Genomic DNA, 57,671 nt, shown 5'->3' on the forward strand with positions numbered 1-57,671 from the left:
AGTTTAAAATTGGTTGCGGGGGCCGGATTTGAACCGACGACCTTCGGGTTATGAGCCCGACGAGCTACCAAGCTGCTCCACCCCGCGTCCGTAGTGTGTCATCGCTATTTGTGCGATGACAGCTTCTCTTTATACTTGAGAAAAGTTTGGAGCGACACACGAGGTTCGAACTCGTGACCTCAACCTTGGCAAGGTTGCGCTCTACCAACTGAGCTAGTGTCGCTTCGTAAACGTCTTTGTGCCGTTTAGGGATGCGAATTATAAGAGGTTATTTTTGTGATGCAAGCCTTAATTCTGATTTTTTTTATCTCAGCGCTTCAACTGAATAAAAAATCATCAAATCTTCATGATTGTATCTCTGTAATAACGAAGTTCAGCAATTGACTCGCGAATATCATCTAGCGCTAAGTGAACACCTTTCTTGGTAAATCCATCCAATACTTCTGGCTTCCAACGACGAGTGAGTTCTTTGAGTGTACTTACGTCAACATAACGATAATGGAAGTACTGTTCTAGTTCAGGCATGTGCTTGTACAAGAAACGTCTGTCTTGGCCGATACTATTACCACAAATCGGTGAAGCCCCCTTCGGTACCCACTTTTCAAGGAACTCTATCGTTAGAGCGACGGCTTTATCTTCATCGATACCACTGTTTTTAACCCTCTCCACCAAGCCACTATTGGTATGGGTATTGGTGCACCAATCGTCCATCTTGGCCAACTCGGCTTCTGGCTGATGAATTGCAATAACAGGCCCTTCAGCAAGAATGTTCAATTCGCTATCTGTAACGATAGATGCGATTTCGATGACTTTATGTGTTTCTGGATCCAATCCTGTCATTTCAAGATCGACCCAAATTAAATTTTTATCGTTCAACGCCATGAATGAAATTGCCTATTATTGTTGTTAAAGAATGAAACCTCAGTGGAGTGACTAATATGGACTGCATAAAAGTAAGCAGTGACCGCTTAGTCTCGCATCTTGAGGTCAATTGGGTATATCATACTCCTCAATTATAGAAAGCCAACTGGACACTAAATAATACATGGCTAAAAAGAAGAAGCTAACCAAAGGGCAAGTGCGTCGAGTGCGTGGCAATCAAAAGAAGCGACTGCAACAAGACAACACTGTTCAATGGGATGAGCAAATGCTTGGTGAAGCCAAGAAGGGCTTAGTCATCACTCGATTTGGGCAACATGCCGATATTGAGGATAGTGAGACTGGAGAGATTCACCGCTGCAACTTACGCCGTGGTATTGAAAGCTTGGTCTCCGGTGACCGCGTATTATGGCGAATTGGTCTTGAGTCTATGGCTGGAATCTCTGGTGTTGTAGAAGCGGTTGAGCCAAGAACCTCAATGCTCACTAGACCCGACTATTATGATGGCCTTAAGCCCGTTGCTGCCAACGTTGAGCAGATGGTCATTGTATCTTCAGTGCTGCCTGAGCTTTCTCTGTCTATTATTGACCGCTACCTGATCGCGTCAGAAACCCTAAACATCGCGCCACTACTGGTGCTCAATAAGATTGATTTAACCACACCAGAGCAACTTTCCCAGCTTAAAGAACAGCTAACGATCTACAGTAACATCGGCTACAAGGTCTTGCTGGTAAGTAAAGAATCTGGCGAAGGCATTCCTGAATTAGAAGCCGAGCTTGCAGGTAAGATCAACATTTTTGTAGGTCAATCGGGTGTAGGAAAGTCAAGCTTAGTTAATGCGTTGATGCCAGAACTTGAAGTAGAAGAAGGCGTTATCTCCGAGAACTCAGGGTTAGGTCAGCACACCACAACAGCAGCGCGCCTATATCACTTCCCTGCGGGTGGCGATCTTATCGATTCACCGGGAGTGCGTGAATTTGGCTTATGGCACTTAGAAGCCGATGAGGTCACCACTGCCTTCGTTGAATTCAGAGAGTTCCTTGGCTTTTGTAAGTTTAGAGATTGTAAGCATGCTGATGATCCAGGCTGCGCCATTCAACAAGCGATTAGCGACGGTAAGATTCATCCTAACCGATTTGAAAATTACCAGAAAATCATTGAAAGCATGGTAGAAATGAAAGCCAATCGTCAGTACTCAAAAAACAAGAAGCTGGATCAGTAGTATATTTAGACAAACGATGCCAGTTTGAGTAACATTCTGGCCCAATTTAGGAATAATGGACCTTATTGTGATTGATAAAATCAAAGTCGGTGCCCAATACTGGATGCCACAACACGGCCTAACGCGCTTAGTTGGAAAGCTTGCATCTGCGAAACTTGGCGGGGTTACCACGTCGATCATTCGTGGCTTCATCAAGCAATACAAAATTAACATGGACGAAGCTCTGCACTCAGATCCTGCTCACTTCGAAACCTTTAACGAGTTTTTCGTACGTGAGCTAAAGCCTGGAATTCGCCCTGTCGTTGAAGACGACTCGGTTATCACACACCCAGCGGACGCTTGTGTGAGTCAATTTGGTCCAATCGAAGACGGTAAGCTCATTCAAGCTAAGAAACACAGCTATTCAGCTCGTGAGCTGCTTGGCGGTGACCTAAACCTTGCTGAAAGCTTTGCTGACGGTAGCTTTGCTACGCTTTACCTATCGCCTAGTGACTATCACCGTGTGCACATGCCTTGCGACGGCACATTAAGACAAATGATTTACGTTCCAGGCGATCTATTCTCGGTAAACCCGTTAACCGCAGAGAATGTAGAGAATCTATTTGCCCGCAATGAGCGTGTGGTGTGTATCTTTGATACTGAATTTGGCCCAATGGCACAGGTTCTTGTCGGCGCGACCATAGTCGGTAGTATCGAGCTGACTTGGGCAGGCACCGTTACACCACCTCGTGGAAACACTGTCTATCGTTGGGATTACCCTGCTGATGGAGAGAAAGCTATCCACATCAAGAAGGGTGAAGAAATGGGCCGCTTTAAGCTAGGTTCAACAGTGATCAACCTGTTCCCTAAAGGTGCCATTGAGTTTGATGAAAGCATGCAACTTGAAGCTATTACTCGACTCGGTACTGCTTACGCTCACAAGCGCTAATGACGAGCATTTGCAAAATGTCATAAAAAAGGAGCCTTAGGCTCCTTTTTTGTTATTCCTCAGCTACACAACTCATTTGCAGACCTTCTTCAAGTAAGAGCAATTGCTCCTTACCCAGTTGAGTGGCCATTGGTTTTACCATGGCGAGTATCTGCAACATACCCTGCATAATCATTGCCTCAGTCACTTTTTGGTTGGCATTCATTGCCGATTGATAACCCAGCCACCCTGTAGCAATAAAATGCAAATTAGTGACTAATCTAGGCATGTCTTTGGGATCGACTTCGATCAACTCAAGGGTAAGAAACGACTGTACGATGGCAACTAGGTTAACCCTTAGTTTTTCTTGGACTTCCAAATAGGCGTGATGCAGTTGAGTGTCGCGACTCACAATATCGGCTAAGTTGGCATAGAAGAACCGGTACTTCCACATTAGAGAAAAGGTCGAATTGACATAGTGTTTTAACAACACCAAGCTCTCACCCTGGCTTTCATAAGGGCGAAACCTATCCAATAACTCAGAGGTATAGTCCTCAAAAATAGCTCGGATTATCTCTTGCTTGTTGGAGTAATGGTAATAGAGGTTTCCTGGACTGATACCAAGATGTGCAGCAATGTGGTTGGTCGTGACGTTGCGCTCACCTTGTTGATTGAATAACTCTAGCGCGCCTTGCACAATTCTCTGCTTTGTTTTCATTAAGCGACTCAATACCCTAGGTCATTGTTAATTAGATCGAAATAGAAAAGAGTTTTGCTATACTCAAGCACTATTACTGTAACGTAAAAAGCTATTATTACTTTGTCTGTATCTCATTGGCTATCTGCCGCTAGACCCAAAACATTGCCCTTGGCTTTAACTTCTATTGTGACAGGAAGTTGCCTGGCCTATACCCACCAGCAGTTTTCGTGGAATGTGAGCATTCTGGCTCTAATCACTGCAACGCTTCTACAAATATTATCAAACCTTGCCAATGATTATGGTGACGCTCAACAAGGAACCGACAATCAAGATCGACTTGGTCCTGCGAGAGCGATTCAATCAGGAGAAATAACGGCGAAACAGATGAAAAGTGCAATGGTGCTGTGCTCACTGCTGAGTCTCGCAGCCGGTCTGACGCTGATTCTAACATCTTTAACCACTATGGTGGATATTGGTATTTTCCTCGGCTTAGGTGTCCTTGCAATATTTTGTGCTATCGCATATACAGTAGGTAAAAAACCCTATGGTTACATCGGCTTAGGCGACCTGTCTGTCTATGTATTCTTTGGCTTGCTTGGTGTAGGTGGGACTTTTTACCTGCACACCAACGCTATCTCTGCCGATCTTTTTTTGCCCGCCACGGCCACCGGATTACTCGCGGTCGCGGTACTCAATGTCAATAACATGCGAGATATTGATAACGACCGTGCGTTTGGTAAAACGACAATGGCGGTGCGCATGGGGCTGACAAAAGCCAAGCACTATCACGCACTGCTGGTCTTAAGCGCATGGCTGGCTTATTTCATCTTCGTGCTCAATAATCATTTTAGCCCTATCAGCTTGCTTTTGACCTCATTGATCTTAGTTCCAAGCCTATTGCATTTGCGTTCACTTAGCCGCGCAACTGATAGTTTAGCCATTGCTCCATTGATGGCAGAAGTGGTAAAACTTGCACTAATTGCTAACTTATTATTTTCTTTAGCTATTATTGTTTAATCAAAAAGTTAACTTGCATCAATTTTCAACGAGCGTTGCAGGATATACTCGAGCGTAAGAATACTAACTTAAAAGGTGACTCTGATTATGGAATACAACACTTCAGCCCTGTGTGACGTTTACTTAGATCAGGTTGATGTCGTAGAGCCAATGTTTAGCAATTTTGGTGGTAGTGCGTCATTCGCAGGTCAGGTAACCACCATCAAATGCTTTGAAGACAATGGACTTATTCGCTCTGTTCTCGAGCAAGATGGGCAAGGTCGAGTATTGCTTATTGATGGCGGTGGTTCACTACGACGAGCCTTGATTGATGCTGAGATAGCGTCTCTCGCTGAAGAAAATGAGTGGGAAGGCATTGTCGTTTATGGCTCGGTACGTGAAGTGGATGAGCTTGAGGACATGAGCATTGGTATTCAGGCTCTCGCCTCCATTCCTGTTGGCGCAAGCCAAACTGATGTCGGTGAGCTGGATGTTCCAGTTAATTTCGGCGGTGTGAGCTTCTTACCTGAGGACTACCTCTATGCCGACAATACTGGCATTATTTTGTCCCAAGAGCCTCTAGACACCAATTTTGAGATTGATGTCGAAGACGAAGCCTAGCCTTTTCACTGTCAGATTAAGTTACATATAGACGCAGAACGAGAAATTCGTTCTGCTTTTTTTTGATTAAAAGCAAAATAATCTCGAATAAATTTTATCATTTCAAAAAAAACTGCATGACATCCAAACACTTGCAATAACTTTTCGATAGTCTGCATATTCCATGTAAAGAGGAAATGATGGAATGGACAAAGAAAATTCGAGCCAGGTTATTAAGTTAGCGTTCTGCATTCTTATACCTATTTTAATATTGATGATGCCAAGCAGTTGGATCCCAATTAATGATCTCACCGTGGTTCAACATCGATTATTGGCTATCTTCGTCATGTCCGCCCTACTGTGGGTTTTAGAGCCTGTTCCGGTTTTTGCCACCTCGATACTGATCATTACCCTAGAGCTGATTTTCTTATCCGATAAGGGATTGAACGTTCTAATCGTCGATCACGCCAATGAGGCCTTTGGCACCCTTATTCCTTATACGGACATACTCGGGTCCTTCTCTTCACCCATCATCATCTTGTTTATGGGCGGGTTTGCTTTAGCTATTGCCGCCTCTAAGTACCAACTGGACAACAACCTAGCTCGAGTTCTATTGAAGCCATTTGGCACCCAGCCTCGATACATCATGCTTGGCTTAATGCTGATTACCGCCGTGTTTTCCATGTTTATGTCGAACACCGCAACCACAGTCATGATGCTGGCACTCCTTGGTCCTATCGTAGCCTCTGCTAAGCCTGGTGACTTAGGTATCAAGGCCTTGGTCTTGTGTATACCTATCGCTGCTAATACCGGGGGTATCGCGACCCCAATCGGTACTCCGCCTAACGCCATTGCCTTGCAGTATCTTACCGGTGAAAACAGTATCGACTTTCTAAGCTGGATGATGTTTGGTTTGCCTTTTGTGATCGTGCAGCTCGCTATTGCTTGGCTGTTACTACAAAAGCTATTCCCATCATCAGAAGACAAAATGGTATTGTCTTTAGAGGGTGAGTTCTTAAAGTCTTGGAAAGCGATCGTTGTTTACATCACCTTTGCACTGACCATAGTGCTGTGGATGACCACCAAGCTCCACGGTATGAACACCTACGTCGTCTCAGTGATCCCTCTGGCGATATTTACGCTGACTGGCATCATGGGTAAAGCGGAGATCAAACAAATTAACTGGGACGTGCTGTGGTTGGTTGCCGGTGGTATCGCCATTGGACTTGCTCTAGATAAGACAGGTTTAGCTAAGGGCTTAGCCCACTCTATTGATTATCAGAGCCTATCCCCTGTTGCTGTCGTACTCACACTGTCCATCATTTGCTGGCTAATGGCCAACTTCATGTCCAATACCGCAACCGCTAACTTATTAATGCCTATTGCTGCGGCAATTGGTGCATCCATGCCTAGCCTAGCCGCGACCGGAGGACTGCAAGGTCTTCTGATTGTCGTCGCATTCTCTGCATCGCTAGGCATGATTTTACCTGTCTCAACGCCACCCAATTCATTGGCTTACTCCACTGGACTTATTGAGAGTAAAGACATGGCGAAAACAGGCATTATTCTTGGCATCGTCGGCCTAGCACTCGTCTACGTTGCTATGTTTATCCTAACCTAAAAGGAGTGCAAAACTTTAACTTAACTAGGGAGAAGTTATGTTTGTTGTTGCCCATAGAGGAACAAGAGAAACCCACCCAGAAAATACGTTACTTGCCTTTGAGAACGCATTAGAGGGAGGCACAAAAGCTATCGAATTAGATATCCATCAACATCAAGGAGAGTTCTGGGTAATTCACGATAGCTGGGTCAATCGCACTACTGATGGCGCTGGCCCGCTCAATTGGTTTTCGGCTAAGGGCTTAAAAGAACTTGATGCTGGTGAGGGTGAGCAGATCCCGACTCTGAGAGAGACCCTACACCACCTATCGGGTCGCTGTGCTTTAAACATTGAGTTAAAGGGGCTGGATGACATAACAACCTTGCTCACTCACCTCGACTATGCCGTTAACGAGTGTGGCTTTAATCAAGACCAACTATTGGTGTCATCGTTCAATCACCACTGGCTAGCAGAGCTAAATCGTCAGCGCCCTGAGCTAAAGCTTGCGGCACTAACTGCCAGCAAACCCATCGGCTTGTGCCAATTTGCACAAGAGCTCAATGCGTACAGCGTTAATATCGACTTGCACGTTATCGATGGCGAAATGGTTGATGATGCAAAGAAACGCGGCCTGAAAGTTTACGTGTATACGGTGAACCGCCAAGAAGATTGGCAACGCCTAAAAACGATGGGAGTGGATGGTATTTTCTGTGATGTTCCCAACGAGGCAGTAAAGTACTTCGCCTCAATCACGACTCAAAGCCGAATCTGGCCTGAGTAACACCGTTCAATCGAGGGTTTCTAATCCTCACGATATGGTGCATATTGAGGGTATCTATCAAAAACCTCAATGTGCACCATGGGATACGAATGGTTGGCCCTTGCCGCGGCCTTCTTATGGGCGATATCTAGCCTAATTTCAGTCAAACCTGCTCGCCACCTTGGCCCTTTTGCCTACAGCCGTTGGCGAATGGGCTGTACCGCAATCATGCTCAGTAGCATGGCCGCTTTCACTGGGGGCTGGGCAACCGTAGCTGCAGAGCATATGACGCTAATGATGCTTTCGGGCCTAATTGGTATCTTCATTGGCGATACCGCCCTATTTGCCTGTATGAATAGAATGGGACCGCGACAAGCAGGCCTGCTTTTTTCATGTCATGCCGTTTTTTCAGCGGTATTAGGGTATTGGCTTTTCAGTGAAACCTGGAGTGGTATTGAACTTCTGGGTGCGCTACTGGTATTTGCCGGTGTTGTGATCGCAATCTTCTTTGGCAGAAAACAATCTGGAAAGCATGACTGGGAATCACTACAGGGGAAAATGGCGGTCGGTATCAGTATTGGCCTACTCTCTGGGCTTTGCCAAGCACTGGGTGGCATCATTGCTAAGCCAGTAATGCAAACCAGTATTGACCCAGTAGCGGCTTCTGCCATTCGCATGATTACGGCGTTTTCGGCTCACTCATTGTTTTTGTTTAGTGGTGCAAAACTTGCGAAAGCTAAGCAGGCTATCAATCTAAAGATACTTGCGATCACCGCACTAAATGGCTTCTTGGCTATGGCTGTAGGTATGACACTGATACTTTACGCATTACAAGAAGGCAACGTAGGTATGGTAGCCCTGCTCTCTTCCACAACCCCAATTATGGTGCTTCCTCTGCTTTGGTTTATCACCAAACAGAGACCAAGTCGCTACGCGTGGTATGGCGCGATTTTGGCTGTTATTGGCACTGCGTTGATCGTTACCTGACACTGATAGCTTAAAAAAGCGGCATCCCCGAGAGTGCTCCTATCGGGGATCTAAACAAGAGAATTCTAACCTTTAAAGATTGCCGATAAGAGCACTCGGCAATGACGTTCTTCACTAGGCTAGTAACCTGCACAGAAGGCAACCCCAGTCATCCTCGAGCGCTCCTATCGAGGATCTATGGACGCACAAGCCTAAGATTGCCGATAACAGACCTCGGCAATGACAAATCCATTTTGAAAAATAGCCTAATAGCTACCAATTTACCGCTTTAGGGCTGTCAATTTTAAGCCCTTGGGAAAGGGAATGCGGTAATTTCATCAATGTGGGTTTGCTTGCAAGCCAACATGATTAGTCTGTCTATGCCTAAAGCAACCCCTGAGCATTGTGGCAGCCCGTGGCGCAATGCCTCAATTAAATGATAGTCAATGGGCTGAGGGGATAACCCCATTTTGTCGCGCTTTTCGTTGTCTTGTTCAAAGCGGCGCAACTGCTCATCGGCATCATCGAGCTCATGAAAGCCGTTGGCGAGTTCGATGCCCTTAAAGTAGACCTCAAAGCGATCGGCAACCCTATGATCATTGGAATTTATCTTCGCCAATGCCGCTTGAGAGGCAGGAAAGTCATAAACAAAGGCCGGTACCTGCTGCCCTATTTTAGGTTCAACGCCAATGCTAAATAACAGCTGCAGTAGCGTGTCTCTGTCTGTCTCTGGTTCGGCTATATCTGACAGCCCTAGGGTTCCCGCTACGGCTTTCAATTCATCCATGCTGCCTTGTAAAGGGCATACGTTCAATACATCAACAAAAGCCTGCTGATAGGTCATTCGTTCCGCTTGGTTACAGGACAGAACAAGCTGCAAAAGCTGATCCATTTCATTCATCAAGTCATGATGATCAAATCCGACTCGATACCACTCCAACAGCGTAAATTCGGGATTATGGTAACGACCCGCTTCTTCGTTCCTAAAGGCTTTCGCTATCTGGTAGATACAGCCACTGCCAGAAGCCAATAAGCGTTTCATGTGAAACTCAGGGCTGGTCATAAAAAACAGCTTTCTCCCATCCGCATACCCCGGGCCAATAAATTCCGTTTGAAAGGTATGTAAATGAATATCGGTCACAGTGGCATGACTCATAGCCGGAGTGTCCACTTCCAATACATTGCGCTCAACAAAAAACTGCCTGATGTGGCCGATGAGCTCTGCTCTTCTTTTCAAAGAAGAGAGGTCTGCAGAAGGCTGCCAGTTGAGAGTATTCATAGAATTTCCTGTGAAATGAATTGAATAAGTTTTTTAGATTCAGATGCTTATTTTGACATGATAATGATCACAGTCCCCGTTCTTTTTAGCTTTTTTCACCTGGATCAGCATCAAAAAACTAGGTAAATCAATTTTTTCGCAACACGCATCCCATACAATGGAGCGTAGCATTTCTTAAGAAACTTAAAATCACGAGCAGGACAACCTGCCTAACACTCTGGAGGATAACTGTGAAAATACTACACACAGATATCGCGGTCATCGGCGCAGGGGGTGCCGGTCTTCGAACTGCTATCGCAGCAGCTGAAGCGAACCCTGATTTGGAAGTTGCTTTAATTTCCAAGGTTTATCCAATGCGCTCGCACACTGTAGCGGCTGAAGGTGGCTCTGCTGCCGTCGTTAAAGAAGAAGATAGCTTAGACAATCACTTCAACGATACCGTTGGTGGTGGTGACTGGCTTTGCGAACAAGATGTTGTTGAGTTCTTTGTCGAGAACTCGACGCGCGAAATGATCCAGATGGAACAATGGGGCTGCCCGTGGAGCCGTAAAGAAAACGGCGAAGTAAACGTGCGTCGCTTTGGTGGTATGAAGGTTGAGCGAACTTGGTTTGCTGCAGATAAAACCGGATTCCACATGCTACATACTCTATTCCAAACCTCAATAAAATATCCGCAAATTAAGCGCTTCGATGAGTACTTCGTGGTTGACCTACTTGTCGTTCAAGGTGAGGTTCAAGGCCTAGTTGCTATTCATATGGCTGAAGGTGAACTGGTAACGATTAAGGCTAAATCTGTTGTACTCGCAACGGGTGGCGCAGGTCGTGTTTATCATACCAACACTAATGGCGGCATAGTAACAGGTGATGGCATGGCCATGGCATACCGCCACGGCGTACCACTACGTGATATGGAATTCGTTCAATATCACCCAACAGGTCTTCCTGGTACGGGCATCCTGATGACCGAAGGTTGTCGTGGTGAAGGTGGCATCATAGTGAACAAAGATGGCTACCGTTACCTACAAGATTATGGCATGGGCCCGGAGACTCCAGTAGGCCAGCCTAAGAATAAATATATGGAGCTTGGCCCTCGCGATAAGGTATCGCAAGCATTTTGGCATGAGCAGCAAAAAGGCAACACCATCAAGCACCCATTAGGGGATGTTGTGCATCTTGACCTTCGCCACTTGGGTGAGGAGTATCTGCAAGAGCGCTTACCGTTTATTTGTGAGCTTTCTAAAGCCTACGTCAACGTAGACCCAGCGAAAGAGCCAATTCCTATCCGTCCTACTGTTCACTACACCATGGGGGGTATTGAAACGAACCCTAAATGCGAAACTCGTATCAAGGGTCTATTTGCCGTTGGTGAATGTGCTTCCGTTGGCTTGCACGGTGCAAACCGTCTTGGTTCAAACTCACTGGCTGAGTTCGTCGTATTTGGTCGTGTTGCGGGTGAAGAAGCCGTAAAACGTGCGAGCGAATTCCAAGGGTGGGATGATGATGCTATTGAAGCTCAAGTCGAACTCGTTGAAGCTCGCATCCAAGCGCTAATGACACAAGACGGTGACGAAAACTGGTCAACTATCCGTACTGAAATGGGGCATGCAATGGAATCTGGCTGTGGTATTTACCGCAGTGAAGACCTAATGCAAGAAACCATCGACAAGCTTTCTGAGCTAAAAGAACGCTATAAAAAAATTAGCATTAAAGATAAAGGCAAGGTATTCAATACTGACCTTCTTTACGCCATTGAAGTAGGCTACGGCCTAGAAGTGGCAGAAGCTATGGCTCACTCTGCCTTGCTACGTACAGAGTCTCGTGGTGCCCACCAGCGCCTTGATGAAGGTTGTACTGAGCGAGATGATGAGAACTTCTTAAAGCACTCACTGGCGTACTACACACCACAGAGTGCACCTAGCATTGACTACAGCTCAGTGACCATTACCAAATCGCAACCAAAAGCTCGCCTGTACGGCGCGGCGGCTGAAGAAGCTGCTGCGGCTGAGAAAGCAGCGAACAACGCGGAGGAGCAACAGTAATGCCAGCTCGTATTCAGAAAGTAGATGTTCTCCGTTACGACCCTGAGAAAGACTCAGAACCGTATTTTCAAACCTTCGAGGTGCCATTTGATGAAACCATGTCAGTGCTTGATGCTCTGGGTTACATCAAAGATCACCTAGATAAAGACCTTGCTTACCGCTGGTCTTGTCGTATGGCAATCTGCGGCTCATGTGGAATTATGGTTAATCAGGTACCAAAGCTTGCCTGTAAGACCTTTCTGCGTGATTACCCAGATGGCCTGAAGATTGAGGCACTGGCTAACTTCCCAATCGAAAAAGACTTAATTGTCGATATGACGCCATTCATTGAGCGCCTTGAAGCCATCAAGCCTTACATCATTGGTAATGACCGTACACCAGAAGACGGCACAAACATTCAAACCCCAGAGCAAATGGCTCGCTACAAGCAATTTGCAGCCTGCATCAACTGCGGCCTTTGTTACGCAGCGTGTCCTCAGTTTGGTTTGAACCCTGACTTCTTAGGTCCTGCTGCTCTTACCCTCGCTCACCGCTACAACTTAGATAGCCGTGACAATGGCAAACAAGAGCGTATGGAATTAATCAATGGTGACAACGGCGCTTGGGGTTGTACTTTCGTAGGTTACTGCTCGGAAGTTTGTCCGAAGAGCGTTGATCCTGCGGGTGCAGTAAACCAAGGCAAGATTGAATCTTCAAAAGACTTTGTCATCGCCATGTTGAAGCCGGAGGATGTGTAATGAGTAATCGTAAACCTTATGTTCGCGAGATGAAGCGCACATGGTGGAAGGATCACTCTTTCTACCGTTTTTACATGCTGCGAGAGGCAACGGTACTGCCTTTGATTCTGTTTACCCTGTTCATTACCTTTGGATTGGGTGCCTTGGTTAAAGGTCCAGACGCTTGGGCAACGTGGTTAGAGTTCATGAGCCACCCTATCGTTATTTTAATCAATATCTTAGCGTTAGCCGGCAGTCTATTTCATGCTCATACCTTCTTTAATATGATGCCGCAGGTTATGCCAATGCGCTTCAAGGGTAAGGCGATAGACAAGAAAACTATCGTACTTGCTCAGTGGGCTGCTGTAGCGTTTATCTCTCTCGTTGTTCTCATCATTGTATAAGGAGTCGAATGTGATTAATCGAAACCCTAAACGTTCAGACGAACCCGTATGGTGGGGACTGTTTGGTGCCGGTGGCTCATGGTTTGCCATGATCACTCCAGTAACCGTATTTGTTCTGGGCATCTTAGTGCCACTAGGCATTATTGATGCTGAAGCAATGAGTTATGAGCGAGTCTCTAGCTTTGTAACTACGATTATTGGCGGCCTATTCGTGATTGGTACTATTGCGTTCCCTATGTGGCATGCAATGCACCGTCTACACCATGGAATGCACGACCTTAAGCTACACACTGGCGTTGCTGGGAAGGTTGCTGTTTACTTCACTGCAGCCTTCCTAACTGGACTGGCTATCGTGTTTGTGTTCATGATTTAAGAAGACTTAGATAAACAAAAGGCCACTGTTCTATGAACTAGCGGCCTTTTTTATGCTTTGTAATCAGTGATTACTTTACACGTCCAACGTATTCGCCAGAGCGTGTATCACATTTAACTACTTCACCAATTTGAATGAATAGAGGTACACGAACCACAGCACCTGTAGTCAATGTTGCTGGTTTACCACCAGTACCTTGAGTATCACCTTTTAGGCCAGGATCAGTTTCAACAACTTCTAGCTCTACAAAGTTTGGCGGAGTAACAACGATCGGGTTGCCGTTCCACAAAGTGATCATACAAGTGTTGTTCTCAACCAACCACTTCGCATTCTCGCCAACTGCTTTCACGTCAGCAGCGATTTGCTCGAATGTCTCATTGTTCATAAAGTGGTAGAATTCACCGTCCGAATATAGATAATCTAGGTCGATATCCAGAACGTCAGCCAGTTCTACGTTTTCACCAGACTTAAATGTCTTTTCTAGAACTTTGCCAGACAGTAGTTTACGAACTTTAACACGGTTGAAGGCTTGGCCTTTACCAGGCTTAACGTATTCGTTTTCTAGGATAGTGCATGGCTCGTTATCGAGCATGAACTTTAAACCGCCCTTGAATTCATTGGTACTTACAGTAGCCATTTTTTCCTCTTTAGATTCTTAGAGTAAGTTTTAATGCCGCATATAATAACCCAAAAAGCCGTATCTGTTGAACAAAACTGGTTACAACAACTGGCGAATGGGATCTCAGATCCAGCTGAACTGCTCTCAATGCTAGCACTCGACCCTCAACATTATGCTGATGGTTTCGCAGCGCGTAAACTTTTTGCCCAGCGAGTGCCTCTAAGCTTTGTCGAGAGAATGGAAAAAGGCAATCCCAATGACCCTCTTTTACAGCAAGTATTACCTGTTGTTGAAGAGTTTGCACAGGTGGATGGGTTTTCCACAGATCCGCTTGAAGAACAAGATAATCAACAGCCAAGCTTATTGCACAAATACAAAAACCGAGTGTTACTTATTCTAAAGGGAAGTTGCGCTATTAACTGTCGCTACTGCTTTCGCCGACACTTTCCCTACTCGAACAACAAAGGTTCTAAGTCCGTCTGGCAACAGAACCTCGACTATATAGCGCAACACCCAGAGATCAATGAAGTGATCTTATCGGGTGGCGATCCATTAATGGCTAAAGACCACGAGCTAGAGTGGCTTATGCAAGAGATAGAGAAAATAGAACATATTCGCACTCTGCGTATTCACTCTCGCTTGCCTGTTGTGATTCCCAGCAGAATCACGGACGCATTGTGCACAATGCTCAAAGAAACTCGACTCAACACGGTATTGGTGACTCATATCAATCACCCCAATGAGATCAACTCTGAGTTCGCTATTGCTATGGCCAAGTTGAAGCGGAGCAATGTCACCCTACTCAATCAAGGAGTAATGCTGAAAGGGGTCAATGATGATGTGTCGATACTGAAGAGCCTGAGCGAACGACTCTTTGGGGTCGGTATTCTGCCCTACTATATGCATGTACTGGACAAGGTGCAGGGCGCGGCACACTTTTACATTAGTGATGAGAAAGCAAAAGCATTGGTGGCGAGTTTAATGAAAGAGGTCTCTGGCTATCTAGTGCCGTCACTGACCCGAGAGATTGGCGGTAGAGACAGCAAGACCCCTCTTGATCTGCACCTTGAATGATCAAAAAAGCCCTGATGAAACTCATCCATCAGGGCCTTTAGTGTAATTGTTATTACTTCGCGAAGTTAACGATTGGGAAACACTTCAAGAAGCCATTGCTCGCACAATTAATAATACCAATCTGCACACCATCAATCTTCTCAGTCATATTGAAGAAGCCTAGCTGGAAGTTTGAGCTTTCAGAGATACTAGCGAATGCCACATCAGCAACCGTATGTCCGGTTGCATAGTTCACTGCCGCAAGGTTCAAACCTTTGACGTCGTTGGTGATATTCACTGTACCCGCATTAACGCCGCTTGTATTACCTGTGTTCCAGTTGAAAATACCTAATGATACGCCACTCATTTGCTGATTGACTTTTGAGGCCCCCAAAAACAAACCAAAGTTAACACCTGTGGTTGTGTCTGTTTCTGATAAACCTAGTAACGGGAAGTCCACGCCTTTAAGCTGTGATACTTTACCGTGTAATACCGCTAAACGAACACCACCCACCGCATTCGAGTCTGGGGCATTGAAGCCATTTAGTGAAGAAAACATCACCGGAGAACTTTCAGCAAGTGCCACCGGAGATGCCACTGCTGCTGCCACTGCTAATACTGATAATAGTTTTTTCATTATAAAATCCATCTCTTATTTTTTCCGACATACACCATGGCGTCAATCCGCCGAAAGGTGCCACTTCGATAAGCATAAGCCATAAGGGGTAAACAGCAAGAGAACCATAGATATTTTGTATACTTATCATTGTGTTAAAAAAAAGCCCCTGCATTTCTGCAGAGGCTCATTAAATATGGACCATCAGTTGGCTTTATTTGTCACGAGCTTTTAAGAGCTCAGCATAAGTACCACGGAAGTCATTAATCTTGCCGTCTTTTATCTCAAGGATACGCGTTGCCAAAGAATCAACAAATACACGGTCATGAGAAACGAAGAACAAGGTGCCTTTGTAGTTCTCAAGAGCCAAGTTCAATGACTCGATTGACTCCATATCCATGTGGTTGGTTGGTTCATCCATAAGTAGAATATTTGGCTTATGCATCATGATCTTGCCCAGAAGCATGCGACCTTGTTCACCACCAGAAAGTACCTTAACTGACTTCTTAATGTCGTCTTGGCCAAACAGCATGCGACCAAGGAAGCTACGTACTACCTGCTCATCGTCGCCTTCTTGACGCCACTGTGCCATCCAATCAAATACTTTAAGGTCTTCCTCAAAGTCATGGGCATGGTCTTGCGCGTAATAGCCAATGTTCGAGTTCTCAGACCATTTGTACTCGCCAGAGCGTGGAGCGATTGCACCCGCTAGAGTATTCAATAGTGTGGTTTTACCCACGCCGTTCTCACCGATGATTGCAACGCGCTCACCGACTTCAAAGATAGCGTCAAAGTTGCTATACAGGTCTTCTTCAAAGCCTTGAGTCAGGTTTTCTAGAACCAAAGCATTGCGGAATAGCTCTTTAGATTGCTCAAAACGAATGAATGGGCTCTGACGGCTAGAAGCTTTCACTTCATCCAACTCAATCTTATCGATTTGTTTAGCACGAGAGGTCGCCTGCTTTGCTTTAGATGCGTTAGCAGAGAAGCGAGATACGAAGGTTTGAAGCTCAGCAATTTGTGCTTTCTTCTTCGCATTGTCAGATAACAGACGTTCACGTGCTTGTGTTGCCGCCGTCATATACTCATCATAGTTACCTGGGTAAAGGCGCATTTCGCCGTAATCCAGGTCAGCCATATGGGTACATACAGAGTTTAAGAAGTGACGGTCGTGCGAGATAATGATCATAGTGCAGTTGCGCTGATTAAGCGTCTCTTCCAACCAACGGATAGTATCCATGTCCAAGTTGTTGGTAGGCTCATCAAGAAGCATGATATGCGGGTCAGCGAAAAGTACTTGAGCAAGAAGCACACGCAATTTCCAGCCTGGAGCGACTTCGCTCATCAGGCCGAAGTGTTGCTCTTCAGGGATGCCAACCGCAAGCAATAATTCGCCCGCTTTGGCTTCTGCCATGTAACCGTCCATTTCCGCGAACTCGACCTCTAGGTCGGCCACTTTCATGCCATCTTCTTCGCTCATTTCAGCCAATGAGTAGATGCGGTCACGCTCTTGTTTTACTGCCCAAAGCTCTTTGTAGCCCATGATCACTGTATCGATTACAGTAAATTCTTCATAAGCAAACTGGTCCTGATTTAGCTTAGCTACACGCTCGTTCGGATCGTAACTAACGTTACCACCAGAAGGCTCAAGCTCACCGCTTAAGATCTTCATGAACGTGGACTTACCACAACCATTTGCTCCGATCAGACCATAGCGATTACCTTCGCCAAATTTAACCGAGATGTTTTCAAATAGTGGCTTAGCACCAAATTGTTGAGTGATATTAGCTGTGGAAATCAAAGCAGGCCCTTATGCATTAAATATTTAACCGCGCAAAGGTACTCGTTTGCGGGAAAAATAGCCAGTAAAGTTTGACCTAGAGCACACATTTATCAACTGTAGATCCTAACTAATGACCAATCGATGCCCTTCTGCCTGAGGTTCAAAATCAATGAAGTGTTCAATGGCCTCTAATGCATCTTCAGCATAATGAGTCACGTACAATAACTGGCTCAGATTCGTGTTCGCAATTCTGTTCAACACAAACAAAACCAACTTTCGGTTAATGTAGTCAAGACCTTGATAAGGCTCATCGAGCACTAATAATGCCGGTTGCTTTATCAAAGCTCGACCGATCAGTAGCAAACGCTGCTGCCCATAATCTAGGCTCTTAAAGCCGATTTTCTCAAACTCACTCATCTCAAGTACTTTGAGCCATTGCTGGGCGACTTGTCTCTGCTTTTTACTCGGCTGCTCATATAGGCCAATGCTGTCAAAGAATCCAGAAAGCAGAACATCGAGAGCGCTGCAATTGACTCGATACTGCAAGTGCAGTGCCGACGAGACAATACCGATTTGTTTCTTTATATCCCAAATACTCTCACCTGAGCCTCGCTTCATCCCTAACACAGTGATGTCGTTGCTGTAGCACTGAGGGTGGTCTCCCATGATCAACCCCAGTAAGGTACTCTTTCCACATCCATTAGGGCCCCGTATTTGCCAGTGCTGACCTATCTTAGCCTGCCAAGTGAAGCCTTTAAAAATAAGGCCATCAAGGTACTCTACCTTAACGTTTTTCATGTCCACTAATGGATCTGGCAATGACTGCTGCTGGTGATATGACTCCATCAACTCATATACCCCGCCACTCTTCTGCAGTGAAAGCTTCTTTATGTGTTGTTTTATCGGATGATTATACCACTCGTATAGGGTCATCGTTTGAGTTAGGGATTGGTGATCGAATAGAGCAACGTGGGTAGTACATGTAGGTAGTTCATCTTCGCGAGAGGTGATAACAATTAATTGCATCTGCTTCGCACACTCATTGAGTAATTGACTCAACGCGAGTCGGTGCTCAACATCCAAACCTGAATAGGGTTCATCCAATATCAGAAGTTGCGGCTTGGTCACTAGCGCTCTTGCGAGCATCACACGTCTGGTTTCACCGGTAGACAATTGACGGAACTGACGTTGCCGCAGTGAGCCTAAATCGGTCTTCTGTATAACCTCTTCCAACTCAGTTTGAGAGCAGCCCATTTCAAGAATAAGCTGTTCTACCGCTGTTCCATAATCGATGCTGTCTTGAAAGTCGGTTTCGTCTTTGGCTATCTCTTCTTCAAGCAGGCGTTGTTGTTGTAACAAAGAGACGCAGGCAATGCGCTGTGGGACATTGGAAATACTGCTAGAAGTGGGCTGTAGTTCGCCGCTGAGCAGCTGAACAATCAGGGCCGAACACTGACTTTGTGAAGAAAATATCCCCCAGTGTTGCCCGTGCTCTATGTGCCAGTCGGCTACAAATAGCTCAGCTATGCCTTGTTTGTATTTCAGTTTATCTATGCGCATCATTCGTCCCTAACTGCCTGAATAAAAACAGTGTGCAAGAAAAAGCAGTAGATGACTAGCCTGCGCTTAGATATAAAAAAAGCGCCACTCAAAAGAGTGACGCTCTACAAGAAAAACCGTTACTTTGCGTTATAGCTGGCTAATCATTACCTTCTTCTGCAAAAAGTCGAACGAGACTTGATAAGAGCCTGTTGCCTCTGGAGTAAACGCAACATTGCCTCCCATCTCAAAGATTGGCAGAGAATCCGCATCGGCAGAAACATCGGCAAATCCATGCTCGCACTGCCCCCAGTCACCGCAAGTCAATTTGAACTGATAGGCCTCACCTGCAGTAAGCTCTCCGGTAGTGAACAGCACTAGGCCATCTTGCTCACCAAAGGTCATTTTACGTTCTTCCGAATGATCCCAGTCACCAGAGATTGAACCAGGGATATACCACTCTTTATTCGCATAAGACTCAACAAGTCTGGCATCAAGAACAATAGGATTAGAGGTATCATTCGCGTCTAGCGCAAATTCATACATGCCGATCTCAGTAAAGTTAGATGGGCAGTCTTGACCGTCACAGCCCATTGCACTGCTCCAATCTCCAAGAGTGAACTTGTAGCCAGTATCAGCACTCAACCCTAGTTTTACACTGTACACACCAGCTGTCGCATAAGGCGTTTCGATACCAGCAGGATCCCATACCGCCTCGCCAAAGGCACCCGCGATGTAAACGGTTGATGCGCCAAAGGGTGGTAGGTCTTGATCTTTCTCTGCGATTGGTAAGCCCGCACCTTGCGCGCCATACTGAGGCTGAACAAACACAGCGGTTGTTAGTGCAGGTACAGAGAAAGTCCCTTCAGAGAAGGAAGTATCACGTACTATGTAGTCCGCAGAGTTAGCTTGAACCTCATGCAGTTGGAAGCCCATTGCATTATCAATCTCGAAGCTTTGTTCTTCCGCTGTCGCATTGATCATCACAACGACCGCATCAAGATTAGGGTCAAGGTCTTTACCCGCATAGAAACCATCATCAATAGACATTACGATAAGGCCTTGCGTTTGTTCCTCGCCCACATTGCGGAAATCAACGCGCTTCATGACTTCTTGTTTCGAGTTAAGACGGAACAAGTTGCTTGAACTACGAATCTTCAGCAACTCAATAAATTGCTGCTTGGCCAATTCAATGTCTTGAGTATCCGGTTCGTTAGTTGTGTCTGCAATGATCTCAGAAATTAATGCCCAGTTAGCACCATCTTTGTCTTCACGAGGCAGACCTACATTCCAGTTATTGTCAGAGCCATCAAACTTCACTCGGTTAAACCAATCACCAGAGTCATAAGAATCTCGCTGCATTGATTTAGAACGCAGTAGCTCAGAGCCCATATGGATGAATGGAATACCTTGTCCCATCATCACAGTAGAAATACCCACAGTTTGCATACGAGCACGTTCGTCAGAGTTGATTCCCGTCGCAGTTTTATAAGCATTGTTGTCCCAGAAGGTTTGGTTATCATGCTTAGAAACATACGAGATATTCTCTGAAGGGTACTCTGTGTAGCCTGCTGGTGCGCCGTTGTAATCAATACCTTTGCCGTTCTTGGTGGCGCCAGTGTAATCAACCATAACGTAGTCTGCTAAGTTACCCGCCATCCCCAAGCGCACAAGGTCTTGATTGTGCAATAGGTTGTTGGTTTCTTCTTCGCTCATGTCGCGACGCTCATTTGGATAAGCCGCATTAGCAAAGCCTTGGTTCTTACGTAAACCTGTACCATCGCCATCAAATGGGCTGCCACCACGTACCGCATCACGCAGGCGGTCAGAGAAGGTACCGATTTGTGTTCCCGCCATGTTCAATTGCGTTGCCTGAGTAAAGCGGGCGTTATTGGATACTTCACCAAAGTCCCAGCCTTCGCCGTAGAACAAGATATCAGGGCGAACCTTACGTACTTCTTCTAGCGCCTCAACCATAAGCTCTTTTGGCTGATGTCCCATCAAATCGAAACGGAAGCCATCAACGTTATAATCTTCCGCCCATGTCACTAATGAGTCGATCATTAGCTTGCCCATCATGCGGTTTTCAGTGGCCGTATTGTCACAACATGTAGAGGTTTCTACGCCACCGGTGTTTACATTTAGACGGTGGTAATACCCAGGGACAATCTTGTCCAGTACTGATTTTTCATTCGTTCCAGAGGCATTGGTGTGGTTGTAGACCACATCCATAATCAGCTTGAGATCCATCTCATGAGTCGCTTTCACCATCTCACGGAACTCAACGATTCGCGCTGTGCCTTCAGCACTGGTTGCGTAACTACCTTCTGGTACTGTGTAGTGGAATGGGTCATAGCCCCAGTTAAAACTGTCTAGATCACGCAAATCATTCATTAATAACTGCGCTTGGCCCGTTGTAGGATCATAGCCTTGCAACACGCTTTCAAGGGTTTGAGATGAGTCTTCTGTACCACACACTACTGCGCTTGGTCTTACCGTACAAAGCTCTCCTACCGTATCGTTGATATCTATAGTTTCAGCTTCATTGACCGTTGCAATATCAAAGGCTGGTAAGATATGCAGCGTGGTTAAGCCAGCACCTTGCAGTTCTTTTAGGTGGCTGACTGACTCGCGCTCTGCTTCTGTAAGCGCTAGGTATTTGCCGTCCAGCTGCTGACTGCCTTGTGTATCACTAAAGCTAAAGTCTCTTAGGTGTGATTCATACAAGACATGATATTCATCCAAGTACTGACCATCCTCTCCAACGGGAGTTTCGGGTCTTTCGTAGTTGTCCCAACCTTTAGGTTTCAGTTTCTTATCTTTCTTAAGGTCAACGACTTGAGAATAAGTAGAATTAGTAGAAACACTCAACGAGTATGGGTCGGTCACCATCACAGTTTCAATCTGCTTGGTGGTTGGATGGTAAACGGTAACCTCATAGCGGTAGTACTTACCGACAACGCCATTCACTCGCTCAGATTCCCAAACACCTGTTTCTGGGTTCTCAACCAACTGAACACGCTTAGTCTGCTTTTTGACCTTATTATAGATATGCAAGGTCACGTTTTGCGCCGTAGGAGCCCAAAGCTTGAATTCCGTTCTTGAGCCATTGACGATGGCACCCAGCTCTTCAGAAATGGCATTACCTGCATCTTCGTTTACGAATACGTCATCTAACACACCCGCTTTTTGCACTTCAGTCGCAGCCATGACTTTATCTTGACTATCGTAAGCGACTAATACGATTTGGCTTTTAAGGATACGAGCCAACTCTTTATCATCAACATCAATGTCTGTTGCTATCATGCCACTCAGGTGAGGAAAGCGTTGCTGTAGTTCAGAGCTAAGGTCACCGGTAATTGTCAGATCATGAGGTTGCCCACCAGTGATCTCATTACTTTCTTCATCTAATTTAATGTCATTGGCAGGAGAAAACCTAAGCTCGACGCGAGAAGCACTTGCGGCATCCTCCCAAGCAATAGTCTCTTTATCTAACCAGTGGGCTTTTTGGCCATCAATGGCAATTGGGCGTTCAGCTATAGGCTCATAGTAAAGCTGGCTAGAACCATGGAAACCAAAAATACTGCGGCTATCATCAAGCTGAGTTAACTGTGCTTTGTGGTTTGCGCTGCCAAAGCCTTTCTCATCGCCCTTATGCAAAATGAAGTTCATACACTCATGAGGATCGCTAGCATTCATGTCGACTTTAAAAATGTAGTACGCGCCATAAGTTTGGTTAAAGCCGTCTGCTAGATAGGGTTCATCCCAACTGGTTCCCGTTGAGTTAATGCCCATTGCTTCTAAATCAGTGCTGGTGCAACCTTCGCCATTCCAAAGGTGCATACCCCAATCTTGGTACTCTCCCTCATCAGTAGTTCCTCGATTGTAATAGACAACAACCTCATCTTCAGATGGTACGTACAAATCTGAAGCAAAAGCCGCGTTAGTTTGCGCATGCCCCATCAAAAGAATTGACGTCACTAACATCGGCATCGTTGCCTTCGCCAGTGTATTTATTTTGAACTCCATAATCCCTTCCACTAGTTAATAAAAACATTAGACCGAAGACGACTCCTTACTACTCTTCGTCATTTGGTCGAACAACATAGTAGAAACAATCGATAACTACAGAGTGTGATCGATACTTTAAAAGTTCTTTATAAACAAGTAGATAAGAATAACTGCAGTAAGTATCACGGATTGCATATCTACAAAACCGCGTCAGGATCATGATTTGTACGCTGAGCTTCTACTCCTAAAATTAAACCGTACTACGCCACTAAACTACGCCTCTTGATAGATATTCTGTATAGATCAGGCAAAAACCATAACTGACGGAAATCAAAGCAAAAAAAAACGAGAGCCGAAGCTCTCGTTTTCTAATTATCGGTATTTGATGTAATTACATCATGCCAGGCATTCCGCCCATGCCACCCATACCGCCCATATCAGGCATTGCAGGAGCGTCACCTTGTGGCTTATCAGTTACCATAGCTTCTGTTGTGATCATCAGACCGGCTACAGAGGCAGCAAATTGAAGCGCACTACGAGTCACCTTAGTTGGGTCAAGAATACCCATCTCTAGCATATCGCCGTATTCGCCAGTAGCTGCGTTGTAGCCGTAGCTACCTTCGCCCGCTTTAACGTTGTTAGCTACTACAGACTCTTCATCGCCTGCATTGGTTGTGATTTGACGGATAGGAGCTTCCATCGCACGCAGAGCTACGCGGATACCTACGTTCTGCTCTTCGTTATCACCCGTAAGCTCTGTTAGCTTAGAGGCTGCGCGGATAAGTGCTACACCACCACCAGCAACAACACCTTCTTCAACCGCTGCGCGTGTTGCTTGAAGTGCGTCTTCTACGCGGTCCTTCTTCTCTTTCATTTCAATTTCAGTTGCAGCGCCAACCTTGATAACCGCAACACCACCAGCAAGTTTTGCTACGCGCTCTTGAAGTTTTTCTTTATCGTAGTCAGATGTTGCATCTTCTACTTGTTGACGAATTTGACCAACGCGAGCGTTGATAGCTACTTCATCACCAGCACCGTCGATGATGGTTGAGTTTTCTTTAGTGATAGTAACGCGCTTAGCTTGACCAAGGTCTTCGAGCGTTACTTTCTCTAGGTCTAGGCCGATTTCTTCAGAAATCACAGTACCGCCAGTTAGGATAGCGATGTCTTGAAGCATAGCTTTACGACGATCACCAAAACCAGGCGCCTTAACTGCGGCTACTTTAACGATGCCACGCATGTTGTTTACAACAAGTGTTGCAAGCGCTTCACCTTCAACATCTTCAGCAATGATAAGTAGAGGACGAGATGCCTTAGCCACTGCTTCTAGCGTTGGAAGTAGCTCACGAATGTTTGATACTTTCTTATCGATAAGAAGAATGAATGGGCTTTCTAGATCTACACTACCCGCTTCTTGGTTGTTGATGAAGTAAGGAGATAGGTAACCGCGATCGAACTGCATACCTTCAACTACATCTAACTCATCTTGTAGAGCCTGACCTTCTTCAACAGTGATAACACCGTCACGACCTACTTTTTCCATCGCTTCAGCAATGATGTTACCTACAGTCGCATCAGAGTTTGCAGAGATAGTACCTACCTGAGCGATAGCTTTAGTATCCGCACAAGGTTGAGATAGGTTCTTAAGTTCTTCAACTGCAGCAATCACTGCTTTGTCGATACCACGCTTAAGATCCATTGGGTTCATACCAGCAGCGACAGCCTTAAGGCCTTCAGTGATGATAGATTGAGCCAGTACTGTTGCAGTAGTTGTGCCGTCACCCGCAGCGTCGTTTGCTTGAGATGCGACTTCTTTAACCATTTGCGCGCCCATGTTTTGGAACTTGTCTTCAAGTTCAATTTCACGAGCAACAGATACACCATCTTTAGTGATAGTTGGTGCACCAAAAGATTTGTCTAGAACTACGTTACGGCCTTTAGGACCTAGCGTTACTTTTACTGCGTCAGCTAGAACGTTGACACCTTCTAGCATTTTGATTCGTGCGTCGTTACCAAATTTAACGTCTTTAGCAGCCATTTTTATATTCCTTTCTAAATTCTATTTTTTAGTTGTTGATTCAGATAATGGTTACTTATTCAACAATCGCCATAATGTCGTTTTCAGACATGATAAGCACTTCTTTGCCATCAATCTTTTCAGTCTTAGTGCCGTAACCTTCAGCGAAGATCACAGTGTCACCAACTTGAACGTCTAGAGGTTGAACGCTGCCATTCTCTAGGATGCGACCCTTACCGACAGCTAGGATTTTACCGCGAGTAGATTTCTCAGCAGCAGAACCAGTTAGTACGATGCCGCCAGCAGATTTTGATTCAACTTCTTGACGCTCAACGATAACTCGATCATGTAATGGACGAATATTCATCGATTGATTCTCCTAATGTGTTTTTCCAACGAATGATAAAATGCCGTTTCTTGGCTAGTGAAGAATATGTTGGGGGCAATCCCTATGATCCCAAGGGTGAGAGGCGAGTTTTTTACAAAAACTTCATATAAGTGTGCACTTAGTTTGCTTAGGCAGAATCTTGCTTCTCTGGTTGAATGTCTTGTAACAATGTATTCTTAACGCCCAACCAGAACGCTAGAGTTTCCATGCAAGATAAACACGGCCTTTTAACTGCTCCTATCAACAAGGTTTTGCGTGAAATGACGCTACCTATGGTGCTGGGTATTGTTGCCATCTTGATGTTTAACCTCGTTGATACCTTCTTTATCTCCCTACTGGGCACCGAGGCGCTCGCAGCCATCAGTTTCACCTTTCCGGTTACCTTTGCCATGAACTGCATCACCATGGGGATTGGCATGGGATTGTCGACTCACGTAGGTCGCTTTTTGGGTCAAAACCAACCTGAGCAAGCCGCTCGCTTTTCCAGTCATGGCATATTGCTCGCTATCGTTCTTGTCAGTATTGCTTCATTCATCGGACTGCAGACTATAGACCCATTATTTACTCTGCTAGGCGCTGAACCCCAACTGCTGCCACTGATCGACCAATACATGTTCGTCTGGTACCTAACAGTGCCACTTCTGGTGATTCCAATGAGTGGTAATGCCGCCATACGAGCATGTGGTGATACCAAGACTCCCGCCAAGATTATGATTGGCGCTGGGTTGGTCAACGGCATATTAGACCCCTTGCTGATATTTGGTATTGGCCCTTTCCCTGAGTTGGGTATCCAAGGTGCCGCCATTGCCAGTGGCATTAGCTGGCTCGCAGCATTGATAGGGGCTTTCTATTTTCTAGTTGTTCAAGTGAAGTTGCTTGCTAAGCCTAAGCCGACACAACTACTAGGTGATTGGAAAAGCATTCTTCAAATCGGCACTCCTGCCGCTTTGTCTAACGCATTGAATCCATTGAGTGCCGCCATTTTGATGATGATACTTGCAAGCCATGGCACCGCTGCGGTGGCGGCGTATGGCGCGGCACAACGCATTGAATCATTACTGTTGATTGTACTAATGGCTCTTACCTCTGTGCTCACTCCGTTTATGGCTCAAAACCTAGGGGCGAATAATCATGAGCGCAGCTTCAAAGCGCTGTTCATGTGCATGCGCTTTTCAATCCTATTTCAATTACTCATCTTCATTATGATGGTGCCACTTAGCGTCCCTTTCGCCAGCCTATTTAGTCAAGAAGAGAGCGTGCGTCATTTGCTATGGCTGTACTTAGTCTGCGTGCCAATTAGTTACGGATTTCAAGGGATCATCATGTTGCTGGTGAGCAGCTTAAATGCGATGCACAAGCCTATGCTAGCGTTTGTTTGGAGTTGCTTGCGTTTGTTCGTCTTTACCCTGCCATGTGCTTGGTTAGGCAGCCAATGGTTTGGTATTACAGGGTTATTTGTAGGAGTAGCACTGGGCAATGTATTAGGGGGGATTTTCGGGTATTTGTATGCACTGATGCTTCGTCGTGACACCCTAAACGAAATAAGCCCAACCGTAGGCTGAGCTTATTGTTAACGTATTGCTGTTATGCTGAAAGCTAAATACCGTCACCACCAATAAAGCTCTGAGAGCGACCATTAAAATTTTGGTCCATATCTTCTGAAGGCTTATCGGATTTAGGCTTACCGGTCACTTTTGCTGGCACGCCCGCCACAGTAGTATGTGGGGCTACAGGTTGCAGTACCACCGAGCATGAGCCAATCTTAGCGCCCTCGCCTACTTCAATATTACCCAGTACCTTAGCACCCGCGCCAATCATTACACCTTCACGAATTTTCGGGTGACGATCACCGCTTTCTTTACCCGTACCGCCTAAGGTAACATCCTGCAAAATTGAGACATCATCATCGACAACCGCCGTCTCACCTATGACGATGCCCGTTGCGTGATCGAGCATTATTGCTTTACCGATTTTAGCCGCTGGGTGAATATCCACTTGGCAAGCAACCGAGATCTGATTCTGTAAATAAGTGGCTAGGGCCTTTCTGCCTTGCTTCCACAACCAGTTTGCTATGCGATAGCCTTGCAGTGCATGATAGCCCTTCAAGTACAGCAAAGGCGCTGAATACATGGCAACAGCAGGGTCACGATTTACCGTTGCGCAGATATCGCAGGCCGCTGAATCGGTAATGCTTGGGTCGGCGGCAAGCGCCTCTTCAATCACATCACGAACACCCATGGCCGGCATGGATGCTGTCTTTAGTTTATTGGCGAGAATATAGCTGAGCGCTGCCGCAAAGCTATCGTGATTTATGATGGTAGCGTGATAAAAACTGGCCAGCATCGGCTCTTGATCAGCTTGCTCTCTAGCCTCTTTAACGATGCATTCCCACACCGAATTAGATTCACACTTGTCCATCAAAAAATCCTTTGTAATTAATGTTATCGTTCTGCTTTCTTGTCGCGAGCCAGTAGGTCTTGAGCGGCTTCTCTTGCATCTTTATCTTGATAAAGCACCTGATAGATTTGGTCAACAATTGGCATTTCAACCCCTTCGCGACCGGCTAGCATCCACACTTCTTTAGTGTTTCGATAACCCTCAACAACCTGGCCAATCTCTTGTTGAGCGGTATCTACGTCTTGGCCTTTACCTAACGCTAGTCCAAAACGACGATTTCGCGACTGGTTATCGGTACACGTCAGAACCAAATCACCCAGTCCCGCCATCCCCATAAAGGTCTCAGGCTTAGCACCAAGAGCGGCACCTAGGCGTGTCATCTCAGCAAGACCACGAGTGATCAATGCAGTACGAGCATTGGCACCAAAACCTATACCGTCAGACATACCAGCACCGATAGCGATAACGTTTTTCACCGCTCCGCCTAGTTGCATACCAATGAAGTCATCATTGGCGTATACACGGAATGATTTGCTGCAGTGGATCTTCTCTTGAAGTTCAGTGGCAAAGCTTGGGTCAGATGAGGCTACCGCAATAGCGGTTGGCATCCCCATAGCCAGTTCTTTAGCAAACGTAGGGCCAGACAACACAGCTAATGGGTAATCACTGCCTAGCTTATCTTGAGCGACATCTTTTAATAGGCGACCCGTTTCTGGCTCTAAGCCTTTGGTTGCCCAGCAAATGCGGCTATCGACTTTTAGATAAGGTTTTAGGCTATCAAGCACAATGCCAAACACATGGCTTGGCACGACCACCAACATGTCGCGGCTCGCTGCGACGGCTTTATCAAGGTCACACTCAACAATCAACGAATCAGGAAAAGGAATGTCTGGCAGGAACTCTTTGTTCATTCTGTCTGCTTGAAGCTGCTGCATGTGCTCTTTTTCATGACCCCAGATGACAACCTTAGCGCCATTACGGGCTAGAGAGATCGCAAGTGAGGTGCCGTAAGAACCTGCACCAATTACCGTCATTGATACATCTTTTAGGTCACAATTTGATGCTGCCATATTTCAATCCATTCATGCGTTATAGAAGGTCTAGTAGCTTTACCTTGGAAAGGCTACTGATCTTGAAAGATAGTATAAATAAAAAATGCACAGCGCATCAGATAATTAGATGCAGTGTGCACTTTTATTTGCCGAAAAATTCAATCAATGAAGATTGAGTTTGTCGCTTAATTAAGCGTCAGCTTGTGGCTGTTGCTCTTGCTGCTGTTGGCTCTGTAGGTAGTTCATGAACAATGCGTCAAAGTTAACTGGCGCAAGGTTCAGTTGAGGGAACGTACCCTTAACCACTAGGCTTGAGATAGTTTCACGAGCGTATGGGAATAGGATGTTAGGGCAGAATGCACCTAGGCAATGCGCTAGTTGGCCTTGCTCCATTTTCTCTGCAGAGAAGATACCCGCTTGTTGAATTTCACATAGGAAAGCTGTTTCGTCAGCATTCTTAACTGTCACAGTAAGACGAAGAACTACTTCGTATACGCCTTCACCTAGTTGAGCACTTTTAGTGTCTAGGTCAAGGTTAACATCTGGTTGCCATTCTTTCTGGAACATAGAAGGAGAGCTTGGCGCTTCGAAAGAAAGGTCTTTCAAGAAGATGCGTTGGATAGTGAAGTTCTGTTGTGGCGCCTGAGTTGCTGCTGCATCAGTCATTATTTTTATTCCTTAAAATTTGTCTATTTCTGTGATGGACACGAATTATCGCATCCAATCATTACATTATTCAGTCAACGCTTTCTGCTTTTTCTTGCGTGGCTCTTTTTTAGCGCGCACTAGAGGCAGATTTGCATCGCTCCAAGAAGTCAAACCGTGTTTCAGCACGAAAACTTTTTCAAAGCCAGCTTTCGCTAGCAGGTTTGCATTGTCGACAGCAGTTTGACCTGTCTTACATACAACAATGATTGGGTCACTTTTCTTGTTTTCAAGCGATCCAAAAGAACCGTCTTTGATCTCTGAAGGCAAAATGTGAACTGAGTCAGTAATATGCCCTTTTTTGAACTCATCCTTGGTACGAACATCCACAACCACGCCGTTTTCACGGTTGATTAGTAGCGTCATAGCCTGAGTATCAACTTCTTTATACCCTGCAGTAGAAGACTTGATGATATTCATCACTAAGGCCACGATAAGACCAGCCCAAACTACAGACAGAATCATGTTCTGCTGAACGAAATCGAAAATTTCTTGCATCGTCGGATACTCTTTTTTAATTCATAAAGCCAAAATTTTAACGCGCAGTATACCATCACAGGCGCAGGATGCGAGAAAGAGCCTAAGGTGATCCCTTTTTAAAAAGGAAACCTAGATCACGAATACGGCACTATTCACTCAAAGGTTCTAATATTGAAACCTGAATGCAACCTAAATGATCGTAAATCCAAACCTTTTTTGAAATTTAGTTACTCATATTGTATAAATTTCAATCTTACTGCCCAATTCAAAGCCGAGATCGATAAATTAATTTGATCTTAAACGCCTTCAATTAGGGTATTCTGTAGTAAAATTACGCTAATTAAAGCTACTGAAAATTAAAACGAGGCCAAACTATGTCAGCTAAGAAGCCTATGGCTCTAGTGATCCTTGACGGTTACGGATACCGCGAAGATAAACAAGACAACGCAATCGCAAACGCAAAGACTCCAATCCTTGACGGTCTAATTGCAAACCAACCAAACACACTAATCTCTGCTTCAGGCATGGATGTTGGTCTACCAGACGGCCAAATGGGCAACTCTGAAGTAGGTCACACCAACATCGGTGCTGGTCGCGTTGTATACCAAGACCTGACTCGTATCACTAAGTCTATTGCAGACAAAGAGTTCCAACAAAACGAAACTCTTGCGAACGCAATGGATAAGGCTATCAAGTCTGGTAACGCTGTTCACATCATGGGCCTTATGTCTCCAGGTGGCGTACACAGCCACGAAGACCATATCTACGCAGCAGTAGAAATGGCAGCTGAGCGCGGCGCAGAAAAAATCTACCTGCACTGCTTCCTAGACGGACGCGATACTCCACCTCGCTCTGCTGAGGGTTCTCTACAACGCTTCCAAGACCTATTCGCTAAACTTGGCAAAGGCCGCGTAGCTTCTCTAGTAGGTCGCTACTACGCTATGGACCGTGATAACAACTGGGATCGCGTAGCACAAGCTTACGAGCTTCTTACGGAAGCAAAATCAGACTTCACTTTCGACAGCGCTGTTGCTGGTCTTGAAGCGGCTTACGCTCGTGATGAAAACGACGAGTTTGTTGCTCCTACGCAAATTAAAGCTGATGCACAAGAATCAGCCGCTATCGTTGATGGCGATGCGGTTATCTTCATGAACTATCGTGCTGACCGTGCTCGCGAGATCACTCGTAGCTTCGTTCCTGCATTTGAAGGCTTCGAGCGTAACGTATTCCCAGCGGTAGATTTTGTTATGCTGACTCAATACGCAGCAGACATCCCTTTACTTTGTGCTTTCCCACCGGCATCTCTTGAGAACACTTACGGTGAGTGGCTATCTAAAGAAGGTAAAACTCAGCTTCGTATCTCTGAAACTGAGAAATACGCACACGTTACTTTCTTCTTCAATGGCGGTATCGAGAGTGAGTTTGACGGTGAAGAGCGTCAACTAGTGGCTTCTCCTAAAGTAGCAACTTACGACCTACAGCCTGAAATGAGTGCACCAGAACTGACTGACAAGCTAGTTGCTGCTATCAAGTCAGGTAAGTACGACGCTATCGTTTGTAACTACCCTAACTGTGACATGGTTGGCCACACTGGCGTTTACGATGCTGCAGTTAAAGCAAGTGAAGCACTAGACGAGTGTCTAGGTCGCGTTGTTAATGCAATCAATGAAGTTGACGGTCAAATGCTAATCACAGCAGACCACGGTAACGCAGAAATGATGGTTAACCCTGAAACCGGCGGCATTCATACTGCACACACCAACTTACCTGTTCCTCTTATCTACGTTGGCGGTAAAGACCTAGCGTTCAAAGAAAACGGTAAGCTATCTGACTTAGCTCCAACTATGCTTAAGCTATCAGATATGGAAATCCCAGCCGAGATGTCTGGTCAGGTTATCGTAAATCTGAAATAATCTTTGCTATCAAATCTTTGCCACGGTGTATGCTGTGGCAAAGAAAGCCAAGATTAAAGATTTAGGATGAATCTAATTCCTCAAAAGCCAAAGCTATTGAATAGAAAAAACGTCAGTGCCGTGTGCGCTGGCGTTTTGTTATGTCTATCATCTTCGATATTTGTCTCAACTCCTGCCTCAGCTAGCACTGAAGAACTAAAGGGAGTAAAGGGAGAAATCACTCGCCAGCAGAAAAGCCTTTCTCAGCAACAGAAAGAACTCGATAAGCTACAAAAGCAGCTGAAAAGCGACGAGCTTTCCATTGCCAACGCGAGTAAAAACCTAGCGCAAACGCGCACTTCATTAAAACGCTCCGAAGCCAATCTCAAGGCTTATGATCAGCAGCATCAACAACTGTTAGAAAAGACTCAAGCTCAAGCTGCTGCCTTGCAGAAACTGGTTAAGTCGTACTATATGATGCACACCAATGCCAAAATCGAGAGTTTCTTGAGCCATGAAAGCACTCAAGATAAAGATCGTATTAGTCAGTATTATCAGCACTTAGCAAAGCAACGTGCTGAAGTCATCACTGAGCTGCAACAAACGAATGCCAAGCTAGAGCAAAAGAATCTTCAACTGATTGCCGAACAGCAACAAATAGAGACGCTGCTTGCTCAGCAGTCAGATCAGTTAAATAAACAACGTTCTTCACAAACTAGCCGAAAATCAACGGTCGCTAAAATCAAGCGTGGCATTGCTGGGGATAGCGCTTACCTTAATGAGCTAAAACGCAATGAAGCTAGGCTGAAGGCTGAAATAGCAAAAGCCGCTAAGCGTAACTCAGTCCCAATGGATGGTTTAGCCAAGCAGAAAGGTCGTCTTCCTTGGCCAGTTAAGGGCTCGGTATTGCACAGCTATGGCAGCAAACAAAGTGGCCAAGTCAATTGGAAGGGCATGGTGATCAATGCTCAGTATGAGCAGCCAGTTAAAGCCGTTTATCCGGGCACCGTCGTATTTGCCGACTACTTACGTGGTTATGGCTTAGTGCTGTTACTGGATCATGGTAAGGGCGATATGACCCTATACGGATACAATCAAGTACTGACTAAAAAAGAAGGCGACAAAGTCACCTCCGGTGAAACCATCGCGCTTGCCGGTGATACCGGTGGGCAATCTCGCTCTTCTGTCTACTTCGAATTGAGGCGTAACAGCCAAACCCAGAACCCTCGTTCTTGGTTGACTCGCTAGAAACAAAAACGCCAGCTAGTTAGCTGGCGTTTTTGTTAGCAATGGCTTGGTAGGGTTTATTCTACTTCTTCCATTTTGCCTAGCATGCTGCGAATGCGCTCTTGCCACGCATCATGCTCAGCTTGAACTTGATGAGCGCGTTGTTCAGTTTCAACTTTTTCGTTGCGTAACTGCTCGGCTTCATTGGCAAGCTGTTGCTTTTGTTCTTTAAGTTCTTCAACTTCCATTTGTAGCAGAGTGATTGTGTCTACTGCTGTTTGCACTTTGGCTTCTAGTTTTTCTAATACTTCTAAAGACATCTTGGCCTACCTAATTCGTTATCCATATGTAAAGACTGGCTTCTCAACCATTCTACCCACACACATGTATATAAACACACCTAATAATTTAATTCTGGTTCAAGTGAGCAAAAAAAGAGCGATCCTAATCAAATTTTGACACTCTCAAAGCAATCTTTGGTTTTTGCTGCGAGTAAATGCGGGACGAAATCAATAAACCTCTGGGTTCCGGCTTAAAGTTGAGCAAATTAAGCAAACGTTACCGTTAAGGTATGATAGAATCTCGGCGATTTTTTGAACCCTCTTGATTGGAGTCGATATGAAGCGCGATTTGGCGATGGCATTTTCTCGTGTAACAGAAGGCGCAGCCCTAGCTGGTTACAAATGGCTTGGACGCGGAGACAAAAACGCAGCAGATAATGCAGCTGTTGAAGTTATGCGTAGCCTACTGAACAAAACAGAAATTAGCGGTGAGATCGTTATTGGTGAAGGTGAGATCGATGACGCACCTATGCTATACATCGGTGAAAACGTTGGTGTTGGTGGTGACGCAGTAGATATCGCTGTTGACCCTATCGAGGGAACGCGCATGACAGCAATGGGCCAATCAAATGCATTGGCTGTATTAGCGGCAGGCGAAAAAGGTAGCTTCCTAAAAGCACCTGATATGTACATGGAAAAACTTGTTGTTGGTCCTGGCGCCAAAGGACAAATCGACCTAGCGGTATCGCTAGAGGAGAACCTAAACAACGTAGCAAAAGCCCTGGGTAAGTCACTACAGGAATTGACTGTTATTACTCTAGCTAAGCCTCGTCACGACCAAGTTATTGCTGATATGCAAGCTATGGGTGTACGTGTATTCGCTGTGCCAGATGGTGATGTTGCGGCATCTATCCTGACCTGTATGCCTGATAGCGAAGTAGACATGATGTACTGTATTGGTGGCGCTCCAGAAGGTGTTGTTTCTGCTGCGGTAATTCGTGCTCTAGATGGTGACATGCATGGTCGTCTACTTCCACGTCATGAAGTTAAAGGCGATAACGAAGAGAACCGTATTCACGGTGAAGAAGAGCTTAAGCGCTGTGCTGAAATGGGCGTTGAAGCGAACGTTATCCTTAAGATGTCTGATATGGCGCGTAGCGACAACGTTGTGTTCTCGGCAACAGGCATCACTAAAGGCGACCTTCTAGAAGGTATTACTCGCCAGGGTGATATTGCGACAACTGAAACTCTACTGATCAGAGGCCGTTGCCGTACTATCCGTCGCATCAAGTCGATTCATTACCTTGAGCGCAAAGATGAAGAGATTAAAGGGCATATCCTTTAAGTCTTCCTTTGATAAAAAACGCAGCTTAACGCTGCGTTTTTTTATGCCTTACCGTTTTCAAATGGCGCGCCATAATCGTTATCTTTGTCACTGCCTTTCAGCAAGCCACATTCTACAAATATCCAAAGCCCACATACCAAAGCAATCAGCGATAAAACTCGTGAGAGACCTTCCCCTGTTTCCATTTGCGCCGACATAGGGATCAATGAACGACCAATAATCAGCGGCACATTCAGCAGCAGAAACCGGTTAGACTTATTACGATCATGCCAACGCTTAGCCGTTACTGCTAAATCAGGATACAGCAAGATAATCGCCATTACAGGAACGGCATATAAAGCGGTGCCAGGAGAAACTTGAGCTATTGCTGTGGCTACCATAGAAAGGAACACGTAATAGCAGATGTTCCAAATCCAAAACTGCTTTCGACCTATACGACCATCAAATGAGAGTAGTAAAAACCTAAAATCCATTCATTATTCCTACATATTGGTATGCTTGAAGAAGCAGTCTCTATCCATATCTCTAACGTTTACCGTAACACTTCCAACCCAACTGGCTTGCTCTGTAAGCAGTACAAAAACACTTTGAGATAAGGCTTGTTTTTGCTGTGTGGTTCTTCCAGAAAGTAGCTCGATTGTCACGTGGATAAAATCGTGCTGATCTTCGCTATCGCCAATTAACCATGAATGACAACGCAGGGCTCTGGATTTAATAGAGTTTAGCTCAAATAGTTCACTTTCAATTAATGCTTGATGCATATCCTGCAATAACCCCTGAGTGTTCAGTCTATCCTCTAGTGAATCCGTATATTCCATTACTAAATTGGGCATGACACATCCTCCTGAACACTAAACCATACACTAGGCACAAGCTTTTTAAGCAGTTAGCCTACGTTTTTGCCCGTGAGATCACTAGTCCCCCAATTATAAAGCTAAGCTTGTACAAGAAATGATTGGTATCATGATATTACGGATTTAATCTGTTATATTCTTTCACTTACAGCGTATATTTTTTACTAATTTAGAAGGGAGTATTTTTATGCGTCATCCTGTAGTTATGGGTAACTGGAAACTAAACGGCACTAAAGAAATGGTTGTCGACTTGCTAACTGGTCTGAATGCAGAGCTAGAAGGCGTAACAGGTGTTGATGTGGCAGTTGCTCCACCAGCACTATTCATCGACCTAGCTGAGCGCACGCTTACTGATGCTGGCAGTGCTATCATCCTAGGCGCGCAAAACACTGACGTGAACAACCAAGGTGCTTTCACTGGCGACATGTCTCCAGCGATGCTTAAAGAGTTCGGTGCAACTCACATCATCATTGGTCACTCAGAGCGTCGTGAATACCACGAAGAATCAGACGAGTTTGTTGCTAAGAAATTTGCATTCCTAAAAGAAAACGGCCTTACTCCTGTTCTTTGTATTGGTGAGTCAGAAGCTCAAAACGAAGCTGGCGAAACTGAAGCAGTTTGTGCTCGTCAAATTGACGCAGTAATCAATCTACTAGGTGCGGAAGCTCTAAACGGCGCTATCATCGCTTACGAACCAATCTGGGCTATCGGTACTGGTAAAGCAGCTACTGCTGACGATGCACAGCGCATTCACGCTTCTATCCGTGCTCACATTGCACAGAAGAACGAAGAAGTAGCTAAAAACGTTGTTATTCAATACGGCGGTTCTGTTAAGCCAGAAAACGCAGCAGCATACTTCGCACAACCAGACATCGATGGTGCTCTAGTTGGCGGCGCAGCTCTTGACGCGAAAAGCTTTGCAGCTATCGCAAAAGCAGCAGCTGAAGCGAAAGCTTAATCTGTCTTAATCGACAAAGATTACAAAAAAGGTCAGCCTCTGTGCTGACCTTTTTATTACCCGCATTAAAAAACCGCTACCAAGGCAGCGGTTTCAACTATTCAGTGATACTGAGTCTTAGAACAACTCGTCAGCCACTTGGTAAAGATCAGTGCGTACTGGGCGACGCATGTTCTCGATAGCATCGATGATGTCATGGTGTACCAATTCTTCTTTTTGGATACCCACACAACGACCACCATGGCCTTCCATCAAAAGATGTACCGCATAGTTACCCATACGAGATGCCAATACGCGGTCAAATGCCGTTGGGCGACCACCACGTTGAATATGACCTAAAACAGTTGCACGAGTCTCACGACCGGTTGCTTCTTCGATGTCTTTTGCCAAATCATTTGCATCAAACATTAGCTCTGTCAGGGCAATAATTGCGTGTTTTTTACCCTTCTTGATGCCTTCTTCGATATTGGCAATAAGTTCTTCTTTGCTCCACTGACGCTCTGGAGTGATGATGTATTCACAACCACCAGCAATCGCAGACATAAGCGCAAGGTCACCACAGTGACGGCCCATGATCTCAACGATAGAGATACGTTGGTGTGAAGACGATGTATCACGTAGTCGGTCAATCGCATCAATAACGGTATTCAATGCTGTTAGGTAGCCAATCGTGTAGTCAGTACCTGCGATATCGTTATCGATAGTGCCTGGTAGGCCTATACATGGGTAGCCCATTTCTGTCAGCTTTTTCGCACCCATGTAAGAACCATCACCACCTACAACAACAAGTGCTTCAATGCCGTGCTTCTTCAGGTTTTCAATCCCTTTCTGACGAACAGATTCTTCTTTGAATTCTGGGAAACGCGCAGAACCCAAGAAGGTACCGCCTTTATTGATAACATCAGATACACTAGAACGATCTAGCTTTTGGATACGATCATCAACGAGTCCTTGGTAACCATCGTAGATACCGTATACTTCGACACCCTTTGATAGAGCGGTACGCACAACCCCACGTACAGCAGCATTCATACCAGGTGCGTCACCACCACTTGTTAGTACACCAATTTTTTTAATCATGTTGCCCCTCAATTTTTGGGATAGATCTTATTTTTAATTTAAATTGCCTTGTCATCGGCAAGAATTCTTATCACCCCGCTCGAATCACCCTTCTTGATTCTGGTGAGCGAAGCTAACAAAATTTCAACTTGGTAAGAGTATTACAGTTTCCTGTAGAGTTAAGATTGATTCAAATCAGAATCATAAAGTTTAACCACTCACCTAACCAAGATAGCTAATTCTACCTAAATTTCCTAAAAAATTCAGTGTTTACACCTTACCACCCTTGTTGCTTCTGGTGTTGCTCTACATTGTTAACAACTGAAACAGGATCTTGATGGATTAAAACATCACACCCTTCAAAATGCTTCATTAACCGTTCTTCTACCTCATCAGCAATCCGATGGGCTTCAATTAAAGGTAATTGATCATCCAACTCTAAGTGAAGTTGAATGAACCGAGTCGGACCCGACAAGCGTGTTCTCAATTGATGAATGCCGTGCACTCTATCTACCGATATTGCTATTGCCTTAATTTCTACAAGCTCAGATTCTGGAAGCTGTCTATCTAACAGAGATTGCACCGCCTCTGCGATCATTTTAAACGCGCTATACAAAATGAAGATACCGATACCAATTGCAAATACCGCATCCGCTTGTCCTAAGCCGTACATACTCAACACCAATGCCAACAAAATGGCGGCATTCATATACAAGTCAGACTGATAGTGAAGTGAGTCCGCGGCAATAGCTTGACTGCCAGTTTGTCTTACTACGTACTTTTGGAAGGTCACTAAGCCAAAGGTCACTACCATAGCGAACAAGCTGACATAGATGCCAAGTTCAGGTTGGTTAATCTCATGAGGACGGAAGAAGCGGTCGATACCATTAAGGACTAAGAAAAGAGCCGAACCGGAGATAAACATAGATTGAGCCAGTGCCGCGAGGGACTCAGCCTTACCATGACCGAAGGTGTGTTCTTTATCTGCAGGTTGCAGAGCATACCTAAGCACCACAAGGTTTATGGAGGAGGCAGCAATATCCAGCAACGAGTCCACTACTGACGCCAACAAGCTAACGGAGCCTGTTACCCACCACACCGCTATTTTCACGATAAGTAAAACTGTTGCCACTATTGTGGCTGACCACGCAGCGATGGTGACTAATTTCTTATACTCTTGCTTCATAATCTTTAATGAAAAAGGTTTGCGCGAATTATACACTGAAATAGCAGTGATGGGTGCATTCACAACAAAAGAGGAATCTAGACTAGTAAATGATGAAATGGTTACGAAAAATGCTAAAACGCTACGATGATTGGTGTTTAAATCTAGGTCTCACGCCTGAAAATAAGCGCAGTTGCGTGCCGTATCGCACTGATCCTTCCCTAAGTAAGGCTTCTGATAAAAACAAAAAGCGCGACCAATAGCGGCCACGCTTTCTATGCTTAGTTGTTTTGCTGCTGTCAGCCTTGCTTACAGATTATTCGCTGTCTTTTTTAGACATTCTCTTCTGCATTTTTTGCTCGCATTTTTCTGCTCGCTCGGCTCTTTTTTCTACCAGTTGTTGCTTCTGATCGTCAGTCAATACGCTCATCATGCGATGCATAGTGCGCATTTTTTCAACTTGCATAGCCGTGCGCTCCGCGACCATAGATGATGCAAGTTTTTGAGCTTCTGCTTCATCAAAGTCTGCTGCTAGAACCAATTCTTGCTCCTGAGCTTTCATCTCTTTCATCATCTGACGCTTAGAGTCGCCTTTGGCTTTCATTGAAGTGCGAACATCTTCACGAATGGTTTTCAGCTCAGCTTTCTGCTCATCAGTTAGGTCTAAACCGCGGAATGCACTTTTACCGTCCATAGGCATCATACAAGAGTGACCACCTTTCTGGCCTTTCTCACCGCCTTTATGACCATTTGCTAATACTGATGCACTGCCTAGTGTCAGTGGAACCATCATTGCTACTGCTAACCATTTTTTATTCATTGCCATGAGATATACCTCGATAATTTAGACATAGGCTGCTGTTTTCAGCAGATGCATTTAGAATAATAGTAGGCATGTAAAGTGCGGTATGCGAAACGTAAAGATAGGTAAATCAAATCCAAGCCCTTTACAATCCGCCTTACAATCTAAGTATTAAACACAGCCGTAGAGTGAGAACCCGATGCCACATATTTTATTAGTAGATGACGATACTGAGCTAACGGCTCTGCTAGAAGACATTCTCACCTACGAAGGCTTTACTGTTTCACAAGCTCATAATGGTATTGAGGGACTCGAAGCCGTCAATGAAGATATTGACCTGATTCTTCTTGATATCATGATGCCCAAAATGAGTGGTATGGAAATGCTAAAACAGCTTAGGGAGAGTTGGCAGACGCCGGTTTTATTCCTTACCGCGAAAGGGGAAGAAGTAGATAGGGTTATAGGGCTTGAGCTTGGTGCCGATGATTTCCTGCCAAAGCCATTTAGCGATAGAGAGTTGTTGGCGCGAATCCGTGCTATTTTGCGCCGAACACAAAACACACCTGCGACCCCTGCATCAAACAATACCTTTGATGACATTGCTTTAAACCCTGGCGCTCAAGAAGCCTATTGTGAAGACGTACTTCTCGACCTAACGAGCACAGAGTACGCCCTACTGGAGTACTTTCTGCGCAACCCAGGACAGGTACTCACTAAAGAAAATATCAGCCTTGAAGTTCTAGGTAAGCGCTTAGCAGCCTTCGATAGGGCTGTAGATATGCATGTATCAAATTTGCGAAAAAAACTTCCTGAACGTAAAGATGGCAAACCTCGCATTAAAACTCTGCGAGGCAAAGGCTACCTCTTTGTCGAGTCAGCACAATGAAACTGCCTAAATTTAATAGCCTCTACGGGCGCATCTTTGCCATATTTTGGCTCACCATTTTGTTGGTGCTACTTGCTGTTATCGGCTTGCAGATGCTCGATCCGAGGAAGTCGCACTCCATCAATAAAGACTCTCTAGATAAGATAACTCACCTAGTCAGCGCAGTAGAGAATGATCTGAGTAAAAGCACTAATCCGGTACGGACCTTAAGAAAGCTTGAAGAGCGCCGATTTGGTAGTAAAGATTTTCGTCTTTACTTAGTGGATAACGAAGGCACCCTAGTCAGTAGAGAGCATGGCCCAAGACGCCACGCACTTCAGAGCATGGCAGCCCAATACATCAACGCAGCAGAACCGAGCCAACAGCTGTTCGGGCGCTTTATGGTAGCGGGTCCCTTCCCCATTCAAATCAGCGGCAGTGATTTCGTTATCTATGCGGGCTTTAGCACCAATACGCCACCACCGCTCCTTTATCAGTTCTTGGATGCTCCCTTCAAGTTGTTGCTGTTTATCATGGTCGTGAGCACCCCATTACTCTTGTTGTGCGCTTGGAACTTGAGCCTCCCTGCTCGAAGGCTCGAGCTCGCAGCCAAGCGAGTCACTCATGGGCAATTTGAGGTAGACCCTAGCCTTGAGCAAGGCACCAGCGAGTTCAAACAGACCGGGGCCAGCTTTAACCAGATGGTGCTATCCATTAATCAAATGGTCTCGGGTCAGCAGAAGCTCTTATCTGATATTTCGCACGAGCTTCGCTCACCACTGACTCGCTTGAGAATGGCCAATGCTCTTGCAACGCGAAAGCAAGGCTCGTCCAAGGAACTTGAGCGTATAGAAACGGAAGCAGAGAGGCTGGAGCAGATGATAAAAGACCTGCTCGGACTGTCACGCATGCAAATAGACAGCCACCACAATCGAACGCAATTGCAGGCTCAGTCGTTATGGGAAGAGATGCTATTAGATGCTCAATTTGAAGCTGAGCAAAGCCAGATAAGCTTAAATTTTCAATCTATTCCCGAAGTGACTTTGGTGGGTAACGAAAAACTGCTTTCCAGCGCATTTGAAAACATAGTGCGTAATGCCATTCGCTATGGTCAATCTAAGATAGAGGTACAGTTTTCACTATCTGACCATCAATTAACGTTTACCGTTGAAGACGATGGTCCGGGCGTACCAGAAGATGAGCTTGAAAGCATATTCCGTCCCTTCTATCGCGTATCAACCGCTCGAGATAGAGAGAGCGGTGGCACAGGGCTAGGCCTTGCCATTACTGAAAGCGCCATCTTACAACACAACGGGACAATCAAAGCTGAGCGTGGCACCTCATTAGGTGGACTAAAGATGACAGTAAGTTTGCCTATTCATGCCTAGGTGAATGGCAGGCAGTGCACCTAAAACACGTTTAGGTATATACTGCCTGCATTATTTATCAATACATGACAGCTTATGTTTGACATCGCTTTATACGAACCAGAAATCGCGCCGAACACCGGCAACATCATCCGACTTTGCGCAAACTGCGGTGCCAACTTGCACCTTATTGAACCACTAGGTTTTGACTTAGAAGAAAAGAAAGTAAGACGTGCCGGCCTTGATTACCACGACCTTGCGCGCGTTAAGCGTCATAAGAACTATCAAGCGTTTATTGATTTCTTAAATGAGCGAGATGGCGATTATCGAATCTTTGCCTGCACCACAAAAACCACAGGTCATCATGTCGATGCGAGCTATCAACAAGGGGATGTATTGTTGTTTGGCCCTGAAACTCGTGGCCTACCCGCAGAACTCATCGAATCAATGCCTATGGAGCAAAGGATTCGCATTCCAATGGTGGCAGACAGTCGTTCTTTGAATTTGTCGAATGCAGTGGCCATTATTGCGTTTGAAGCATGGCGCCAGATGCGATTTGATGGCGCTGTATAATACAGCGCCTGATTAGCAACCTTAATTAAGACGGTCTTTATCTTGATCGTCTTTTTTCTCAAACTCTCCCTCGAACACATTACCATCATCCTTTTGATGACTATCAAACGGTCCGCGTTGCTCAAAATGCGTATGGCCTTGGAAACCAGAATGCATGCTATTTACCTGCACTCTTTTCATTAATTGCTGAGCGATAATAGCCCTTGGTTTAGGTAATAATACCAACATACCCAAAGCATCAGTCATAAAACCTGGAGTCAACAGAAGCACACCAGCGACTGCCAGCATGACGCCTTCAACAATTTGTTGAGCAGGCATTTCGCCTTGTTGCAGACGAGACTGTACAGAAAGTAGTGTCGCAATACCTTGACTGCGTACCAGTGATGCACCAATCAGCGCCGTCAAGATGACAAGGAATATCGTAGTCCAAACACCGAGAAAACCGCCTACTTGAATAAATAGGCCAATCTCAACTATTGGCACCAAGATGAATAACAACAATAAAATAGGAAACACGTATCCTCCTCGAATTTAGATGTTCAGTTTACGCGCAAAAAGGGGGTAAGCTCAATTGATATATAATTTTAGGTGCATAAGCCCGCACAGAGTTTCATTGGTGAAAGAAATTAATTAAACAGATGATAAAAAACTTCTCTATTTTTCCGCTACAAAAGTGATCAAATTATGATTTTTTTTTGTGGATTGCAGTATCATTGGACAACATAAAATCTAGTCTGATTTTAGAACCATAAATATCTGCTGAATGGACTCATTAAACAGAATTGGTCATTGAACTAATAGGCTCTCACATTCGCCTTTTAGATAAAAACCAAGATGAATAAAGGTCCATGCTATGACAACAACTACGACACTGTCAGCAACTCGTATAGAAGAAGATCTCCTTGGCCAACGCCATGTTCCTGCCGACGCTTACTACGGCATTCATACCCTACGCGCAATCGAAAACTTTAATATCTCAAATGCGACCATCTCTGATGTACCCGAATTCGTTCGCGGTATGGTCATGACCAAAAAAGCAGCTGCGATTGCCAACAAAGAACTCAGTGTTATTCAACCCGATGTTGCCCAACACATTATCGATGCCTGTGATGTCATTCTAGAAACAGGCCGCTGTATGGACCAATTCCCTTCTGATGTTTTCCAAGGCGGGGCTGGTACTTCAGTCAACATGAACGCCAATGAAGTAATTGCCAACCTCGCCCTCGAACTAATGGGCAAGGAAAAAGGCCAATACGACATCATCAACCCAAATGATGATGTGAATAAGAGCCAATCAACCAACTGTGCCTACCCAACCGGTTTCCGTATCGCGGTATACAACAGCGTAAGTAAACTAATTGACTCTATTGAGTACCTTAAAGGCGCCTTCGATCTTAAGAGCGAAGAGTTCAACACCATCCTGAAAATGGGCCGTACACAGCTACAAGATGCAGTGCCTATGACGGTTGGCCAAGAATTTCGTGCATGGTCAGTGACCCTTGCCGAAGAAATCCGCAACCTGCAATACACTGCCAAGCTACTACTAGAAGTAAACCTAGGTGCTACTGCTATCGGTACTGGCCTCAATGCGGCAGAAGGCTATCAAGAACTTGCGGTTAAAGCACTGGCTGACGTAACGGGATTAGAGTGCGTTCCTGCAGAAGACCTTATCGAAGCCACCTCAGACTGTGGTGCTTACGTAATGATGCACGGCGCATTAAAGCGTCTTGCGGTTAAGCTTTCTAAGATCTGTAACGATTTGCGCTTATTGTCTTCTGGCCCTCGCGCAGGCCTCAATGAAATCAACTTGCCAGAGCTTCAAGCAGGCTCTTCAATCATGCCAGCTAAGGTTAACCCTGTAGTACCTGAGGTGGTTAACCAAGTGTGCTTTAAGGTGCTAGGCAACGACAACACTATCTCGTTTGCTGCAGAAGGCGGTCAATTACAGCTCAACGTAATGGAGCCGGTTATTGCCCAAAGCATGTTTGAGTCCCTAGACATCTTGAGCAACGCTTGTGTAAATCTACGTGACAAATGCATCGATGGCATCACGGTGAATAAAGAGGTGTGTGAAAGCCACGTATTTAACTCTATCGGTATTGTGACTTACCTAAACCCTTATATTGGCCACCATGAAGGTGACATCGTCGGTAAGATCTGTGCAGAAACAGGCAAGAATGTTCGTGAGGTAGTACTTGAAAGAGGACTGCTCACCGAGGCGGAATTAGAAGATATATTCTCTGTTGAGAATCTAATGAAACCACAATATAGAGCAAAGCGCTTCAGCTAGGTCTGGCTCTATTAGGAAGGGAAACTTAGTTAGGTCTAGTCTACCCTTCCTAAACACTCAATCTCAAAGCCCCCACTTTGAGATTGTTTACAATTACCCCCAAATAAAATCCAATTAAAGGAAAACAACAAATGATAATGGTAGAACTGTTAGTTGTTCTAGTGTTCATATATTTAGGCGCCAGAATTGGCGGCATTGGCATAGGTTTAGCGGGTGGCTTAGGTGTCATCGCGCTCTCCCTTGGCCTTGGTATTCCAACTAGCCAAGACTTCATCCCAATCGATGTGATTTTGATTATTATGTCGGTTATTACCGCTATCGCAGCCATGCAGGTCGCCGGTGGTATGGATTGGTTGGTACAAATAGCCGAAGACTTCTTGCGTAAGCACCCAGAGCGAATCACCTTTTACGCACCAATCGTTACCTTTGTCATGACGCTGATGGCAGGTACTGGACACACTGCATTCTCTACACTTCCGGTTATTGCCGAAGTAGCAAAAGGCCAAGGCATTCGACCTTCTCGACCACTTTCTATTGCCGTAGTTGCCTCTCAGATTGCTATCACAGCGTCTCCTATTTCTGCTGCTGTTGTTGCCTTTGCTGCTATGTTGGAGCCTCAAGGTGTGGGTTACTTAACACTACTGGCTATCTGCATTCCGACTACGTTCATTGCCTGCATGGTTGGTGCCTTCGTTGCTAACTTTATTGGTTGCCCACTAAAAGATGACCCTGTTTATCAGGAGCGTCTAGAGCAAGGTCTGATCAAACTTAGCACAGGTGAAAGACGCGAGATTTTACCTACCGCAAAACGTGCAACCTACATCTTCCTAGGTGCCATCGTATTTGTGGTCTTGTATGCCGCAGCTATTTCAGGCTCTGTGGGTCTGATTGAAAACCCAACCCTGGGTCGCAACGAAGCCATCATGACCGTTATGCTGGGCGCTGCAGCAGTGATTGTACTAACCACTAAGATTGATGCGGCAATGATCCCGGCAGCTGCAACCTTCCGCTCAGGTATGACTGCGTGTGTATGTGTACTTGGTGTTGCTTGGTTAGGTTCTACCTTTGTTAACGCGCACGTGAATGACATTAAAGAGTTTGCGGGGTCACTTCTTGCTGATTACCCGTGGATGCTAGCACTAGTACTATTCTTTGCCTCTATGCTTCTATACTCGCAAGGTGCAACCACAGTTGCACTTATGCCTGCAGCTTTGGCTATTGGTGTTGCGCCGCTAACGGCAGTGGCATCTTTTGCCGCGGTTAGTGCTCTGTTTGTACTGCCAACCTATCCAACACTATTGGCGGCGGTTGAGATGGATGACACTGGTTCAACTCGAATCGGTAAATATGTATTTAACCACCCATTCTTCTTGCCCGGTGTTGCCACCATTTCAACAGCCGTAACCTTAGGCTTTGTATTTGGTAGCTTCTTTATCTAAATATCACTACTAACTCTCTTGGGGCGCTATTTGTGCCCCTTTTTTATTGCCAATTACAATCACTCAGATCCACCAACACTGTGTAGGCGAACGAAACTTAATCCGCTACTATCAGGTCTACTAGTTATCTGAATCATAAATTGCCGGACACTATGCGCACCGTTTTACTCTCATTTTTATTGCTTTGCTTTTCTCAGGCCGCCGTTGCCTCGTTCAACAGTGAATCGAGCTCACCGATTCAGAGCGGATTTGAACAACCAAGTTTTGGTCAGCCTAGCTTTTTGCGAGTTGAGCAAGCCTTCCCGTTTGATTTCGTTCAGCAAGGAAAACAGGTACGACTCACATGGCAAGTCACCGATGGCTACTACCTCTATCAATCTCGATTTGATGTCAGCGCAGAAAATGCCACTTTAGGTGAGATCTCTTTAAAAGAAGGGACACCTTATGAAGATGAGTTTTTTGGCCTAGTCAATATCTATACCGAACCTGTCACTATTACCGTGCCAATCATAGAGCAAAGCAAAAATGCCCAGCTCATTGTTCAGTATCAAGGATGCGCCAAGGCTGGATTCTGTTATCCGCCTGAAACAAAGGTGATTGATCTTGAACCCATTGCTGGTTCTGAAAATACACAATTAGACAATACCACCAGTACTGCTGATTCACCGTCAGGATCATCGCTACCCAAAAGCGAGAGCGATATGGCAGCGATGCTCGGTGATTCGATGTGGACCCCTTTGATCTTTTTGCTGCTAGGCATAGGGCTGGCTTTCACTCCCTGCGTGTTACCCATGTACCCTATTTTGACCAGCATCGTTTTGGGTAATGGCAAGCAGTCCACTGCCCGCGCACTGGCACTTTCTTTTGTTTACGTTCAGGGAATGGCCCTCACCTACACCTTACTTGGATTGATCGTTGCCTCTGCCGGCTTGCAATTTCAAGCAGCCCTGCAACATCCAGCCGTGCTGATCACCATTAGTGTGCTATTCGTGTTGTTGTCTCTCTCTATGTTCGGTTTATACAACCTGCAATTGCCAAGCAGTGTTCAAACCAAGCTCAATGAAATAAGCAACCAGCAAAAAGGTGGTCGTTGGTTCGGTGCTTTTGCGATGGGAGCGATATCTGGGTTGGTATGCTCACCTTGTACCACCGCCCCGCTATCAGGTGCACTGTTGTATGTAGCACAAACAGGAGACCTTTTCACCGGAGCGATCACCTTATATGCGTTGGCTCTAGGAATGGGGATCCCCCTAATCCTGCTTGCTGTATTTGGCAATCGTTTCTTACCAAAAGCAGGATTGTGGATGGACAAGGTAAAGACCCTATTTGGCTTTGTCTTACTGGCCGCACCGCTGTTCTTCCTTGAACGAATCCTAAGTGCTGAATGGATTTCTGCACTGTGGTCGATTCTTGGTGTTTCTTTCTTTGCTTGGCTCTATCACGCAAAGAATCAAGTGCCGTTTGGCACTTGGAAGCAAAGTCTCATAGGTATCATCGCGATACTAGGCTTAATAGGCTCGGCACAACCGGTATGGAACAAGCTACTTGGTTTAGAGAGCACCATTGAGGCGCCACAATCTGAGATAGAGTTTATCCGTGTGACGACCGTCCAAGACCTGCAGCAAGAGCTAGAAAAAGCCAAGCAAGCTGGTAAGCCGGTGATGTTAGATTTCTATGCGGACTGGTGTGTGGCATGTAAAGAGTTTGAGAAGTACACCTTCCATGAAGCTAGCGTGGAGCAAACGCTCAAAGGCTTTGTGCTACTGCAAGCAGACGTCACTAAAAATCAGCCTAGAGATATTCAGATGCTGGAGCACATGCGAGTACTTGGATTACCCACCATTGAGTTTTGGAACAGCGAGGGTGAACACCTCCCATCCGCAAGGCTCACCGGTTTTGTGAAGGCTGAGCCATTCTTAAACCACCTACAACGCTTCAACCTATAAACAAAAGTAGACGCCCATCAAATCAATTGATGGGCGTTTTATCCACCTAAGCGCATAAATATCGATACAACTCAGAGTTTTAGTGGCCAAATCTTGTTCATTAAAATAAAACCATCAATAATCACTTAAACCACTAATGAATACTTGGGTAAAAGTGATATGGACGCCACTTACACTATTGTTATCGCGGATGACCATCCTCTATTTAGAAACGCTCTGTTTCAGTCCGTACACATGGCGATCAGTGGGGCCAATCTTTTAGAAGCCGAATCACTAGATACCTTACTGGAATTGCTTCGCAAACAGGAAGACGTAGACCTCGTTCTGTTAGATTTAAAGATGCCTGGCGCTAATGGCATGTCTGGACTGATGCAGCTGCGCAGTGAATTTCCCGACATTGCTGTAGTGGTCATATCCGCAAGCGAAGAACCCTCCGTTGTCAGCCAAGTAAAAAGTCACGGCGCATTTGGGTTTATTCCTAAATCCACTGATATGCGAAGCCTTATCAATGCGCTCAATCAGGTACTCAGTGGCGATCAATTCTTCCCCGCAGACCTAGCTAAGCAAGCAGAACAATACAGTGACATATCAGACAAACTTGCTTCCCTTACCCCACAGCAATATAAGGTGTTGGCAATGCTAGCAGATGGCCTCCTGAACAAGCAGATTGCCTATGAGCTTGATGTCTCTGTGGCTACCATCAAGGCACACATGACGGCTATCTTCCGTAAGCTTGGTGTCACCAACCGCACTCAAGCGGTTATCTTACTGCAGCAATCAGAGGTTGAGTCTTGATGCCAAGACAACCTCTTGATTGATAAATAAAAGCAATATTTCCTACTTCCGCATTAGACCTTTGGCTAATACTGCGCAAAATCAACTTCACACTTTTCCCTGCAATATCATTAACACCCTGATTTTAAAGACCTTAATTAAAAATATCGTCAAGACCAAAGTTCAAATGAGTTATTACAACCCCACTGCTATCGTATGCTTGAAACATTTTATTAACAAACAAGTGTAAGGAGACGGCAATGGCGTTTGAAAATGAAGAACGAGCCAAAGCCTACTGGAGCAAGAATGTTCGACTCATGATTAGCCTTTTGGTTATCTGGTTTGTTGTGTCATTCGGCTGCGGTATTTTATTTGTGGATCAACTCAACCAAATTCAAATCGGCGGCTATAAGTTAGGCTTCTGGTTTGCACAGCAGGGTGCCATCTACTGTTTCTTGGGCATTATTTTCTACTATGCGTGGAAGATGCGTCAGATTGACCGCGAATTTAACGTAGAAGAATAGGGAGCTACAAAGATGGATCTTAAGACAATTACATACCTTGTTGTAGGTGCGACCTTCGCACTCTATATCGGTATCGCGATATGGGCTCGAGCTGGCACGACCAAAGAGTTCTACGTTGCCGGTGGTGGGGTGAACCCAATCGCGAACGGTATGGCAACAGCAGCTGACTGGATGTCTGCAGCATCATTTATCTCTATGGCGGGTCTTATCGCCTTTATGGGGTACGGTGGTTCAGTATTCCTAATGGGTTGGACGGGAGGTTATGTACTTCTCGCATTACTACTTGCGCCTTACCTGCGTAAATTTGGTAAGTTCACGGTTCCTGAGTTTGTCGGGGAACGCTTTTACTCCAAAACAGCACGCGTTGTAGCCGTAGCATGTTTGATCATCGCATCGGTAACCTACGTTATCGGCCAGATGAAAGGGGTGGGTGTTGCATTTGGTCGCTTCCTTGAGGTGGACTACGCAACCGGGCTTGGCGTAGGTATGTGTATTGTATTCATCTATGCCGTCATGGGTGGTATGAAAGGCATCACTTACACCCAGATTGCTCAATACTGCGTACTCATTCTTGCTTACACTATTCCAGCAGTATTTATCTCTCTACAACTAACGGGTCACGCTCTTCCTCAAATAGGACTAGGCAGTACCATGACGGGGTCGGATGTGTATCTACTCGACCGGCTTGACCAGGTGGTGACCGAACTCGGCTTTACTGAATACACGACGCATGTGCGGGGCGATACCCTCAATATGTTTGTGTACACCATGTCATTGATGATCGGTACTGCGGGTCTACCACACGTGATTATCCGTTTCTTCACTGTACCTAAGGTACGTGATGCTCGAACTTCAGCGGGTTGGGCATTGGTATTTATCGCGATTCTATATACTACAGCACCAGCTGTTGCAGCTATGGCTCGCCTAAACCTAATGGAAACAGTAAACCTTCCGTCTGGTCAGAACCTTGTCTATGACGAGCGCCCTGATTGGTTTAGAAACTGGGAGAAAACAGGGCTTCTAGGCTTTGAGGATAAAAATGCTGATGGAGCGATCCAATACACTTCTAGCGCAGAAACTAATGAGCTAAAAGTAGATAGAGATATCATGGTATTAGCCAACCCTGAGATCGCTAAACTTCCAAACTGGGTTATTGCTCTAGTAGCAGCGGGTGGTCTTGCAGCGGCATTGTCTACTGCGGCAGGTCTACTACTGGCTATTTCCTCCTCCATCTCGCACGATCTGATAAAAGGGGTAATAAACCCCAATATTTCAGAGAAGAAAGAACTGCTCGCCAGTCGGATATCAATGGCGGTTGCCATCGGGGTAGCGGGGTATCTGGGACTCAACCCACCGGGCTTTGCTGCCGGTACCGTAGCACTGGCATTTGGTCTGGCCGCCTCCTCCATCTTCCCGGCATTGATGATGGGGATATTCAGCAAGACCATCAACAAAGAAGGCGCTATTGCCGGTATGGTGGCAGGTATTGGTATCACTCTGTTCTATGTATTCCAGCACAAAGGCATCTTGTTTGTTGCGGATTGGAAATACCTAGAAAGTTGGGGTAGCAACTGGTTCCTAGGCATTGAACCTAACGCATTTGGTGCGATTGGTGCAGCCTTCAACTTCATCGTGGCATTCGCTGTATCGAAAGTAACAGCCGAAACTCCACAAGAAGTGAAAGACCTTGTTGAGCACGTTCGAGTTCCAGCAGGAGCAGGTTCAGCTCAAGACCACTAATACAATCTATCCAATCTAGTCCACAAAAGCCCCTTCGGGGGCTTTTTTAATCAAGTAAGTCGAGTATTGTAAAGAGAAGAACTTCAAACATAAAACACCGATACTTTCTCTAGAATTTTACATTGTCGCTAGGATGCAAAAATGTTCAAAAATAAACACTTTATCGTTGCTTTACTGGTTGCCCCTATATTAGCTGTAATCACTTATTTTGGTATCGATATGGCCGTGAGTGAAAAGCCCCACGCAGCTAAACAAGGCGAAAGCTACAAACTAATCAGTAAGTCAAATTGTCGCTATACCAGTGGATTGTGTGATTTTGAAAATGGTGAATTCAAGGTGCAATTTCGCTCAGAGAAGCTCACTGAAGACACCCTAGATTTAACCCTAAAATCCAAGTTTCCACTTCAGGGCATCAAGGTCGCATTGGCCGAAAATGGCGATAGCCAACCTGTAGAGATGACACCTACCAATCCAGATATGCGTAACTGGGCTATCTCATTGCCCGTCAGCAATATTGAAACTAAGAACCTTCGTGTTGCCATACAAGCCGAAGATACTCTGTACTACGGAGAGACTGAAACCACCTTTGTGGTTTACGAGACCCTATTCACCGAAGATAAATGACGCTCAAAGTTATTGAGAAGGGTTCGAAGCTTCAATGGCTTAACGGGTTTAGGCAGAAACTCAAACCCTTCGCTCTTAACTTGATCGACAATATCTGGCGTTCTATCCGCACTGATAATCACACCATTAAACTCTGTCCCCATTACTTGTCTGAAGTGCTGCAATACCTGTAAGCCTGTTCTGCCATTTTCCAAACGGTAGTCAGAGAGGATCACGTCAGGTTGCCAGTGACTATCCAACTGCAACAGACTCTGCTCTAGATCCGTTGCCAATCTCACCTGGCACCCCCAGCGTTGCAACAAGTGCTCCATACCTTCCAAAATAGAAACCTCATCATCCACACACAACACTCGCAAATTACTCAGCGGCATCGCCGTTGTAACCGGTGCTATTGAAGGAACCTCCTCAACAACTACCTTCTGTGCCAATGGCACAGTGACAGAAAATACGCTTCCTCGACTGGGCCACGAGCGCAATGAGATTGTATGACCCAACAGTTGAGCTATCCCCTTTGAAATAGCGAGCCCCAAGCCAAGCCCTTTGTCAGAGCGGATTTGATTGGTGCGGGTAAATTCTTCAAATATTAATTGCTGCTTATCCTCTTCCACGCCAATTCCGTTATCCCAGACCTGAATGGAAAGAGTGTTACCCTCTCTTCGCGCTCCCAGTACAACCTTCCCTTGAGGACTGTATCGAAAGGCATTGGTTAAGAAGTTCTGGATTACCCTGCGCAATAACTTAGGATCGGACTCAACAAATAACGACGTGGGTACCGTTCTAAAATTGATGCCCTGCTCCTCGGCAATAACACCAAACTCAGCATCAAGGTTGAACAACACCTCACTTAAGGCAAAGGACTTCACCTTGGCCTCTAGTTTTCCAGATTCCAAGCGAGAAATGTCCAGTAGGTCACTGATCAGTACCTCAGCCGCTTCCATTGCACTTTCTATATGGCGCGCCACTTGCTGTGTTTCAGCGTCTTTAGCCACCTCTGACAGTGATGAAGTAAACAGACGAGCCGCATTTAAAGGCTGCATTAAGTCATGACTAACGGCAGCAAGGAAGCGAGATTTAGATTGTGATTCTTGCTCCGAACGCTGGGTTGCGATGGTGAGCTGTCGATTCAATTGCTCTAGCTCATGGGTTCGCTCTTGTACCCGTTCTTCGAGGGTAACATTCGCATCCTTTAGCGCCTGCTCTGCCTGACGGTAAACCGTAATATCACTGAAACTCATCGCAAATCCGCCACTGGGCATCGGATTGCCTTGCACTTCGATGACTCGTCCATCTGCGCGCTGACGGGAGGATGTGTGATGAGTACCTCTTCGTAGATGCTCAAGTCGGCGCTGAACATGAAGCTCTGGCTCTCCTGGCCCACACAGTCCTTTCTCTGCGTTATGACGGATAACATCTGCAATAGGCCTGCCCACCTGTATTAATCCCGGTGGGAACTCAAACAATTCCAAGTAACGCTGATTCCATGCCACCAGCCTCAGTTGCTTATCAACTACTGCAATTCCTTGCTCGATGTGCTCAATGGCGCCTTGCAATAGGCTACGGCTAAAGTCATACAGCTCTGACGCCTCATCGACTATGGTCGCCACCTCTTCAAGCTGCATGTTTTTACCTTGCAGGGCGGAAGTAAGCACTAACTTAGCTGATGATGCACCAAATACCCCAGCCAGAACGCGCTCGGTATGCCTTATCAGGGTTGAGGGGGCATATTGATTGGGCATTAGCACTTCTTCTTGCTGACTCCAAAACTGGTTAAAGGCGCTACGAACCCTATGTCTACCAACAAACTTAGAGGCCACCAGCTCTAGCTCTGCAACGGTAACCCGACTTTGGTACAGGCTAATATTGTCTGACTCAGGTAATGGCGAGCCAACAAAAGCCGCGGATTGTAAGCGCTCACTAATATTGGGGCGCGTTAGTATCGACACCACTACATAACACACACTGTTGGCACTGATACTGAGCAACATGCCCCAGTCAGAGTTTTTAATATCTAGGCTTGCCAATAACTCTGGTGGTGAAATCATCCAGATAAGAACATTGTTTCCCGCATCTCCAGCTAGAATGCCGGTTTGGCTCATCAGGGTAACAAGCCAGAGAACAAAGCCTACTACCAAGCCAACGTAAACCCCATTGCGATTGCCGTGTCGCCAATACATTCCTCCCAGCAACGCTGGGGCAAATTGGGTGACAGCCGCAAAAGAAAGGAATCCAATCGCAGACAAACTACCTATGCTATCCAGCACTTGATAAAAGAACCACGCGCCGACAATCAGCATGACAATCAGGATTCGGCGAATCACTAATAAGCGCCCAGAAAAATGCCTAAAGTTATGTTGAGATAACTTCATTCTGCGCAAAAGCAATGGCATTACGAGGTCATTGGACACCATGATAGCCAAAGCAATCGTGGATACGATCACCATGCCACTTGCCGCGGAAACCCCTCCAATAAAGGCAAACAAAGCAACACTATCTGCACCTAATGCCAGGGGTAAGCTAATGACGTAGCTGTCCGCAGGGCTAGCGGGCAATAAACTAGAACCGACCCAAGCGATAGGAAGCACAAATAGCCCCATCAACATCAAGTAAGCAGGAAAGACTCGCCTTGCGGTATGCAAATCATGGGCACGCTCATTCTCAACCACAGTGGTATGGAACTGCCTGGGAAGACAGAAGATAGCCATCATGGTCAAAAGGGTGTGGATCAATAAGGTGGGTATATTGGGAGATTCATAGGTTTGCTTTGCTACTTGCCAAAGCTCTATATCCGTTCGCTGTAGCACCACAAACATGACAAATATGCCGACAAACAAAAAGGCCACCAGCTTAACGATGGATTCGAAAGCGATAGCCATCATCATTCCACGGTGATGCTCTGTGTTATCAATATGGCGTGTACCAAATAGCACGGTAAAAGTAGCAAGGGCAGCCACCATCAACCAAGAGACGAGATATTTTTGATTCCCCCCCTCACCTAATACTTCTGGGGCGGCAAGCTCAATCCCCATCATGATGCCACGCATCTGCAATGCGATATAAGGCAAGATACCGACGACAGAGATCAGGGTGACGAATACTGCTAAACCTTGAGATTTACCGTAGCGAGCAGCAATAAAGTCTGCAATCGAGTTAATATGTTCGCGCTTTGCCACCAAAATCATGCGTGCTAGGACGCGCCAAAAAAAGACAAATACGATGATAGGGGCGAGATAAACAGGCAGGAATGCCCAAGGATTATTGGCGGCTTGGCCTACGGTGCCAAAGAACGTCCAAGAGGTGCAATAAACCGCAATAGAAAGGCTGTAAATCCAAGGACGCCAAGAGACCAGCCATTGAGGACGTTTATCCCCGTACCATGCTACTAAAAAAAGCAGTACTAAGTAGAGTAGCGACGCGGGAACGACAACCCATCCTTGCATAAACAATCCTTAACCAGTCTTATTTTTGAATGCATCTAATTCACTATTCTATTAGGGTCTGTTGACCTTTTGCGATTAAATTTTGCTCGACCAGAAGCCATTTAATCAAGGCGAGGGACTTGCCGCCTAGTCATCTAAGCAAGAGTCGCTGAACGAAGAGTAAATGGCTTCTGGACGAGCCCTTCGGGTAGCGCTTTGTTGGGCATTTCTACCGCGTTAGTCACTTTTCATGTGGAACCACCACACCTAAAAGCGACTGCCTTGTATTAATACCCAACAAATCGCTACAAAAATAACCTCAAAAGGTCAACAGACCCTAGTAAGAACACATAGATTTAGATGCTATAAGACTAGTCAAAGATCGCTTTGTAGCTCAATTAGTTAGCTTGTTTTTGTGGCTCAATCCCCACTTCTTCAACATTCCCTTTCTGAGGGTCCAGTTTAACAAACATAGCCAACACACCCATACCGGCCATAACCCAGAAAACATTTGATCCCCAAAGCTCATAACCCCAGCCACTCAGCGCCGTCATTGTCGCCATAACAATACCCAGAGGGATGGCATTGTAGAGAGCTTGCAGCGCCACCATCTTATGTTGCTCAGAGTCTTGGATGTATCGAATTGCCGCAATATGAGCCAGTGCGAAGGTAACACCGTGTAGCAATTGAATAAGTACCAATGCGAATAACATGGTGGTTGATGCCGTTAGACCCCAACGCACAATGACACCCACAGAAGCGACCAAAAATAGAGAACGCAACGTCCACTTACCGAACCAACGGTTGCTGAAAGCAAAGATACATACCTCAGCCACAACACCAAGACTCCACAAGTAACCAATGATATCGGCACTGTAACCTGCATCTTTCCAATAGATGGTACTAAAACCGTAATAGGCTGCATGGCTTCCCTGAATAAGGGCAATCAAGCCAATGAACTTAATCACCGACCATTCACGGAGCAAACTGCTTAGCTTAGGTCTGACCGATTTAACGTTGCCCTGGGTTACAGGCATTGGGTTTGGATTGCGCATTGAGGCCACGATAGAGAAGGCAATGCCCGCTAACGCGGTATAGACAATGAAATCAATACCAAAGTTTGCAACAAGGAAACCCACTACCGTTGAGCCTGCAATAAAGGCAATCGATCCCCATAAGCGAGTTCGACCATAGTCGAGCATCTTCAAGCGAGCATAGTGATTGGCCATTGCATCAGAAATAGGAATAATCGGTCCACAACAGGCGTTAAACAGGATGGTGGCTACCGCCATCAACCAGAAACTTCCACCCGTAAAAAAGTGAAACGCAATGAAAGCGAGCGAAGCTAGGCTGAGTACCCGAAGTGCGGGCATCAAGTGCTCTATTTTATGAATTCGAGGAGTAATAATAAGGTTTGCGGCGCATCGGGTAGCAAAGGCTATACCAAGCAATAGGCCGATATCTGAGGCAGAAACTCCTTGGTCTTTAAACCAAAGCGCCCAGAATGGGAGATAAACGCCATAGGCAAAAAAGAACCCCAGGAAATACTGAGATAGCCACGCGTATGGAGAGGGTTTCAACATCAAACTGTCCTAGATTAAACAATATTCGCGGCAATTATGAAGTGAACCCAGTGGAATAAAAAGGGATAACTTCAATTTCACCTTTTCCCTATTAGACCAAAGTCGTCTGGAGCTTATTTGAGGATTTGTCACACTAGTAGGGTTAGGGTTTGTCGCCAAAGGATTAAGTCTTCATGCCTGAAAAATTTAATACACAACACCCTCCCTTTGACCGCCTCACACCTCGAGAGGTCGAGCAGTTAAAGTCGTCTTTAGATATTGCCTATTTTAGAGCTGGAGATATTCTTCTCGATGCTGGGCAATCGACAACACACTTGTTCGTGTTGATAAAAGGTTCGGTCGAAGAGAAGTATCAACAAGAAGTCTTTGCTCATTATGGTCACGACGACTTATTTGATGTGCGGTCATTGTTTGAAGGAAAGGTTCGTCATCAGTACATCGCGCTAGAAGACGTGCTGTGTTATCTGTTGCCCAGTGAGGTATTCCTCTCTTTATTCAATAGTAATCAATCGTTTGCCGAGTACTTCGATAGCAGTCTGTCCAAGCGCCAGCAACTCATCAAGGACGCCAAGAAGCAGCAAAATCTGGCTGAGTTCATTCTGACCAAGGTCGACGACTCTATCTATCACCCTCCATTAGTGTTGACCCCAGATACCTCAATAAAAGAAGCCACAGCGCTTTTAAATAGTGACGATATCGACGCAGCCTTAGTGAAACTCTCTGATACCGATCCACGTATAGAGCAGCATCCTTACCAATCTCCGTATGCCATTGTTACCCGCACCAACCTCTTGCATTCAGTGGTGCTCGAAGAAAAAAGCATGCAAACGCCAGTGTCCGAGATCT

Annotated in this window: 52 protein-coding genes and 2 tRNA genes (1 of these 54 only partly in view); 29 read left to right on the top strand and 25 right to left on the bottom strand. The window is 45.6% G+C overall.

Going from position 1 to position 57,671, the window contains the following annotated elements:
• Nucleotides 1–10: 10 nt before the first annotated feature.
• From D5I41_RS07345 to orn, 3 genes are all read right to left on the bottom strand, one after another.
• Nucleotides 11–87: transfer RNA gene (locus D5I41_RS07345), tRNA-Met, on the bottom strand.
• 60 nt (nucleotides 88–147) lie between these two features.
• Nucleotides 148–223, bottom strand: a tRNA-Gly gene (locus D5I41_RS07350).
• A 113-nt stretch (nucleotides 224–336) separates the two neighbouring features.
• Nucleotides 337–882, bottom strand: coding sequence for an oligoribonuclease (orn, locus tag D5I41_RS07355; protein ID WP_119009275.1), 546 nt, complete (start codon nucleotides 880–882; stop codon nucleotides 337–339).
• A gap of 163 nt (nucleotides 883–1,045) precedes the next feature.
• Here orn and rsgA point away from each other — a divergent pair, with 163 nt between their 5' ends.
• Together rsgA and asd are read left to right on the top strand one after the other, a co-directional pair.
• A complete protein-coding gene (gene rsgA / locus D5I41_RS07360; RefSeq protein WP_119009276.1) occupies nucleotides 1,046–2,101 on the top strand; it encodes a small ribosomal subunit biogenesis GTPase RsgA in 1,056 nt (351 codons plus the stop codon).
• Nucleotides 2,102–2,171: 70 nt separating this feature from the next.
• Nucleotides 2,172–3,029 (top strand): archaetidylserine decarboxylase, encoded by an 858-nt coding sequence (gene asd / locus D5I41_RS07365; RefSeq protein ID WP_119009365.1) that lies wholly within the window; start codon nucleotides 2,172–2,174, stop codon nucleotides 3,027–3,029.
• A 52-nt stretch (nucleotides 3,030–3,081) separates the two neighbouring features.
• On the opposite strand, the gene D5I41_RS07370 is transcribed toward asd, so the two are convergent.
• Nucleotides 3,082–3,726, bottom strand: a complete 645-nt coding sequence (locus D5I41_RS07370; RefSeq protein WP_119009277.1) for a TetR/AcrR family transcriptional regulator — start codon at nucleotides 3,724–3,726, stop codon at nucleotides 3,082–3,084.
• Between the two features lie 96 nt (nucleotides 3,727–3,822).
• Here D5I41_RS07370 and D5I41_RS07375 point away from each other — a divergent pair, with 96 nt between their 5' ends.
• From D5I41_RS07375 to D5I41_RS07395, 5 genes are all read left to right on the top strand, one after another.
• Nucleotides 3,823–4,725 carry a 1,4-dihydroxy-2-naphthoate polyprenyltransferase gene (locus D5I41_RS07375; protein ID WP_119009278.1) on the top strand — a complete coding sequence of 301 codons (903 nt, stop codon included), beginning with the start codon at nucleotides 3,823–3,825 and terminating at the stop codon, nucleotides 4,723–4,725.
• 87 nt (nucleotides 4,726–4,812) lie between these two features.
• A complete protein-coding gene (gene rraA / locus D5I41_RS07380; RefSeq protein WP_119009279.1) occupies nucleotides 4,813–5,325 on the top strand; it encodes a ribonuclease E activity regulator RraA in 513 nt (170 codons plus the stop codon).
• A gap of 184 nt (nucleotides 5,326–5,509) precedes the next feature.
• The gene (locus D5I41_RS07385) at nucleotides 5,510–6,925 is read left to right on the top strand and encodes an SLC13 family permease (protein ID WP_119009280.1); all 1,416 of its coding nucleotides are present in this window, start codon (nucleotides 5,510–5,512) and stop codon (nucleotides 6,923–6,925) included.
• Nucleotides 6,926–6,962: 37 nt separating this feature from the next.
• Complete coding sequence (locus D5I41_RS07390; RefSeq protein ID WP_119009281.1) at nucleotides 6,963–7,685, top strand: glycerophosphodiester phosphodiesterase; 723 nt, start codon at nucleotides 6,963–6,965, stop codon at nucleotides 7,683–7,685.
• Nucleotides 7,686–7,763: 78 nt separating this feature from the next.
• A complete protein-coding gene (locus D5I41_RS07395; protein ID WP_119009282.1) occupies nucleotides 7,764–8,651 on the top strand; it encodes a DMT family transporter in 888 nt (295 codons plus the stop codon).
• Nucleotides 8,652–8,934: 283 nt separating this feature from the next.
• Here D5I41_RS07395 and epmA read toward each other — a convergent pair whose 3' ends face one another.
• Complete coding sequence (gene epmA / locus D5I41_RS07400; protein ID WP_119009283.1) at nucleotides 8,935–9,909, bottom strand: elongation factor P--(R)-beta-lysine ligase; 975 nt, start codon at nucleotides 9,907–9,909, stop codon at nucleotides 8,935–8,937.
• A gap of 230 nt (nucleotides 9,910–10,139) precedes the next feature.
• Here epmA and frdA point away from each other — a divergent pair, with 230 nt between their 5' ends.
• From frdA to frdD, 4 genes are read left to right on the top strand one after another with little or no spacing between them, the layout of a single operon-like run.
• Nucleotides 10,140–11,948 carry a fumarate reductase (quinol) flavoprotein subunit gene (gene frdA / locus D5I41_RS07405; protein ID WP_119009284.1) on the top strand — a complete coding sequence of 603 codons (1,809 nt, stop codon included), beginning with the start codon at nucleotides 10,140–10,142 and terminating at the stop codon, nucleotides 11,946–11,948.
• Nucleotides 11,948–12,685: a succinate dehydrogenase/fumarate reductase iron-sulfur subunit gene (locus tag D5I41_RS07410; protein ID WP_119009285.1), complete on the top strand. Its 738-nt coding sequence runs from the start codon at nucleotides 11,948–11,950 to the stop codon at nucleotides 12,683–12,685. The genes frdA and D5I41_RS07410 overlap by 1 nt, the downstream gene beginning before the upstream one ends.
• A complete protein-coding gene (frdC, locus tag D5I41_RS07415; protein WP_119009286.1) occupies nucleotides 12,685–13,068 on the top strand; it encodes a fumarate reductase subunit FrdC in 384 nt (127 codons plus the stop codon). The genes D5I41_RS07410 and frdC overlap by 1 nt, the downstream gene beginning before the upstream one ends.
• Before the next feature lie 10 nt (nucleotides 13,069–13,078).
• Nucleotides 13,079–13,441 (top strand): fumarate reductase subunit FrdD, encoded by a 363-nt coding sequence (gene frdD, locus D5I41_RS07420; RefSeq protein ID WP_119009287.1) that lies wholly within the window; start codon nucleotides 13,079–13,081, stop codon nucleotides 13,439–13,441.
• 70 nt (nucleotides 13,442–13,511) lie between these two features.
• On the opposite strand, the gene efp is transcribed toward frdD, so the two are convergent.
• A complete protein-coding gene (gene efp, locus D5I41_RS07425; protein ID WP_017027343.1) occupies nucleotides 13,512–14,078 on the bottom strand; it encodes an elongation factor P in 567 nt (188 codons plus the stop codon).
• Between the two features lie 33 nt (nucleotides 14,079–14,111).
• On the opposite strand from efp, the gene epmB reads away from it, so the two are divergent.
• A complete protein-coding gene (epmB, locus tag D5I41_RS07430) occupies nucleotides 14,112–15,134 on the top strand; it encodes an EF-P beta-lysylation protein EpmB (protein WP_119009288.1) in 1,023 nt (340 codons plus the stop codon).
• 52 nt (nucleotides 15,135–15,186) lie between these two features.
• Here the strand turns inward: epmB and D5I41_RS07435 are convergent, their stop codons facing one another.
• From D5I41_RS07435 to D5I41_RS07460, 6 genes are all read right to left on the bottom strand, one after another.
• Nucleotides 15,187–15,750, bottom strand: coding sequence for a VC2662 family protein (locus tag D5I41_RS07435; RefSeq protein WP_119009289.1), 564 nt, complete (start codon nucleotides 15,748–15,750; stop codon nucleotides 15,187–15,189).
• Nucleotides 15,751–15,943: 193 nt separating this feature from the next.
• Nucleotides 15,944–17,530, bottom strand: a complete 1,587-nt coding sequence (locus D5I41_RS07440; RefSeq protein ID WP_119009290.1) for an ABC-F family ATPase — start codon at nucleotides 17,528–17,530, stop codon at nucleotides 15,944–15,946.
• Between the two features lie 105 nt (nucleotides 17,531–17,635).
• Nucleotides 17,636–19,072 (bottom strand): ATP-binding cassette domain-containing protein, encoded by a 1,437-nt coding sequence (locus D5I41_RS07445; protein ID WP_119009291.1) that lies wholly within the window; start codon nucleotides 19,070–19,072, stop codon nucleotides 17,636–17,638.
• Nucleotides 19,073–19,201: 129 nt separating this feature from the next.
• Entirely contained in the window at nucleotides 19,202–23,080 is a 3,879-nt protein-coding gene (gene pulA, locus D5I41_RS07450) for a pullulanase-type alpha-1,6-glucosidase (protein WP_119009292.1), read from the bottom strand.
• A 373-nt stretch (nucleotides 23,081–23,453) separates the two neighbouring features.
• Entirely contained in the window at nucleotides 23,454–25,100 is a 1,647-nt protein-coding gene (groL, locus tag D5I41_RS07455) for a chaperonin GroEL (RefSeq protein WP_119009293.1), read from the bottom strand.
• Nucleotides 25,101–25,155: 55 nt separating this feature from the next.
• Nucleotides 25,156–25,446 (bottom strand): co-chaperone GroES, encoded by a 291-nt coding sequence (locus D5I41_RS07460; RefSeq protein WP_017027336.1) that lies wholly within the window; start codon nucleotides 25,444–25,446, stop codon nucleotides 25,156–25,158.
• A gap of 227 nt (nucleotides 25,447–25,673) precedes the next feature.
• On the opposite strand from D5I41_RS07460, the gene D5I41_RS07465 reads away from it, so the two are divergent.
• Nucleotides 25,674–27,029 (top strand): MATE family efflux transporter, encoded by a 1,356-nt coding sequence (locus D5I41_RS07465; RefSeq protein WP_119009294.1) that lies wholly within the window; start codon nucleotides 25,674–25,676, stop codon nucleotides 27,027–27,029.
• Between the two features lie 34 nt (nucleotides 27,030–27,063).
• On the opposite strand, the gene cysE is transcribed toward D5I41_RS07465, so the two are convergent.
• From cysE to D5I41_RS07485, 4 genes are all read right to left on the bottom strand, one after another.
• Nucleotides 27,064–27,885, bottom strand: a complete 822-nt coding sequence (gene cysE, locus D5I41_RS07470) for a serine O-acetyltransferase (protein WP_119009295.1) — start codon at nucleotides 27,883–27,885, stop codon at nucleotides 27,064–27,066.
• 23 nt (nucleotides 27,886–27,908) lie between these two features.
• Entirely contained in the window at nucleotides 27,909–28,934 is a 1,026-nt protein-coding gene (gene gpsA / locus D5I41_RS07475; RefSeq protein WP_119009296.1) for an NAD(P)H-dependent glycerol-3-phosphate dehydrogenase, read from the bottom strand.
• Nucleotides 28,935–29,105: 171 nt separating this feature from the next.
• Nucleotides 29,106–29,582 (bottom strand): protein-export chaperone SecB, encoded by a 477-nt coding sequence (gene secB, locus D5I41_RS07480; RefSeq protein ID WP_119009297.1) that lies wholly within the window; start codon nucleotides 29,580–29,582, stop codon nucleotides 29,106–29,108.
• Nucleotides 29,583–29,648: 66 nt separating this feature from the next.
• A complete protein-coding gene (locus tag D5I41_RS07485) occupies nucleotides 29,649–30,119 on the bottom strand; it encodes a rhodanese-like domain-containing protein (RefSeq protein ID WP_017027331.1) in 471 nt (156 codons plus the stop codon).
• Nucleotides 30,120–30,475: 356 nt separating this feature from the next.
• Between D5I41_RS07485 and gpmM the strand changes: the two genes are divergently transcribed.
• Complete coding sequence (gene gpmM / locus D5I41_RS07490) at nucleotides 30,476–32,014, top strand: 2,3-bisphosphoglycerate-independent phosphoglycerate mutase (protein WP_119009298.1); 1,539 nt, start codon at nucleotides 30,476–30,478, stop codon at nucleotides 32,012–32,014.
• A gap of 66 nt (nucleotides 32,015–32,080) precedes the next feature.
• Nucleotides 32,081–33,241, top strand: a complete 1,161-nt coding sequence (locus D5I41_RS07495) for a murein hydrolase activator EnvC family protein (protein ID WP_119009299.1) — start codon at nucleotides 32,081–32,083, stop codon at nucleotides 33,239–33,241.
• A gap of 56 nt (nucleotides 33,242–33,297) precedes the next feature.
• On the opposite strand, the gene zapB is transcribed toward D5I41_RS07495, so the two are convergent.
• Entirely contained in the window at nucleotides 33,298–33,540 is a 243-nt protein-coding gene (zapB, locus tag D5I41_RS07500) for a cell division protein ZapB (protein WP_017027328.1), read from the bottom strand.
• Between the two features lie 298 nt (nucleotides 33,541–33,838).
• Here zapB and glpX point away from each other — a divergent pair, with 298 nt between their 5' ends.
• Nucleotides 33,839–34,846: a class II fructose-bisphosphatase gene (gene glpX, locus D5I41_RS07505; protein ID WP_119009300.1), complete on the top strand. Its 1,008-nt coding sequence runs from the start codon at nucleotides 33,839–33,841 to the stop codon at nucleotides 34,844–34,846.
• Nucleotides 34,847–34,887: 41 nt separating this feature from the next.
• Here glpX and D5I41_RS07510 read toward each other — a convergent pair whose 3' ends face one another.
• Nucleotides 34,888–35,319 (bottom strand): DUF805 domain-containing protein, encoded by a 432-nt coding sequence (locus tag D5I41_RS07510; protein WP_119009301.1) that lies wholly within the window; start codon nucleotides 35,317–35,319, stop codon nucleotides 34,888–34,890.
• A 9-nt stretch (nucleotides 35,320–35,328) separates the two neighbouring features.
• Nucleotides 35,329–35,679, bottom strand: coding sequence for a 5-carboxymethyl-2-hydroxymuconate Delta-isomerase (locus D5I41_RS07515; protein WP_162892813.1), 351 nt, complete (start codon nucleotides 35,677–35,679; stop codon nucleotides 35,329–35,331).
• A gap of 208 nt (nucleotides 35,680–35,887) precedes the next feature.
• Here D5I41_RS07515 and tpiA point away from each other — a divergent pair, with 208 nt between their 5' ends.
• The gene (tpiA, locus tag D5I41_RS07520) at nucleotides 35,888–36,658 is read left to right on the top strand and encodes a triose-phosphate isomerase (protein ID WP_119009302.1); all 771 of its coding nucleotides are present in this window, start codon (nucleotides 35,888–35,890) and stop codon (nucleotides 36,656–36,658) included.
• A gap of 117 nt (nucleotides 36,659–36,775) precedes the next feature.
• Here tpiA and pfkA read toward each other — a convergent pair whose 3' ends face one another.
• Nucleotides 36,776–37,738, bottom strand: coding sequence for a 6-phosphofructokinase (pfkA, locus tag D5I41_RS07525; protein WP_119009303.1), 963 nt, complete (start codon nucleotides 37,736–37,738; stop codon nucleotides 36,776–36,778).
• A 256-nt stretch (nucleotides 37,739–37,994) separates the two neighbouring features.
• The gene (gene fieF, locus D5I41_RS07530; RefSeq protein WP_119009304.1) at nucleotides 37,995–38,903 is read right to left on the bottom strand and encodes a CDF family cation-efflux transporter FieF; all 909 of its coding nucleotides are present in this window, start codon (nucleotides 38,901–38,903) and stop codon (nucleotides 37,995–37,997) included.
• 89 nt (nucleotides 38,904–38,992) lie between these two features.
• Here fieF and D5I41_RS21215 point away from each other — a divergent pair, with 89 nt between their 5' ends.
• Nucleotides 38,993–39,145, top strand: a complete 153-nt coding sequence (locus D5I41_RS21215; protein ID WP_162892814.1) for a DUF5363 family protein — start codon at nucleotides 38,993–38,995, stop codon at nucleotides 39,143–39,145.
• Nucleotides 39,146–39,198: 53 nt separating this feature from the next.
• On the opposite strand, the gene D5I41_RS07535 is transcribed toward D5I41_RS21215, so the two are convergent.
• Entirely contained in the window at nucleotides 39,199–39,708 is a 510-nt protein-coding gene (locus tag D5I41_RS07535; RefSeq protein ID WP_119009305.1) for a Spy/CpxP family protein refolding chaperone, read from the bottom strand.
• Between the two features lie 175 nt (nucleotides 39,709–39,883).
• On the opposite strand from D5I41_RS07535, the gene D5I41_RS07540 reads away from it, so the two are divergent.
• The 3 genes from D5I41_RS07540 (at nucleotide 39,884) to trmL (ending at nucleotide 42,489) form a co-directional block, all read left to right on the top strand.
• Nucleotides 39,884–40,570 (top strand): response regulator, encoded by a 687-nt coding sequence (locus D5I41_RS07540; RefSeq protein ID WP_119009306.1) that lies wholly within the window; start codon nucleotides 39,884–39,886, stop codon nucleotides 40,568–40,570.
• Nucleotides 40,567–41,937 carry an envelope stress sensor histidine kinase CpxA gene (gene cpxA / locus D5I41_RS07545; RefSeq protein WP_119009307.1) on the top strand — a complete coding sequence of 457 codons (1,371 nt, stop codon included), beginning with the start codon at nucleotides 40,567–40,569 and terminating at the stop codon, nucleotides 41,935–41,937. The genes D5I41_RS07540 and cpxA overlap by 4 nt, the downstream gene beginning before the upstream one ends.
• A gap of 75 nt (nucleotides 41,938–42,012) precedes the next feature.
• Complete coding sequence (gene trmL / locus D5I41_RS07550; RefSeq protein WP_119009308.1) at nucleotides 42,013–42,489, top strand: tRNA (uridine(34)/cytosine(34)/5-carboxymethylaminomethyluridine(34)-2'-O)-methyltransferase TrmL; 477 nt, start codon at nucleotides 42,013–42,015, stop codon at nucleotides 42,487–42,489.
• A 21-nt stretch (nucleotides 42,490–42,510) separates the two neighbouring features.
• On the opposite strand, the gene D5I41_RS07555 is transcribed toward trmL, so the two are convergent.
• Complete coding sequence (locus D5I41_RS07555) at nucleotides 42,511–43,005, bottom strand: FxsA family protein (RefSeq protein ID WP_119009309.1); 495 nt, start codon at nucleotides 43,003–43,005, stop codon at nucleotides 42,511–42,513.
• Nucleotides 43,006–43,342: 337 nt separating this feature from the next.
• Between D5I41_RS07555 and aspA the strand changes: the two genes are divergently transcribed.
• The 7 genes from aspA (at nucleotide 43,343) to D5I41_RS07590 (ending at nucleotide 51,826) form a co-directional block, all read left to right on the top strand.
• Nucleotides 43,343–44,779, top strand: coding sequence for an aspartate ammonia-lyase (gene aspA / locus D5I41_RS07560; protein WP_119009310.1), 1,437 nt, complete (start codon nucleotides 43,343–43,345; stop codon nucleotides 44,777–44,779).
• Nucleotides 44,780–44,910: 131 nt separating this feature from the next.
• Nucleotides 44,911–46,218 (top strand): anaerobic C4-dicarboxylate transporter, encoded by a 1,308-nt coding sequence (locus D5I41_RS07565; protein ID WP_119009311.1) that lies wholly within the window; start codon nucleotides 44,911–44,913, stop codon nucleotides 46,216–46,218.
• A 152-nt stretch (nucleotides 46,219–46,370) separates the two neighbouring features.
• A complete protein-coding gene (locus D5I41_RS07570; RefSeq protein WP_119009312.1) occupies nucleotides 46,371–48,164 on the top strand; it encodes a protein-disulfide reductase DsbD in 1,794 nt (597 codons plus the stop codon).
• A 159-nt stretch (nucleotides 48,165–48,323) separates the two neighbouring features.
• Nucleotides 48,324–48,959: a response regulator transcription factor gene (locus D5I41_RS07575; RefSeq protein WP_119009313.1), complete on the top strand. Its 636-nt coding sequence runs from the start codon at nucleotides 48,324–48,326 to the stop codon at nucleotides 48,957–48,959.
• A 239-nt stretch (nucleotides 48,960–49,198) separates the two neighbouring features.
• Entirely contained in the window at nucleotides 49,199–49,462 is a 264-nt protein-coding gene (locus D5I41_RS07580; RefSeq protein ID WP_017027312.1) for a DUF4212 domain-containing protein, read from the top strand.
• 12 nt (nucleotides 49,463–49,474) lie between these two features.
• A complete protein-coding gene (locus D5I41_RS07585) occupies nucleotides 49,475–51,202 on the top strand; it encodes a sodium:solute symporter family protein (protein ID WP_119009314.1) in 1,728 nt (575 codons plus the stop codon).
• Nucleotides 51,203–51,343: 141 nt separating this feature from the next.
• Nucleotides 51,344–51,826, top strand: coding sequence for a hypothetical protein (locus tag D5I41_RS07590; protein WP_119009315.1), 483 nt, complete (start codon nucleotides 51,344–51,346; stop codon nucleotides 51,824–51,826).
• Here D5I41_RS07590 and D5I41_RS07595 read toward each other — a convergent pair.
• Together D5I41_RS07595 and D5I41_RS07600 are read right to left on the bottom strand one after the other, a co-directional pair.
• The gene (locus D5I41_RS07595) at nucleotides 51,796–55,263 is read right to left on the bottom strand and encodes a hybrid sensor histidine kinase/response regulator (protein WP_119009316.1); all 3,468 of its coding nucleotides are present in this window, start codon (nucleotides 55,261–55,263) and stop codon (nucleotides 51,796–51,798) included. The two genes, D5I41_RS07590 and D5I41_RS07595, sit on opposite strands and share 31 nt — an antisense overlap.
• Before the next feature lie 377 nt (nucleotides 55,264–55,640).
• A complete protein-coding gene (locus tag D5I41_RS07600) occupies nucleotides 55,641–56,825 on the bottom strand; it encodes a 3-phenylpropionate MFS transporter (protein WP_119009317.1) in 1,185 nt (394 codons plus the stop codon).
• 173 nt (nucleotides 56,826–56,998) lie between these two features.
• Here D5I41_RS07600 and D5I41_RS07605 point away from each other — a divergent pair, with 173 nt between their 5' ends.
• Nucleotides 56,999–57,671, top strand: partial view of a DUF294 nucleotidyltransferase-like domain-containing protein gene (locus tag D5I41_RS07605; protein WP_119009318.1) — the beginning only. Its footprint extends 1,148 nt past the window's final position; 673 of the gene's 1,821 nt are visible here — the first part of the coding sequence; its start codon is at nucleotides 56,999–57,001; its stop codon lies beyond the right edge, outside the window.

The organism is Vibrio superstes, from assembly GCF_003569005.1.
Taxonomy (GTDB): Bacteria; Pseudomonadota; Gammaproteobacteria; order Enterobacterales; family Vibrionaceae; genus Vibrio; species Vibrio superstes.

Excerpts from the sequence above, each read along its gene's own strand:
- orn (WP_119009275.1), bottom strand. The coding sequence starts at position 882 with ATGGCGTTGAACGATAAAAATTTAATTTGGGTCGATCTTGAAATGACA.
- rsgA (WP_119009276.1), top strand. The coding sequence starts at position 1,046 with ATGGCTAAAAAGAAGAAGCTAACCAAAGGGCAAGTGCGTCGAGTGCGT.
- D5I41_RS07370 (WP_119009277.1), bottom strand. The coding sequence starts at position 3,726 with ATGAAAACAAAGCAGAGAATTGTGCAAGGCGCGCTAGAGTTATTCAAT.
- rraA (WP_119009279.1), top strand. The coding sequence starts at position 4,813 with ATGGAATACAACACTTCAGCCCTGTGTGACGTTTACTTAGATCAGGTT.
- D5I41_RS07385 (WP_119009280.1), top strand. The coding sequence starts at position 5,510 with ATGGACAAAGAAAATTCGAGCCAGGTTATTAAGTTAGCGTTCTGCATT.
- D5I41_RS07390 (WP_119009281.1), top strand. The coding sequence starts at position 6,963 with ATGTTTGTTGTTGCCCATAGAGGAACAAGAGAAACCCACCCAGAAAAT.
- D5I41_RS07395 (WP_119009282.1), top strand. The coding sequence starts at position 7,764 with ATGGGATACGAATGGTTGGCCCTTGCCGCGGCCTTCTTATGGGCGATA.
- epmA (WP_119009283.1), bottom strand. The coding sequence starts at position 9,909 with ATGAATACTCTCAACTGGCAGCCTTCTGCAGACCTCTCTTCTTTGAAA.
- D5I41_RS07410 (WP_119009285.1), top strand. The coding sequence starts at position 11,948 with ATGCCAGCTCGTATTCAGAAAGTAGATGTTCTCCGTTACGACCCTGAG.
- frdC (WP_119009286.1), top strand. The coding sequence starts at position 12,685 with ATGAGTAATCGTAAACCTTATGTTCGCGAGATGAAGCGCACATGGTGG.
- efp (WP_017027343.1), bottom strand. The coding sequence starts at position 14,078 with ATGGCTACTGTAAGTACCAATGAATTCAAGGGCGGTTTAAAGTTCATG.
- epmB (WP_119009288.1), top strand. The coding sequence starts at position 14,112 with ATGCCGCATATAATAACCCAAAAAGCCGTATCTGTTGAACAAAACTGG.
- D5I41_RS07435 (WP_119009289.1), bottom strand. The coding sequence starts at position 15,750 with ATGAAAAAACTATTATCAGTATTAGCAGTGGCAGCAGCAGTGGCATCT.
- D5I41_RS07445 (WP_119009291.1), bottom strand. The coding sequence starts at position 19,072 with ATGCGCATAGATAAACTGAAATACAAACAAGGCATAGCTGAGCTATTT.
- pulA (WP_119009292.1), bottom strand. The coding sequence starts at position 23,080 with ATGGAGTTCAAAATAAATACACTGGCGAAGGCAACGATGCCGATGTTA.
- groL (WP_119009293.1), bottom strand. The coding sequence starts at position 25,100 with ATGGCTGCTAAAGACGTTAAATTTGGTAACGACGCACGAATCAAAATG.
- D5I41_RS07460 (WP_017027336.1), bottom strand. The coding sequence starts at position 25,446 with ATGAATATTCGTCCATTACATGATCGAGTTATCGTTGAGCGTCAAGAA.
- D5I41_RS07465 (WP_119009294.1), top strand. The coding sequence starts at position 25,674 with ATGCAAGATAAACACGGCCTTTTAACTGCTCCTATCAACAAGGTTTTG.
- cysE (WP_119009295.1), bottom strand. The coding sequence starts at position 27,885 with ATGGACAAGTGTGAATCTAATTCGGTGTGGGAATGCATCGTTAAAGAG.
- gpsA (WP_119009296.1), bottom strand. The coding sequence starts at position 28,934 with ATGGCAGCATCAAATTGTGACCTAAAAGATGTATCAATGACGGTAATT.
- secB (WP_119009297.1), bottom strand. The coding sequence starts at position 29,582 with ATGACTGATGCAGCAGCAACTCAGGCGCCACAACAGAACTTCACTATC.
- D5I41_RS07485 (WP_017027331.1), bottom strand. The coding sequence starts at position 30,119 with ATGCAAGAAATTTTCGATTTCGTTCAGCAGAACATGATTCTGTCTGTA.
- gpmM (WP_119009298.1), top strand. The coding sequence starts at position 30,476 with ATGTCAGCTAAGAAGCCTATGGCTCTAGTGATCCTTGACGGTTACGGA.
- D5I41_RS07495 (WP_119009299.1), top strand. The coding sequence starts at position 32,081 with ATGAATCTAATTCCTCAAAAGCCAAAGCTATTGAATAGAAAAAACGTC.
- zapB (WP_017027328.1), bottom strand. The coding sequence starts at position 33,540 with ATGTCTTTAGAAGTATTAGAAAAACTAGAAGCCAAAGTGCAAACAGCA.
- glpX (WP_119009300.1), top strand. The coding sequence starts at position 33,839 with ATGAAGCGCGATTTGGCGATGGCATTTTCTCGTGTAACAGAAGGCGCA.
- D5I41_RS07510 (WP_119009301.1), bottom strand. The coding sequence starts at position 35,319 with ATGGATTTTAGGTTTTTACTACTCTCATTTGATGGTCGTATAGGTCGA.
- D5I41_RS07515 (WP_162892813.1), bottom strand. The coding sequence starts at position 35,679 with ATGCCCAATTTAGTAATGGAATATACGGATTCACTAGAGGATAGACTG.
- tpiA (WP_119009302.1), top strand. The coding sequence starts at position 35,888 with ATGCGTCATCCTGTAGTTATGGGTAACTGGAAACTAAACGGCACTAAA.
- pfkA (WP_119009303.1), bottom strand. The coding sequence starts at position 37,738 with ATGATTAAAAAAATTGGTGTACTAACAAGTGGTGGTGACGCACCTGGT.
- fieF (WP_119009304.1), bottom strand. The coding sequence starts at position 38,903 with ATGAAGCAAGAGTATAAGAAATTAGTCACCATCGCTGCGTGGTCAGCC.
- D5I41_RS21215 (WP_162892814.1), top strand. The coding sequence starts at position 38,993 with ATGATGAAATGGTTACGAAAAATGCTAAAACGCTACGATGATTGGTGT.
- D5I41_RS07535 (WP_119009305.1), bottom strand. The coding sequence starts at position 39,708 with ATGGCAATGAATAAAAAATGGTTAGCAGTAGCAATGATGGTTCCACTG.
- D5I41_RS07540 (WP_119009306.1), top strand. The coding sequence starts at position 39,884 with ATGCCACATATTTTATTAGTAGATGACGATACTGAGCTAACGGCTCTG.
- cpxA (WP_119009307.1), top strand. The coding sequence starts at position 40,567 with ATGAAACTGCCTAAATTTAATAGCCTCTACGGGCGCATCTTTGCCATA.
- trmL (WP_119009308.1), top strand. The coding sequence starts at position 42,013 with ATGTTTGACATCGCTTTATACGAACCAGAAATCGCGCCGAACACCGGC.
- aspA (WP_119009310.1), top strand. The coding sequence starts at position 43,343 with ATGACAACAACTACGACACTGTCAGCAACTCGTATAGAAGAAGATCTC.
- D5I41_RS07565 (WP_119009311.1), top strand. The coding sequence starts at position 44,911 with ATGATAATGGTAGAACTGTTAGTTGTTCTAGTGTTCATATATTTAGGC.
- D5I41_RS07570 (WP_119009312.1), top strand. The coding sequence starts at position 46,371 with ATGCGCACCGTTTTACTCTCATTTTTATTGCTTTGCTTTTCTCAGGCC.
- D5I41_RS07575 (WP_119009313.1), top strand. The coding sequence starts at position 48,324 with ATGGACGCCACTTACACTATTGTTATCGCGGATGACCATCCTCTATTT.
- D5I41_RS07580 (WP_017027312.1), top strand. The coding sequence starts at position 49,199 with ATGGCGTTTGAAAATGAAGAACGAGCCAAAGCCTACTGGAGCAAGAAT.
- D5I41_RS07585 (WP_119009314.1), top strand. The coding sequence starts at position 49,475 with ATGGATCTTAAGACAATTACATACCTTGTTGTAGGTGCGACCTTCGCA.
- D5I41_RS07590 (WP_119009315.1), top strand. The coding sequence starts at position 51,344 with ATGTTCAAAAATAAACACTTTATCGTTGCTTTACTGGTTGCCCCTATA.
- D5I41_RS07595 (WP_119009316.1), bottom strand. The coding sequence starts at position 55,263 with ATGCAAGGATGGGTTGTCGTTCCCGCGTCGCTACTCTACTTAGTACTG.
- D5I41_RS07600 (WP_119009317.1), bottom strand. The coding sequence starts at position 56,825 with ATGTTGAAACCCTCTCCATACGCGTGGCTATCTCAGTATTTCCTGGGG.